This is a genomic window from Alistipes sp. ZOR0009, from assembly GCF_000798815.1.
GTDB lineage: Bacteria > Bacteroidota > Bacteroidia > Bacteroidales > ZOR0009 > Acetobacteroides.
The window spans coordinates 57,672-110,191 of record NZ_JTLD01000020.1; the positions used below are offsets into that span (position 1 = coordinate 57,672).

Genomic DNA, 52,520 nt, shown 5'->3' on the forward strand with positions numbered 1-52,520 from the left:
ATTCTTTGAGTATTGGAGGCCCAATTGTGACGCCAGATTCGAACGTTTTTACGTTATCTCCAATAGCTCCACATAACCTAAATATGCGTCCCTTAGTATTACCCGATACGTCAATTCTTCGTCTCGAAGTAGAGTCTCGTTTTGGCAATATTGTGTGGTCTATGGATAATAGCAGATTTGTGGCTCCAAGTGGAACTTCCTTGACGCTTCACAAGTCGAAGTCTCAAATTCGATTCATGAAGTTCAAGGGAAATAATTTTTGTATAAATCTGAGGAATAAGTTATTGTGGGGGTTTGATAAGCGAAACTAATTGTTGTTGAGTTGATCTGGATGGAATTATCGTTTTTTATGATAGTTTTGTCATTTATGAGTGCATGGTGGAAGGAATAGATGAGGAAGATACTTTTAGTAGTCACGCTGTTAGGGATTGTCTTCGTAGGGAAGGGGCAGTTGAACCGTAAATCGCTCGAAGAGTTCGGTTTGGGAGTTGCTGTCATTTCTGCCTATACTGACGTGGGAGGAACTAGCGGCTCGGGAGAAGGATTTGTCGATTTTTCAATATCGGCTCAGCGTCCAGGTGTTTTCTTCTATTATAAGAAAAATTTGGGGCGTAATTTTTCAGCAAAGGCTAATCTTCTGGTTGGCGTATTGGCTCGAAAAGACGATGGTTCGCGAAATGATAATAGAAAATTTGGGTTTACAACCCCATTTGCTGAAATAGCAGGGATTGGCGTTTATTACATTGTTCCAGAAGAGGAACCATTTTTTTATCCATCTAAGATTCGAGGTGGTAAAAGTTGGAGTCGGAATGTGTACCCCTCTTTATACGTACAGGTTGGTCTTGGGGCACTATTTTACAAACCAATTCCGAATGAGAGTATGAAGGCTGCAATAAATGCGGGGTATGAAGGAGGCAGGGGTGTTACACCTTCGATACCGGTTGGACTTGGCTCAACTATTCCGGTTGCAAGGGATGTGCGCTTTTTGCTGGAGGCAAACTATGTATTTACGCTTACTGATTATTTAGAAGGTTATAGTAACTCCAAGTATTCTAAGAATAAGGACATGTATTTTTCTTTTAATGTAGGCCTATCCTACCAAATTGGGAGTAAAAATGTAGGTTGGGGACGCTCTAAATATCGAAGACGTTAGCAATAACAATTGATAAAATTGAAAAGATCGCAATTTAGAAATATCACTACAATTGGCTGCTTTTTGCTGTTTTTACTAACTGCTTCTACTTCCTATGCTCAGGAGGTTCATGATATTGGTGTTCAAGGAGGTATAAGTACTTATCTTGGGGATTTTAACAATGTTAATGTTTTTAAGTCTCCATCACCCTACCTTGGTGCTCATTATAGATATAACTTTGATGATTACAATGGGGTAAGAGTCTCTGCAAATGTCGGGCAGATTAGAGGTATTTCTGACAGCTATGAGCACTTTTTGCCTGGAATTCCTCCTGTAAAAGAATTTAGTGAACTATTTTTTGATCTAGACGTAAAATATGAGGTAAACTTCCGTCCTTTTAATCCGCTAACCTCTCGACATGAGTTTTTTTCACCATATTTGTTGGTCGGAATTGCCGCCTACTACTATAACGGGAATATGCTACCTGCGATCCCTTTCGGAGCGGGTGTAAAAGTCGCCGCAACGCGAAGAATAACGTTAGGTTTAGAAATGCAGCTGTCGAAAACATTTAACGATGAGTTGGATTTCTATAAAAATGTAGGTAATAAAAGTTCATTTATTAGCAATAACGACTGGTTTTTTACATGCGGATTCGTATTTTCGTACCGCCTGAATTTAGGACAGAAAATATGTCCTGTTTACTTATAATATAGAATGGATAATATGTTAATTTCGTCTGTCGATAAATGTAGGTTGCCTCAGCACGTCGCAATTATCATGGACGGTAATGGAAGATGGGCCAAAAAACTTGGTAATCAGCGCCTATTTGGCCATAGAAAAGGGGTTAACTCTGTAAATGCTGCAGTTGAAATATCAACAGAACTGGGTATTAAGCACCTTACTTTATATGCATTTTCCACAGAAAATTGGTCTCGACCCAAAGATGAGGTGGATGGGCTAATGTCTTTATTGGTCTCCACAATTCAAGATCAAACCCCCAAACTAAATAAGAATAACATCAGGCTTAACGCTATCGGCGATCTTGATTCTTTACCGGCAGCTGTTAATAAAAAGCTGATGAATGCGATCGAAAAAACATCTCAGAATACAGGACTTGTTCTTACCTTGGCGTTGAGCTATAGCGCAAGGTGGGAAATAATTAATGCTGTAAAAGAAATTTGTAAGGAGGTGCAGCAAGGGAAACTCGACGTTGAAGCAATAAACGAGCAATCCTTCCCGTTATACCTTACAACACGAGAAATGCCCGACCCTGAGCTTATTATTAGAACTAGTGGGGAACAGCGTATTAGCAACTTTTTGCTTTGGCAATGCGCTTATTCGGAATTTTACTTCTCGCCTGTTTTGTGGCCCGACTTCACGAAAGAGGAATTTATTAAAGCCATTGTTGACTACCAAGGTAGAGAACGTAGATTTGGCAAAACAAGTGATCAGGTAAAGGTATAAGTTTAACTTCATTATCATCGTAATGCACAAAAGAGTATTTTTTCTCTTGCTATCGCTGCTGGTTTTTGGCAAGGTATTCGCTCAGGATCAGGCTGTACATAATTTAACTGTAAATTATGAAAAACCTCAGAAATATGTGGTTCAGGATATTACCATCGAAGGTATAAAGTATCTTGATCCAGATCTCTATTTAGGGGTGACTGGAATTTCTAAAGGTGACACAATTACCATTCCTGGTGAAGAATTTGCTCGTGCCATAAAAAAGCTATGGGAGCAGGACTTGTTTGGTGATGTTAAAATTAATGCCTCTAAAATAGACGGAGATAAAATTTGGTTAACCATTAGCCTAACAGAAAAACCTCGATTGTACAATTGGGATATCAAAGGTGCTAAAAAATCGGAAGTTACCGATCTTAATGAGAAGCTGAAACTTAAAAGAGGGACAACCATTACCGATTTTATGCTAACCACCACTACTGATATAATTAAGAAGTACTACATAAATAAGGGTTTTTTAAATGTTGATGTTAATGTTACTCAAACTGCGGATACGGTTGTTAAAAATACAGAGCACTTGGTGTTTAATGTAACAAAGAACAAGAAAGTTAAAATTAAGGATATTGATTTTGAAGGAAATAAGCATTACACCGACGAACGTTTGCGTAGAGCGCTAAAGAAAACCCACCGACGCGATTGGAATATCTTCAATGTGTCGAAATTCATAAAGAGCGACTACGAAAATGATAAGAAGGAACTTATAGATTTTTATACTCAAAAGGGATACCGTGATGCTAAGATTGTAGAGGATTCTATTTATAAGGTTAGCAACGAGAGAATCGGGATCAAAATTAAGATTGATGAAGGGAACCGCTACTATTTCCGAAATGTAGTTTGGATTGGTAACACAAAGAATACGGCAGAGGAGTTGATGACTCTGCTAAAGATTAAAAAGGGTGATCCATACGACAGGGTTGCCTTAGATAAGCGTCTGAATACCGACGAAGAATCTGTAGCAAGCATTTATCAGAATCAAGGTTACCTATTCTTTAATGCGACACCTGTAGAGGTTCGGGTGGATAACGATTCTGTTGATGTTGAAATAAGAATGACAGAGGGTAAGCCTGCTACAATTTCTTACATTAGCATCGCTGGTAATGATAGAACTAATGAGCATGTTATTCGTCGTGAAATTTTAACAAAACCAGGCGATCTCTATAGGAAGGATAATGTGATTAATACCATCCGCTATTTAGGCCAGTTAGGTCACTTTGATGCAGAAAAGTTAGGGGAAGGAATTCAAATGGATCCCAACCAACAGGAAAGCACCGTAGGAATAAAGTATACCGTTAACGAGAAATCTAACGACCAGTTAGAACTTTCTGGAGGATGGGGTGGAAATATGTTTGTAGGATCTGTAGGGCTCCGTTTTAACAACTTTTCTGCGCGACGAATTTTTGAAAAAGGAGCTTGGAGACCAATTCCAACAGGGGATAGCCAGTCGTTGTCTCTTCGCGCTCAAACGAATGGATCTTACTATAAAGCATTTTCTGCAAGTTTTACAGAACCTTGGTTAGGAGGGAAAAAGCCGCAGTCACTTTCTGTGTCGCTATACTATCAGGTGCAAAATAATAGCTATTCATACTTTGTAAAAAGCGATCAATTCTTTAAGGTAATCGGAGGTTCTGTTGGTTTAGGACGACGTCTTACATGGCCCGACAACTTCTTTACTTTTTCAAATTCGGTGAATGTGGAAATTTATAAGTTAAAGCAATGGCAGTCATTTATTATAGAGGATGGAACCGCTGCAAATATCAGCTTATCTACAGCTTTGTCTCGAAATTCAACAAACAATCCTATTTATCCTCGTGGTGGTTCGGATGTGTCGCTTTCATTAAAAATGACCTTGCCTTACTCTCTACTTAATGGAAAAGATTATGGAGATAATAGCCAAATGACGAATAAGGAACGTTACCGTTGGATTGAGTATTATAAGGTTGGATTTAAGGGCGTTTTCTACCATAATGTATGGAAGGATATGGTTTTAGCCTTACGTGCCCAGTTTGGCTACCTCGGAATGTATAACTCTAAGTATGGATATTCTCCTTTTGAAGGCTTTATTGTAGGTGGTGATGGACTTAGCGGATATGCTCTTTATGGAACAGAAACCGTTGGTCTTAGAGGATATGAGAACGAATCGGTGACTCCAAAGTATTACTACAAGACAACAGATCCAGATCCGCAAAAAAATAGACGCTGGCTAAATAATGCTAACGTATACGATAAATTTAGCGCAGAACTTCGTTACCCAATTACGTTAACGCCTCAGTCTTCTATTTATGTATTAGGATTTTTTGAGGCTGGAAATGCTTGGCAGGATATGAAGTATTTTAACCCATATCAGATGGTAAGATCTGCAGGTGTTGGTGCTCGTATTTTCCTTCCAATGATTGGAATGCTAGGTATAGACTGGGCTTATGGCTTTGATAAGCCTGCTGCAAACCCAAGTGCAGGAGGAAGCAACTTCCACTTTGTAATTGGAATGCCAATGTAATTCTTTGTACGATGAAAAAAATACTACTTTTAGCCTGTTTGTTTGCTATTTGTTCTGTTGCTTTTTCGCAGAAATATGCTGTGGTGGATTCTGATTATATCCTTAAAAAGATTCCAAACTACAAGGCAGCATTAGAGCAGTTGGATAAATTATCTCAGCAGTACCAGAAGGATGTAGAGAGGCGATTTGACGAGGTAGATCAGGCGTATAAAGCATTTCAGGCTGAGAAAGTATTGCTGACAGAAGCCATGAAGAAGACTCGGGAAATGGAGCTTCAAGCAAAAGAGGCTTCAGCGAGTGAATTGCAACGAAAATATTTTGGTCCAGAAGGACTTATGTTTAAAAAACGAGAGGAATTACTTAAACCCTTTTATGATCAAATATTCAACGCGGTTAAGGAAGTTGCAAACGAAGGTTCTTTCTCCCTTATTTTAGATAAGGCAAATAATCCTTCGGTGCTTTTTGTAAGTCCTAAAAGCGATAAAAGTGATGAGGTCTTACAGAAATTAGGGTATAAGTAAATTTTGAAAATGTATATTTGCGTAAAACGAAAACGAATTTTAAAGATGAAAAACGGAATTAAAGCGCTTCTACTAGTATGTTGCGTGCTATTCGGAAGCGTAGCTTTCGGGCAAAACCTAAAATTTGGTGTTATTAATTCTCAGGAAATTATTTCTAAGATGCCAGAAAGAGATTCTGCAGAAGCCAAATTAATGAAATTGAGAACAGAACTTGGAAATCAAATTGAATCATTGCAAGTTGAGTTTAACCAAAAGTATCAAGCATACGCTCAAGGACGCGAAAAGATGGCAGACCTAGTTCGCCAGACTAAAGAAAAGGAGTTGTCCGATCTTCAAAATCGCATTCAAGAGTACGGTCAAAACGCAGAGCAAGAGTTGTCTAAGCAGCAAGCCGCTCTTCTTAAACCTATTGTAGATAAGATAAATGAGGCTATTAAAGCTGTTGGCAAAGCTAATGGGTTTGCTTACATTTTTGATACAGCAATTCCAAGCCTTGCTTACTATGATGCAGCACAGGCTGTAGATGTATTGCCTTTGGTTGTTAAGCAATTAGGCATTAAGGAAAAACCAGCAGCGGCAACTCCTAAGAAATAAGGAAGAATATTTATACCTTTGAGCCATCCTGAAAAGGATGGCTTTTTTGTTTCTATGAGTAATATAATGAACCAACCAATTGGCATGTTTGATTCGGGGGTTGGAGGTCTATCTGTTTGGAGAGAGGTCGCCAGCCTTCTTCCTAGGGAGGAGTTGATTTATTTTTCAGATAACGCGCACTGCCCTTATGGTCCAAAATCTGTAGAGGAGGTCATTCTTCTATCAGAAAAGATTGTCGAATACTTTATATCCAAAGATGTGAAGATGGTTGTCGTTGCCTGCAATACGGCAACTGCTGCTGCTATTGATCATCTTCGAAATAAGTATAGCATTCCATTTGTAGGCATGGAACCAGCTGTAAAGCCAGCAGCGCTGCATACAAAAACAGGGGCTGTTGGGATATTAGCAACAGCAGGAACCTTAGGTGGACGGTTATTCAACATGACAAAGCAGCGCTATGCTTCTAATGTGAAAGTCGTAATGGAAGTTGGCACAGGTTTGGTGGAGCTGGTAGAAAATGGAGAGCAGTATGGCGAAAAGGCAAAAGAGCTGCTCCAAAAGTATGTAAAACCGATGCTACTACGTAAGGTAGATCATATTGTGCTTGGTTGCACCCATTATCCTTTTTTTAGACCTCTAATAGATGAAATAGCAGGGACAAATGTGACTATCGTTGACCCAGCACCTGCTGTGGCTAGAAGGGTGAAGGATATTTTGGAGGAACAGGGCCTGCTATCAAAGGCGATGGACGCTCCAAAATATCATTTTTTCGCAAGTGGCAGCACTGATACGCTTAAGGAGTTGCTGGTGAAGGTTCTTAAGGTTGATATAGAACTGGTTGATGTTGTTGCGAATGTGTCGTTGTAGCTATTCCTCTTCTTTGTACCAGCTGGAGTACATTAAATAGTTGTTCGCTATTTTGTTTATCATTTCCTTTGTTTGCTCAGGATCTACCTTCTTTACGAATTTGGCTGGAACACCAGCGTAAATGCTGCCTGGCTCTACAATCGTATTGCTAAGAACAAGCGCGTTGGCTGCAATAATGCTGTTCTCTCCGATAACGGCCCCATCTAAAATGGTAGAACCCATTCCTACAAGCACGTTGTCTTTTACGGTAGCTCCGTGTATGGTAACGTTGTGTCCAATAGAGACGTTGTCACCAATAGTAATCGTAGATTTTTCGTAGAGGCAATGAAGCACCGAGCCATCTTGGATATTTACCTTATTTCCAATGGTGATGGTGTTAACATCTCCACGAAGAACTGCGTTGAACCAAATGCTACAGTCATTACCCATAATAACCTCTCCAACAATAGTTGCATTCTCTGCAATAAAGCAGTTCTCTCCAATGATAGGCGCAAAGCCTCGTACGGGTCTTATGTAAGGCATCTCTTTATCTTTTTTAGTGAAATACAAATGTAATAGAGCGCGGGTGGTTGTTAAAATATTGTACATCATATTTTATGTTTTATTGCATTTCTTTTGCAGTTAACAATAATATAGATAATTGGGGGCTTATCTATTAAGGAGTAAGTTTTTGGATGGTAAAACTTACAATATGTAAGTGGTATTGGGCGATCTGGTTTTTATTGTAATATATTTTGGTTTGTATGATAAAAAAGTGAAATAAAATGAGGCCAGTATAACAAAATAACTAATTTTGCCATTGATAAAATTTACATCAAACAGTCTACTGACCTAGACATGCTGCTTTGCAGCAATGCTGACCAAAATGAGATTATTATGGATGCAAAGGAAAAATGCGTAGAGCTAGAAGACGTGGTAATACGATTTTCGGGTGACTCGGGTGATGGAATGCAGCTTACAGGTACGCTGTTTTCAGACACTTCGGCACTTCTTGGAAATGGCGTATTAACCTTCCCTGACTTCCCATCTGAAATTCGAGCACCACAAGGAACTGTGGCTGGTGTTTCTGGTTTTCAAGTGCATATTGGAAGCCATCAAGTTGCAACACCCGGCGATTTTTGTGACGTGCTAGTTGCCATGAACCCTGCGGCTCTAAAGGCAAATGCCAAATGGACAAAAAAAGGGGGAACAATTATTCTAGATGTTGATGCTTTTAGCGAAAAAGGAATTCAACGTGCTGGTTTCACAACCAACGATCCTGTTGCTGAACTTAAGCTTGATGACTATACAGTTGTTTTTGCTCCAATCACATCGCTAACCAAGGAAGCCTTAAAAGATTCTGGACTTGACAATAAGAGCATTATTCGAAGCAAAAATATGTTTGCTTTGGGTATTTGCTACTGCATGTTTAGCCGTCCTCTTAACTTTACCGAAAGCTACTATGAGGTTAAGTTCAAGAAAAAGCCTCAAATTATTGAAGCCAATAAAACGGTTCTTAAGGCTGGTTACGACTATGCTGCCAATACTCATGCAATTCCAAGTACCTACAAGGTGGCTTCTGCTGAACTTGAAAAAGGTACCTATCGTAATATAAACGGAAATACAGCTACCGCTTGGGGGCTTATTGCTGCTGCCGAAAAATCGGGACGCGAGCTATTCTGCGGATCGTACCCAATTACTCCAGCAACAGATATTTTGCAAGAACTTGCAAAGCGTAAGGACTTAGGCGTTAAGACGCTTCAAGCCGAAGATGAAATTGCTGGTATTTGTACTTCAATAGGAGCTGCATTTGCGGGCGATTTTGCTGTTACTACCACATCTGGTCCTGGTTTGTCGTTAAAGTCAGAGGCTTTGGGACTTGCTGTAATGACAGAACTTCCAATGGTGATTGTTGATGTACAGCGTGGTGGTCCTTCTACTGGTCTTCCTACAAAAACAGAGCAATCAGACTTAATGCAAGCTCTTTGGGGGCGTAATGGTGAGGCTCCTATGGTAGTTGTTGCTGCTAGCACACCTTCAAACTGCTTCCACTACGCATTTAATGCAAGTAAGATTGCGTTAGAGCACATGACTCCTGTTATGCTGCTTACTGATGGATTTATAGCAAATGGCTCGCAGCCATGGCGTATTCCAAGCATGAAGGATTATCCTGCAATTAATCCTCCAATTGTACCTGCTGGCGACACCGATTATCTACCCTATAAAAGGGATGCCGAAAAGTTAGCTCGTCGTTGGGCTATTCCTGGAACTCCTGGTCTTGAGCACCGTATTGGTGGTTTGGAAAAAGATTACGTAAAGGGAACCGTATCTCACGATCCAATTAACCACCAGAAGATGGTTGATGTTCGTGCTGAAAAGGTTGCTCGTGTCGCTAACTTTATTCCAGAACAGGAAGTATATGGAGATAGTGAAGGTGATGTTTTAGTAATTGGCTGGGGAGGAACATACGGTCACCTTCTTTCTGCAGTTAAAGAACTTCGCAAGCAGGGTAAAAAAGTTAGCTTAGCACACTTCCACTATATCAATCCGCTACCAAAAAATACTAGAGAGCTATTTGCTCGCTACAAGAAATTGGTTGTTTGCGAACTTAATATGGGTCAGTTTGCCAACCACCTAAGAATGAATTTCCAAGAGTTTGAATACAATCAATTCAACAAGTGTCAAGGATTGCCATTCACCGTGTCGGAGTTGGTTAATAAAGTAAACGAAGTATTGGAGGGTAAGTAGTCATGTCAGAAGTTTGTGTAAAATATACCGCTCAAGATTTTAAGAGCGACCAAGAAGTTAGATGGTGCCCAGGTTGTGGCGACCACGCTATTCTTAATGCTGTTCAAAAGGCATTGCCAGAGGTGGCAGAGGCTTTAAACTATACCAAAGAACGTTTTACATTCGTTTCTGGTATTGGTTGCTCTTCTCGCTTCCCTTACTATATGCAAACCTACGGTTTTCATGGTATTCACGGCCGTGCCGCTGCAATTGCTACAGGAGTGAAGGTTGCAAATCCTAAGCTTTCTGTTTGGCAAATTACAGGTGATGGTGATGCCCTTGCAATCGGAGGTAACCACTTCATCCATGCAGTACGTCGTAATATCGACATTAACATTCTGCTTTTTAATAACGAGATTTACGGTCTTACAAAGGGACAGTACTCGCCAACTTCGAAGTTGGGTATTGTTACCAAAACTTCTCCTTTCGGAACAGTGGAGCATCCATTTCTTCCAGGTGAGCTAGTTCTTGGTGCTCGTGGTACCTTCTTTGCTCGTTCGTTGGATGTTGAAGTGGCCTTGACTAAGGATTGTATGGTTTCTGCAGCAAAGCACGATGGTACTTCTGTTGTTGAAATCCTTCAGAACTGCGTTATTTTCAACGATGGAACGCATGCTTCATTCATGGATCGTGAGGTACGTGAGGACAGAACAATCGTTCTTCGTCATGGTGAACCGATGATCTTTGGAAAGAACAAGGATAAGGGGTTAGTTCTTGATGTTGAGAATATGACTCTAAAGGTGGTTAATCTTGGAGAAAACGGCGTGACTGAAAAGGATCTTTTGGTTCACAATGCTCACAATCCAAATCCAGGTATCCACATGATGCTTGTTAATATGAAGTCTCCAAACTTCCCTGTTGCGCTAGGTGTTATTCGTGCAGTTAAGGATTCAACTTACGACGATAACGTTCGCGATCAGGTGTTGGAAGTTATGAAGAATGCAAAGATTCACAGCGTTGATGAGCTTCTTCGTAGTGGAGATACTTGGGAAGTAGAATAGTTACTACCTACAGATATATAAAAAAAGCGGGATCTTCCCGCTTTTTTTTATACTAAGCTATCGGCTTTAATTTCCAGATATTTGCTAATAACGGCAGGCGTAATGCCTTGAGGTGGTGCAAGCACCGATAAAATTCCGTTTCTTCGTAGTATCGAGGTTATCTCCCTTTTCTCGTACCGATATTTTTCGGCAATAGTCTTTGTGTAGAACTCCTCTACGTTTTGGGCCGGAGTGCCTAAAAGGTTGCCTATCTCCGTATTCTCAAACATAACCACCACCAGCAAATGCTGCTTGGCAATTAACTTTAAATAGGGGAGCACACTTTTCATGCTATTCACCGATTCAAAATTGGTGTACAGCATAATGAGGCTTCGTTGCGGCATTCTGCGTTTTACGTTGACGTAGAGTAGCTCAAAATCTGAGGTTAGCCACGATGACTTTGCCTGGTATAGGCTTTCCATTAAAAGGTGGATATGGCTTCGCTTCTTCTCGGGATACACAAAAGTATCCACATCCTTATTAAAGGTAACCAATCCGCATTTATCATCCTTAAGGGTGGCAATGTTGGAGAAGGCCAGCGTAGAATTTATGGCATACTCAAGCAGGGTTAGCCCATTAAAAGGGAAAAACATAAGCCTACTCTTATCGATAATGCTGTAAACATGCTGAGATTTTTCCTCTAGGTATTTGTTAACCATAAGGCTACCCTTACGTGCGGTGGCGTTCCAGTTTATAGTTCGATAGTCATCTCCCTCAATGTACTCCTTTATCATGTCGAACTCAGTATGCTTGCCAACGCTACGTAGCTTGTTAATACCGATATCCGAGAGCCTGTTATTTACAGCCATTAGCTCGTACTTGCGCATTTGGATGAATGAGGGATACACCTTTACATCGGCCTCCTCGTTATACCGAACTCTACGCTCAACAAGGTTAATTGCGGTGGTAATATAGGCGTTAATCTTTCCAAAGGAGTAAACCCCTCTTTCGGTTGGGGTTAGCTCGTAGTCGAAGTCAATATTTTGGTTTGGCTTGATCGAAAATGAAAGATGAAAATTGCGGTATTGTAGCTGCACTGGAATTTCATCGATAAGCGAAACCGTAACAGGGAACGGGTAGCGGCTCGATGCGCTTAGCGTAATAGTGTTGGCATCGCCGTTCGAGAGCCTAAGCGGTACCTTACGGGTTACGCTGAGCGAGGAGCCTTTGGCAAAGAGTACCACTATTTCGGCCAACGTTAGCGCTGCAAGGCAGTACACCATCCATGTGCCAATGGGGTATATCCATTTAATGAAGAAGCTTACCAGAAAAAGAATGCTAGCTATACCTAGCAGGTATAGCAGCCTTTTTGTGGGGAATACTGGTATTTTCAATTTCATGCTATGATTTTATTTCAAAGCGGTGCGAATGCTTCTTTTTAACGTGGTACCTCTACTGAGCTAACAATTTGACGGATCATCTCCTCCTGGGTGACTCCCTCTAGCTCTTTGTCGGGCGAAAGAATTATTCTATGCGCTAAAACGGGTTCGGCGATGAATTTAATATCGTCGGGGGTAATAAAGTCGCGGCCCTGAACAGCGGCAAACGCTTTTGCGGCATGCATTAGCGCTACCGATGCACGAGGCGAAGCCCCAAGATATATACCTGCCGATTGCCTTGTTTTTTGGGTGATGCTGACTATGTACTTAAGGAGCTCAGGAGCAACCACTATTTGCTGTGCCAGCGCCTGCAATCTATGCAGCATGCTGTGAGAAATTACGGGTTCGATACGATCTACCGATATGGGGGTAGCGCTATTCGATAGCTCCAAAATCTCAATTTCTTCCTGCTCCGAGGGGTAATCGACCTTTATCTTAAGTAGAAAGCGATCGAGCTGCGCTTCGGGAAGGCGGTAGGTTCCTTCGTGCTCTACCGGATTTTGTGTGGCAATGACCAAAAAGGGAGCCTCGAGCTTGTGCGAGCTGCCGTCAACGGTTATTTGGCGCTCCTCCATCACTTCAAATAGCGCCGATTGTGTCTTCGCCGGAGAGCGGTTAATTTCATCAATAAGTGCGATGTTGGTGAAAATTGGTCCTTTTTTGAACTGAAACTCTCCCTTATTGGGCATAAATACAGAGGTGCCAATAATATCGCTAGGCATTAAATCTGGCGTAAACTGGATACGCGAAAACTTTACATCCACCGACTTAGCAACGAGCTTTGCCGCCAGTGTTTTGGCAATACCCGGCACACCTTCGAGCAGAATATGCCCGTTGGCGAGCAGCGCGGTGAGTATCAGCTCCACCATTTTATCTTGTCCAACGAGGCACTTGGCAATCTCTTTTTTTACTGATTCGATGGCTACCGATAGCTCGGATAGCTCTGCGTTAGCTTGTTGTTCCATTATGCTATACTTTTTTTTGAATCTTACTCATAATTTTATCCAGCTCAAGCAGCGTTTTATCGGCTACCTGATATTGGCTGTTGATTAGCGCTATCAGCGCATAAAGCTCATCGATGCTTTCTACTGGGCACGACAGAATTTCGGACAGCAGGTTGCGCCTAGCCTCATCGGCAACTGCGGTAAAGCGATGGCCTGTGCTGCTGTATATTCTATCAAAAAAATAGGTGATTTTTTTGGTGGCGATATCCTTATTATTCCTTTCGAAGAAGTAGAGGCGGCTTATCGTTTTGATGAAATCGAGCGATATGTTACGAGGTGCTTTAATTATCGGAATTGCTCGCTGCCTGCGTCGGCCAAAGGCAAATACGTAGATGATGCCGATTGCTAGCAGCAGGTAGTAGCTTGCTCGTAGGCTCGGGTTGGCAACAATGTAGATTAGGGAAGAGTCGTTGTGTGGTACCATCGACTTATAATGCTCGTCCCAAATAATGCTATTTGACTTTTTTAGGTAGCTGAATAGCGTAGATATGTAGGCGTTATTTCCATACAGCAGGTTAAAGTTGCTGATGGCAACCGGATCGGTGTGCAGGTAGAGCATACCTTTGCCTCTTGGTATGGCAATAAAATTTGGGCGATGGTTGCTATCGTACCCCAGCACCTCATATTTGCAGCCTGTAGGTAGCTTAAAGTAAATGTCGTTTCCCCGTTTTACATTGTTGAACTTGGTAAGCTTCCCGTTTACCTTTAGCAGCAGCGATCGGGTTTGTACCGTATCCTTTAGGTATTCGGCCTTATACTCAATATTGAGCGTATCGGTAAGCTCGTCAGGAAACCCCTCCGATAGGAGCATGGCCTGATTGCCTCGCTCTACAAACTCCAGTACCGATTCTACGTCGGTTTTGGATAGGCGAAGGTATATGTCGCCTAGAATAAGCGAATGGTTTACGGTAGTGTTCTTGTTTACAATGTACAATGCTTTTTGCGACACCTCTGGCCTTTTATCAAAGATGTCTGAAAGGCGCTCTAACGTTGCTTTTGCTCCGTAAGGTTGTGCGTCGGTTTTGGAGATGGTCGGAATCCATTCAACCTCTGCAGGGGTTAGGTAATCGAATATCGCTACTATCCCAAGAAAAAGGAATACCCCAATGGCTATTTTTATAGATTTCTTATTCAACGCTAGCACTATTTATTGGTGAGTTAACAGCGGTTTTAACATCTTCGAGCATCGCTAGCGATGCCTCCTTATGTCCGTAAACTACGCTCTCCTGTACCAGCATTAGCGAGCGAAATATTCTTTTTGGTTCGCTCTCCTTAATTTCATATAGGTAGTCGAAGTTAGTTTTGTTCTTATCGTAGCGAATTTGCTTACTGCAATCCAGCTGGTAAAGGTACTTGATAAAGTAGTAGCGGATGGCCTCGGCATAGTTTTGGTTGCCTTCGGCTTTGGCAATTATAGCGTCGAAGTTAACCTCGTTTAGATTTTCGAATACCGGGATTTCGGTGGAGGAGGTATTAGCTCTGCCGCTAAATGTATTGGTCTTGTTCATTCTATAAAGCAGCAGTATGGCAATCAGAATAATGGTAGCTACCACCACCATACGAATAATGGTAATCTCTTTTTTAGAGCTGAATATGAAGCTGAGGAATTCTACAACCTTCATCCATATACGCTGCCAAATGGTGGGGGCATACCCCTTTTGCTTTAAATTGTAGTCGTACTCCTTTTGCGTTTTTTGTTGCTCTACCTTTGTTTGGTCGAAGCTGCGTACCGCAATACTCTCCTCGGCCTTTGCCTGTGGGAGGCAAAAGCTAAGGAAAAGTATAAAAAGGAAGCTTACTATTTTGATCTTAGATAGATTCATTTTGCGAGCTGGTAACCTTATTAATGAGCTGCTCTAGCTCTGGGTCGTATTTTTTCTTTACTAGCGAACAGAATAGGAACTGCGAGGCAATTACAACAACCATCATCATTGCTCCTTTTACAACTGTAAGGAGTCCGGTGGCAACCACCATAACCATTCTTAATCCGCCTAAGTCGCCTCCGTTTTGGTAAGCCGTTGCCGCTTTAATTATCCCAACAATCATAAAAGGGACATAGAAAATAGATGAGGCAATGGAGATCATTATGTAAAAAACGAGAATAAAGCCAAATGAAAACCACCAGTTGTCGGTTACCACATCTACGCTACGCTTAAAGCTGCCTCCAAAGGTGGTATCTTCCGTAAAGTAGGCGTAGGCTGCAAAGTAAAGCAGTATGCTAAGGTAGATACCTGGAATAACAAGGATGATAAGACCGATAAAGGTTGCAATTACGTATACAATGTTGATAGCTAAAAGCAGCAGCCACTTGCTTTTGGCAATGTTAAGAACATCGCTTGTGGTGAAGTTATTTGCGCCCATTTTGATGTAGGCAGCCAAGTAGGAGTAGCTTATTAGCGAAAAAATAAAGTAGATAAGCAACGATGTGAAAGCCGATAGCATTGTAGAAAGAATGTAGTTGGTTCCTAGTGTGCTTTGAGGTTCTCCTATCATTACATCGAACTGCATGTAGGTTGCATAGCTTACAATAATGGTTGCTACAAACGCTACTGGTAGCGCATAGATAAGCAACATCTTCCCAAAAGGCTTAAATTCTTGCCTAAGAAACTCAAAGGTCGCGTTGAAAAGCCCTCCAAAATCGCGAACTTGGTTAAAAGAAATTGGTTCTCTCATATTTTATTTTGTTTGAAATTTATTGCGGTGTATACGAGCGGGGTAGATAAAAAAGTAGTACACGATAAACAGCAATGAAGCTCCAATTGTCGCATATCGTACGGCGTACGGCATTGTTGTATGGCGGGTAACATACCCTTCCAAAAATCCGGCAGTAATAAATATTGGAATAAGCCCCATACAAAGCCTGCCCGCTTTTTGTACCCCCTGCTTAAACGAGGCCATACGCGTGTACGTTTGTGGAAATAGGAGGCTACGGCCAACAATAAAGCCTGCAGCACCAGCAATTACGATGGCAAATATCTCCAGCGTGCCATGTATAAATACAACCGATATTGCTTCTGACAGTAGGTCGTGCTCCTCGAACATGGCCATAAAGGTGCCGAGCATAACGGCATTCGAGAAAACAACGGCAACGGTTAATACTCCAAAGCTGATTCCGGCAACAAAGGCCATAAAGGAAACCTTAATGTTGTTGATGGTAATTCCTAAGAAGGAGGTTGTTCCTATACCGCTTTTATATATGGCCAGCGGATCGCCCTTTTCTATGTTGTTTAGGGTAATGTCAATATAGTAGTCGCCCATAATTAGGCGCTTAAAGTCGGGATCCTGAAAGTTGGAGAACCAGCCAACGGCAAAGCCTACAATAAGAATGGCCAACGAAAAGAGAATGGTACGCCTACTTTCGAATACAATTTTAGGGTAGCTATACCTCCAAAAGGAGAGGATGGAGGTTTCCTGTTTTTTGTTCTTGTAGATCAGCACGTGTACCCGGCTCATTAAATTTGCTAGGTACGACTTAATGTTGCTTTTAGGAAAGTAGGTTTGTGCGTACGAGTAGTCGTCGGAAAGGGATACGTAGTAGTCTGCCAGCTCGTCGGGTGAAAGCTTTTCCTTCTTATTAAGCGCATTCTCTATTTTTATCCACCCTTCTGATCGGGTTTGCGTAAACTTAAATTCCTTCATGGTTATCCGTAATTTTCAGCCATTTTTTCTACATATACTTTCTTCTACAATTCAAACCTGACCCCCGTTTGATTTTAAGCTCGATAAGCCTACTCTCTTGTTGTATAACGTATAGTAGTCTAAGGTATAGCCTATTGGTTTATTCGTAAAAAATATATTTCGAGGCTTTTGTTTCTAAGCTAAAAATAGCAATTTTTGTTAACTCATTTTGCTTTATTGGTAAAAAGCGGATGAATCTCACCGTTAGCAGGCTAATGGTGCTAGTATTAAATGTATTAGCTGTTATATAAAAATAGATAGAATCATAGCATGGAAAACCTACACATCGTAAACTCACAGAATGTAAATGTAGAAATGGTAAAGGCAAGCGTTGGCGAGCGCATGCTGGCGGCTATAATCGACTATGCAATTATAGGGTGCTACTCGCTTATTATCTTTGCTGTAGCATATAATTTTGAAGTGCTAATGTACCTATTCTTCCTTCCAGTGCTGTTTTACTCGCTATTGCTCGAAGCTTTTTGGAACGGGCAAACTGTTGGTAAGCATATTCTGAATATTCGTGTCACCAAGGAGGATGGGAGTGCGCCTTCCTTTTTCGACTACGTGCTACGTTGGGTTTTTAAGCTGATAGATATAAGCGCTACGATGGGGAGCTTGGCAACTATTCTGATTGCAGCAACGTCTAAAGGGCAGCGTATTGGCGATATGGCCGCATCAACGGTGGTTATTAAAAATCGCAAGGAGGTATCTATCCAAAGCTTGCGCTACCTTAATCTGGAACAGCATGTGGTGGTTTATCCTCAAGCCGAGTTGCTGAGCGAGGAGGATATTGACTTGGTGCAGCGCGTATTAAGCTTCTACTCCAACAGCGGTTATTCCGATAAGGCGAGGGATTACGTGGTGGATACCACCAAGCATATTCATAAAAAAATGGGGGTAGAATGGCCTAAGTCTACCATCAAGTTCCTACATACAGTGTTAAAGGACTACAATGCGCTAAAATCGTAGCAGAAAAAAAAGATTATCTTTGCCGAGTTATAAACCGAATCGAATGAAGCCCGCTTAGTAGATTGCTCTTCTTAAAGGAGCGGTTTGCGAGATGCGGGTTGCATCCAACCAAATTTAAAATTTTATTCGGATGAAAGCATATGTATTTCCTGGGCAAGGTGCTCAGTTTGTTGGAATGGGGAAGGATTTGTACGAGAACGTACCCCAAGCAAAAGAGCTTTTCGAAAAGGCTAACGAGATTTTAGGCTTCCGCATTACTGACTTAATGTTTGCAGGCACCGACGAGGATTTAAAGCAGACTAAGGTTACTCAGCCTGCCATCTTCCTACACTCAGTTATTCTTGCTAAGTCGTTGGGCGATGAATTTAAGCCAGAAATGGTTGCTGGCCACTCTTTAGGAGAATTTTCGGCACTTGTAGCTGCAGGTGCGCTTAGCTTCGAGGATGGTTTGCGTTTGGTTGCTGCACGTGCTAACGCCATGCAGAAAGCCTGCGAGCAAAACCCATCAACAATGGCGGCTGTTCTTGGTTTGGATGATGCAAAGGTTGAAGAGATTTGTGCCTCTATAGATGGTGTTGTAGTTGCTGCCAACTATAACTGCCCTGGTCAGCTGGTAATATCTGGTGCTAACGAGGCCATCGACGCTGCCTGCGAAGCGCTAAAGGCTGCTGGTGCAAAGCGTGCCTTAAAGTTGCCTGTTGGTGGTGCATTCCACTCGCCGCTAATGGAACCTGCTCGCGTTGAACTGGAGGCTGCAATCGAAGCAACCCAAATTAATGCTCCGGTTTGCCCTGTTTACCAGAATGTAGACGCTAAGCCTTATACCGACCCTGCTCAAATTAAGAAGAACCTAGTAGCGCAGCTAACGGGTGCTGTACGTTGGACACAAACCGTACAAAATATGGTGGCCGACGGTGTTAGCTCGTTTACGGAGCTTGGCCCTGGTAAGGTGCTTCAAGGCTTGGTTAATAAGATTGCCAAGGATATTCCTGCCGAAAGCAAGCAATCGCTATAGTATTATCAGTAAGGGCTACCAAGTGGTAGCCTTTATTTTTTATGGCAGCTTGTTTAAGCAATGAAACAAGCCCGCCTTTCCTATAAGGAAGGGCGGGCCACCTAGCCTAAATCATCCCTCATACTCCTTTCAGCAGTAAACACCAAAGCATCCACTTACGGAAAGTTATTAGCAATGCGTTTCTGACTTTCCCTAGTCAATAATTACTGCACGATTTAGCTCAGGTTCAGCAAAGCGGTTGTTTGTGTCTCCTTCTGCCTTTTTAATTAAGCGATCTTGAGAAACTCCGTATTTATTTACCAGAAGGTCGTAAACATACTGCATGCGCTGTTCACTTAGGGCTTGGTTTCTTTCTTTGCTTCCTGTACCCTTGTCGGCCGAGCCGATAAGCGTAAATACCTTTTCTTTATCTGCCTTTATGGCGTTCTTTACGTAGAATTCGAGGTTGGTAAGCTCTTTGCTATCGAGCGTAGCCTTACCGATGGCGAAGAAGAGAACAACTGGAGATGCTGTAACCTTTGCCTCTGAAGCTACATTTACGATTTCTGGTTTGCGCTTTTTGGCAGCCTCTAGGTCTGCTGCAAGCTGCTTGTTTTTGTTGTCTAAGGTTGCATTGTTGCCCTCTAGCTCCTTAATGCGGCTGTTGAATGGAGCGTAGTCTGGCTGTGCGGCACGCTTAAAACTGCTCTTTCCTAGCTTAAAGGTTAGTCCAACGGTAACCGACGACATTCCTTCCTCTTTACTTCCTCTTACAACACCATCGAACGATTGGTTTACGAACATGTGCTTAGCCTCTAGGGTAAGGTCTACCACCTTGCCTAAACGAATATTGTTGAGTAAACCAGCAGTAGCAGCTAGCTCGTTATTATGGGTGCTGTTACCGTACGAGCGTGCCCATCCCCATCCAACATAAGGAATAAAGTTCCATGTGCGGGTTTCCTTATAGCCGCTAAATGCGTTGGAGATGTTCCACATAACATCGGCATGTAGGTTCATCACGCCAAACTTCTCGTTAAACATGCTTCCATCTGCATCTTTAGCGTATTGACTTTTGTAGTTAATCCAACCTTTGGCTTCCATGCCAGAGTATTGCATACGTACTCCAACGCTAGGGGTAATCCATTTGCCTATCGAAAAGTCTACAGCTGGAGCTAAACGTTTGCTGAACGAACCGTAGCTGTCGTTTTCTCCATGATAAAGGTTTACACCACCACCTGCGCCAATAAACCAGTTGTCGAAGAATCTGTTTGTCTCGTAAGGCCCTGTTACTATCTTGTTGTTTTCACCTCTGTTGCCGTTTTCTTGGGCCATCGCATTTGCAGCTAGCATCGCTATGCAAATTGCCATAATCAATTTTGTGATTTTCATTTTTCTAACTTTTAAGTTGACATTAGTTGTTAACAGTCTATTTATCTCTTACTTCTGAGTGGTAGCTGGGCTTGGTCTTATGGTTTTCCTTACCGTTGTGTAGTCCTGTGTTATGGCGCAGGGGTAAAAAAATGTGGTGCAACCTTGCTTATTTAATGGGGGACTTTCCTTAAGCCTCTTTAGAAAAAGCCAATGCTGGCGATGTGGTAAAATGCTGCTTCTCATAGTGCGCATTTATTGTGGTTCGTAGTTTGGTTGTGTAAATTTCTAGCCCTATTTATATACATTGATGTGAAATATTGGTAATGGTTTTATTGGGTTGTTTGACTTGGTTTATTCTCTTTTAATGCTATCTGCAGTTTTTTATCTCCTGCTGTTTCTGTAATGCAAAGTTATCTGATGTTTATTAATAGATTAAATGTCAAATTGTTGCTGTTTGATTTGTGCCTGTTTTTACTATTCGATAGTTTGGTTTATAGCCATGTTTGGCCAAGGGCTTGCAGGGGAAGCGCCGGGTGTAATTCTTGGATGGATAGTGGTTTGTGTGTGTTGCTGTACTGTTAAATATTAAGCTGGCGAAGGTTGTGGCCTATTCTAAAATCTAAACTTTATGCGCGTTTTTTTTATTGAGGTAGCGGGAGGCTGAGATGCTATTGGAAGAATAAAGAGCTGTTTGCATCTAGGGTTGCTGCTGTACGCCGATGGTTTAGTTCTTCCAGATGGGGTGTAGTATGGGCGAAAAAAAAGAGGCGTCCCATCGTCGGGTAGCCTCTTTTCCTTTTTTCCAATGAATCTTTTTGACCTTACCCTTTTGGGGTTTCTTTATTATTATCGTTCGACTCCTTACGACCAGAGTTGGCATAGCGGCTATACAAATCGTTATAGATAGTTTGTGCACCAGGGATGCTCTTGGCAGTAAGTGTTTTTACATTTTGGTAGTATTCGCGCGCATCATTATCTACATCGTAGTTAATTAACGATTCAGTGTCTTCCCAGTTTTCTAGAATGGCTCTTAAACGGTTAATTATTGGTCTTACTTGTTGCTGAAGGCCTAGCTTTTGGTAAAAGCTTTCCTTGTTGAGATAGCTTGGCGCAAAATCGGGGCGCTGCTGCATGTGCGTTCTTACTCTAGTATCCCACTCTAAGGTACTATTACCAACTCTCCCATAGCGCTGGCGCTCTTCAGGGGTCATTGTCTCTAGTAAACCTTCACAAAGGGTTTCGAACTCTCCAAGCGCGTTGGATATTTTGTTTAGGTCATCCTCCTTAAAACGAGGATCGAATTTTGGTTTCCTCATTGCTGTGATAAATGTTAAGTTATTAATGAGAACCGTTATTTCGATATTTAACAGAGGTTGTTTATGGATGGTTGATTTTTAGGGGTGAAAATTTTAAGTTACAGGTGTAATTTGTATGGATTCTAAATAAAGTACAGGCTTTAGAGGTGGATTACCTTTTGTTATATGCTGCTATACAGTGTAGTATTGGTAGCGTTTGCCGCTTTTAATAGCTGTTTGTTACCTGCGTTTTTTTTGTAAAAATATTGAGCTCTTCAAACTTTAATGCTGTCGCCTCCTTAGCTAAATGCACCTTCTTTCAGAGTGTCACCTTGAAGCGACCCCCTTTAGAGGTTGCTCGCTACTTCGAAAATGCATCTCTTTTCAATGTTGTAGGTTGACGCGCCCCCCTTTGGGGTAGGATAGGAGCAGAGCTCTACTTTGACTTGAGCATAATTAAATATTGAACGCTTCAATATTTAATTGTGCTTTTTAGTGCGATAGATGGTAGTTGCGAATGGGGAAATGATGCTCGGAGCTGGGTGTTCCTTAATGAAAAAGGGGGGATAGCCCATGAGCCATCCCCCCTTTAGTGGTATACAATAAAATTAAAGCTTCTCTAGTATAGGTTTGGTAGAGGCTTTTAAAACCTCCACCGAGTGGGTTAGCTTCTTTTGCTCCTCCTCGTTAAGCTGCAGCTCTATTACCTCGGTAATTCCGGTGCGTCCAACAACGGCAGGAACTCCTACAAATATGTTGTTTTGGCCGTACTCGCCACCTAGGAATGATGAAACGGAAAGGATAGATCGCTCGTCGTTCAGGATTGCCTTGATTATACGGGTAAGCGCCATGCCAATGCCGTAGTAGGTGGCTCCCTTACGTTCAATGATATGGTATGCGGCGTCTCGTACTTTTACAAATATCTGCTCAAGATCCTCCTTGCGGTATTTACCATGGCTTTGCTCTATGATGTCGTCCACCTTACGAACGCCAATAAATGCGTGGCTCCAGGCAGCGAACTCGGTATCGCCGTGTTCGCCCATTATGTAGGCGTGCACATTTCGGGGGTCTACGTCGAAGTATCCTGATAGCTCGTGGCGAAGGCGGGCCGTGTCGAGCGTTGTTCCAGAACCAATAACACGGTTCTTTGGCAAACCCGAAACCTTCCAGGCAACGTGGGTAAGTATGTCAACAGGGTTGGTGGCAATAACCAAAATACCATTAAAGTAGTTGGCCATAATCTGCTTTACAATACCCTTCATTATTTGGGCGTTGCGCTCAAGCAGCTCCAACCTCGTTTCTCCTGGCTTTTGGTTTGCTCCAGCAGTAATCACAACAACATCGCAGCTGCGGCAATCGGAGTAGTCTCCAGCTCTTACTTTGGTACGCGAAGGGGCAAAGGGAATTCCGTGTGCAATATCCATAGCCTCACCTTCAGCCTTATCCTTATTAACGTCAATAAGAATAATTTCACCTGTAATGCCTTGGTTTACCATTGCGTATGCAAAGGACGTTCCAACAAACCCTGTTCCGATTAGGGCTACCCGATTTACATTATTTACCATATCTTGTGTAATGATTATTTGCTCTTCCACAAAATTAACCCATAACCGAGGTGTTTGTTGTCGGTATAAATGTTTATTGACAGTATTTACAGGTGCATAACTATTGAAGGTGGCATAGCTGCTTGGCGGTAAGGTTAGCGGGTTTGGTGCGGTAAGAATGGCGGCGGATGCTTGGAGTGCACCCTTACTTAAGGCGTATTTGCTAGCGAGGTGCTGGTGTAGTGCGGTAGGTTGCTGAATGTTAAAATGGGAGCTGCTTTTTCATGAATTTAATCCTACTGGTTGGTACTGTGAATGCCTACCTAAACTTTCGTCAGGGAGCTACCGCTAGGGTGAAATTGAGGTGCAAGGAGTATTTATTTGTAGGTTTGATTAACATAAAATAAGCCTGACTTATAATGAACGATGCCTGTTTTAGGGTTTGTGGAGCTTTTGGCTGTATTTTATTTATGATTGGTGCATTATTTAACAATGGGAACAAGCTGATATGGAGTAGGCTTAGCTAAGGGAAAACCCTACCAAGTATGAAATGATTTTAAATTCGAATAAGTGTTAAAAATATCATATAGGTACATATTTGAGGGGTTGTATAAAGTTATACATTTGCCAGCCTGAATATGGGGGATTTTGAATTATAGGTTTAAATCGTAAGAAAACTTTCACTTAAAATTATTTCGAATTATGGAAAAAGCTGGGTTAGTTAGCCTTGCCGGCTATCTTCCAGGTACTGCGCTTAGTGTGTCGCAGTCTGAGAAGTTGTGTACTTATTTGAGAGAGCAAACAGTCCTAAACGAGGACTATGTGAAGATGATTGAAGGTGAGCAGAAAATGCCAGGTTATGTAGAGACGAACCATGATGGATGGATTAGCCAGCCTTGGTATGAGGAGTGGTTGATGCAGCTTCCTGAGAAAAAGAGGAAGGATCCATTTCAGGGGGCAGAAGAGAGAAGGCGTGTTCCTATGGACCCCGTTTCTGTTCGCAAGTCGCGTAACCCACACCCAATGCTCCCTTCCGATGCCGAAACCATAGCAGGAGCGATGGCGCTGTTGAAGTGGGGTAAGCCAAAGGAGGAGATTGACTTGGTGCTAGTGCACTCTCAGGTGCAGGATAGGCCATTGCCCTCTAACGCATCGTTGGTTCAGCATAAGCTGCAGCTAACAAACGCAGGTGCCTACAGCGTAGATTCTTGCTGCTCTACATTCGTTACCTTGGTGGAGGTTGCTTCCGCGCTGGTTAACGCAGGGGTAAAGAAGAACGTGCTAGTGGTAAATAGCATCCTCGACTCGATGATTAACGACAAGAGCACCTACTATAGCATCTGTACTGGTGATGCTGCTTGTGCTGCCGTAATTACCAAGGTTGAAGATGGCTGCGGCTACGAAGGCTCTTTCTCGCTTAGCCGTGGTGAGCTGCACGACGGAATTGTGTTCCACCGTCGTTCTCCGTTGCTCCATGTAGAGGTTTCGAACCAGCCCTCTTTTGAGCAGGACTTTGTTACATTCCTAAATCCTGAGGCTTGCCGCACAATTGGTGCTAAGGCTACCGAGTACCTAGAAAATGTGGTGAATAAGCTGGTAGAGAAGACTGGGATTGAAACGAAGGAGGCTGACTTCTTGGTAACGCACCAGCCGGTTGCTTGGGCTCCGTTTGCTTGGCGCGACTCTTTAGGCTTTAAGCCAGAGCAGCACCTAAACACCTACCCTAAGTTTGGTAACATTGCTACTTGTAGCGTTCCTACCAACCTGTTGTTGGCCATCGAAAATGGAATGGTAAAGGAAGGTCAGCGCGTGCTGATGGCTTCGTCGGGTGCTGGAGAAAACCATATTGCGTTGTACGAAAAGTTGAGCTCAGAATTGGTTAGAAATGTGCTTTCTTTCTAGTTCTTATGGAGCTGCTAGTTGCCTATTCGTATTATAGATGCTACTACCTTGCTAAAACCAGCTGTTTGGTTCAGCAATGGTTGGCTCCTTGTTCATCAACGCTATACAGGAAGGCGCATTTAGACACTTATGAAGCGTACTGCCAGCTTTCCTGTTCGAATATGGTAAGCGACTTAACGTTTGCCCCTCCATTAGGCAAGGAAGATGCTGTATGGACTGCCAACTTTTTTAAGGAAAGCTACAGGCAGGCAGGGCTTGAGGTTTTTCGAATCGTAAAACCGATGGATAGCGCCACCAACGAAGTGGTGGTGCACTTTATGCATCAAGGTTTGAACACACAGGTATATGAATCGTTGAATGAAGTATTGTCAGAATTGTCGTAATAACCCTTAATAATTTTATAATGGAAACACTTTTAGACTTAAGGTATGTAACGTTATCGTTTCATGCAGAAAAGAATTGCTTAGTGCAAACTTGGAAATCATTCTGTTCTACAGAAGAGTATCAGCTGGCTCAAGAAAAGAGCGTGGAGTTTGTGGCTTCTAAGGGATGTAAGTTCTTTATTAGCGATACAACCAACGCAGGGTTGCTAAAGAAGGAGGCTTCTGACTGGGCTTCTCAGGTTATTGTTCCAAAACTAAAGGCTTTAGGTATCAACAACCTCGAAATAGTACTACCTCAAAGTGCATTTACCCAAATGACTATTAAGAACTTCGAAAAGGATTTGGGTTCTTATATGAGATATTACGGATCGTTGGAATCTGCATTGAAGGCATTATAATCTGTATTTGCTGATAAAAGGAGAGAGGGGAACGTTAGTTCTCCTCTTTTTTTGTTTAGGCAGCATCTAATTCGCTATGGTGTTGGGTTTTTTATGATATTGGCTATTTAGATATTTGAGCTAACTAGTGAAATGCTATTTAAAAAGAGTTTAAATATTAAGGTAGATTAAAAAAAACGAACCATAACAAGTACTTCTCGTGGTTAAATATTTTACTTTCGCTTAGCCTTTGGATCAATTATTATTACCAGAATATCTTTTACATAGTATATAATCTTTCACGTTAAATTAATTAGAACTTATGAAAATTGCTGGTTTAGTTAGCCTTGCTGGTTATCTTCCAGGTACTGCGCTTAATGATAGGCAGGTTCAGAACCTATGCGCTTACCTGCGGGAGCATACGCTTTTGAGCGAAGATTACGTGGGTATGATTGAGAGTGAGCGGAAGCTACCTGGTACTGTGGAGACGAATTACGACGGATGGATTAGCCAACCTTGGTATCAGACGTGGGTAAACCAACTTCCTGAAAAGAAGAGAAAAGATCCTTTTCAGGGAGCCGTTGAACGTAGACGGGTACCAATGGATCCTGTTTCGGTTAGAGAAACAACCCGACCTCACCCAATGATGCCCTCGGATGCCGAGACCATTGCTGGGGCTATGGCTCTATTAAAATGGGGTAAACCTAAGGAGGAGATTGATCTGTTGCTATCTCATTCTCAGGTACAAGATAATCCGTTGCCTTCCAACACTTCTTTAATACAGCATAAGCTACAGCTATCCAATGCTGGTGCTTACGGTATTGATAGCTGCTGCTCGACTTTTGTTACCATGGTGGAGATTGCGTCCAACTTGGTTCGCTCGGGAGCGAAAAAAAATGTACTTATTGTATGCAGCATTATCGATTCTTTTATTAACGATAAAGGCGACTACTATAGCGTAAACACAGGCGATGCTGCTTGCGCTGCTGTTGTATCAGCAGTGGAGGAAGGTGTTGGTTACGAGGGTTCATATTCGTTAAGTAGAGGCGAGCTGCATGATGGTATTCAGTTTCGCCGTAGGGCTCCAAAGCTGCTAAAGCATGTGTCTATGCTCCCTTCGTACGAGCAAGATTTTGTTACCTTTTATAACCCCGAATCGGTACGTGCAATTGGCGCTAAAGCAACGGAATACCTACACCATGTAGTAAACGTGCTTGGCGATAGAACCGGTATTGATAAGTCGCAGGCCGATTTTTTGATAACGCATCAGCCTGTAGCTTGGGCTCCTAATGCATGGAGGGAGTCGCTAGGTTTCTCTGAGTCTCAGTTTTACTGCTCTTTCGAAAAGTATGGAAATGTGGCAACCTGTAGTGTTGCAACTAACCTTTTAGAGGCGATAGAAAAGAAGCTGGTAGGCGCAAATCAACGTGTGTTAATGGCATCGTCGGGTGCTGGTGAAAATCACATCGCCTTGTACGAAACACTCTCGCCAGAGTTGGTGGCTAACGTTTTACGCTTTGCCGGATCGAATCAGGATGTGAATGCTATGGTAGAAAATCGAATCTTAAAATAAAAACTATGTTTAATCCAGAACTTAAAAATTACTTGTTGAGCGGCGCTCAAGCAAAAAAATATTCAAATCCAGTAGGGATTACAGCTGTAGGCGCTTACATGCCAGAAAAAAACTTGACTAATGCAGATATTGCCATTGAGGTGCCTGCCGAGGTTAACTTTGATCAGGCCTTTGGAATTTTCAACCGTCGTGTTGGGGAGAATGAAACCCCAGGCTCAATGGCTACTAAAGCAGCATTAAATGCTGTAGAAAAGTTCAATGTTGATCCTAAAACCATCGATTTGGTTATTGCAACGCATGCTTCGAAGAATATCGAGCAGCTTACACCTCCTATCGCAGCAGAGGTGCAAACTGGAATCGGCGCGGTTAATGCTGGTGCGTTTAACGTTGATTGTGGCTATAACGGATTTCTTCCATCGGTATTTACCGCCATCGCATTTGTGCAGGCTGGCATTTATAACAAGGTGCTAGTTGTTGCTGGTGAGACTTTGATGGATAATGTAGACTTCTCCGATTTTAAGGCGCTAACCATTGGTGATGGTGCTGGTGCTGTTATTATAGAGAAGGTAGAGGAGGGGTATGGCTTCCTTTCTACGCATCATATGTCGCGTGGGGCCGAAAAAGCTGCCGGTATAAAGATTAAATCAGGAAACCCCAGCTACTCATCGAAGCAAAATAGCGTAAAAGCTTACCAGTACGTTGAGCCAATAAGTCTTCAGCGCGACGTTCCGTTTCTTCAACGCTATATTCCAGCGTCAATTCAGGAGTCGCTAGAGGTTATAAGCTTAGATAAGGATAAGGTTGATCACTATATTTTCGGACAGCAATTTGCTGGATTAACTTACAGCTGGATTCAAAACTTGGGCATTGATGGTGCTCGTGTTTTTGAAACACTGAAAGACTTTGCGGCCATGAAAACCGCGAGTATACCTGTAAACATTTTCGAGGCTTACAGCAAAGGTATACTTAAGAAGGGGGATTTAATCGCACTAGGTGATCAGGGAGCAAACTGGTACATCTCTTCGGCCATCCTAAGATGGTCTATTTAATCATTTTTAAATTAACGTAAATGGAACTTTTGTATTCTTCTCGTTTTTTGGAGATTTCTTATCTAAAAGAGAAAAACTGCTTAGTTCAAACATGGAAAGGCTTTTGTTCTTCTGAAGAATTCCGTGATGGACAGCAACGATCTGTAAAGCTTTTTATTGAAAAAGGTTGCAAGAATTTTAATTTCTGACACAACCAATGCAGGGCTCTTAAAGAAGGAGGATACCGACTGGGTGACTGAGGTTATTACACCTCAATTTGCAAAAGCGGGAATGAAGGTGCTAAACTTGGTGCTGCCTAGCAGTGCATTTACTAAGATGACATTGATGAACTTAGAAAAGAATGAAAAGGCAGCTCAAAATGCGAACCTTAACCTTTTTGGTTCGTTAGATGCTGCTATTGCTTCTTTGTAATAGTTCTGATGTAAACAAAATAGAGGGTTCTTTAATGAACCCTCTTCGTTTCTTTGCGTATACCTACCGTTCTTATAGCCCCATAAATTTAAAAGGAGGAGTAGGAACAAAGTTCTTTGATGCATTTCCTGCATATATCTCGTTGTTTGTCAGCCCAAGTTTTTTCACTGGGGCACCTTCGCTTAGATCTACATCGTTTAGATTTACCCAAAAAACGTTGGGGGTAAGCACTGATTCAAAGTAGTACACTAAATTCTTATGGTCGGCCACTGTTCTCCATCTTGTAGATGAAATGTTGGGTTGGTCGGGAGTGGATATCCCAAATGGTACGGAGCAATTTCGGATAACGCTAAATACGCTGGCAACGGCGATTTGTGTATTGTCTGTTTTGGGAATGATGTTGATGTAAAAGGCTGCTCGAGCAAACCTGTCGGCTGCACGGTTGGTGCCTGGTAGCATTGTTTCGCCACCAATGCCTTTCCAGTAGTCGTTCAGCGCTAGCTGCTTCTCGTATGTAGGCGAGTTGGTCATAACGGTGTACGACTTGTCGTGATGGATGACTTGCTTCCCATCTATATATTCGATGATGGCGTTGTCGCCAGATTTGTCGGAGATGGAGAGATGCAGTGTGGCAAGGTTGCCTAAGCCCGGAATTTTGTCGGTAATTAGGACAAATGGCTCATTTTTTAACGCCTCCACCGCTTCGTTTACGGTTGCAAAGTTGTCGAGTACGTACTGCAGCCAAAGCGAAATAGACAGTCCTGGCTTTTTTTGATCCCAAGTTGGATATTTAGATTCGGCAAGCCAGAGTATGTTGGCTGCTAGCCCTTTTTCGTTCATTCCGTCGGAGGTGGCGATGTTGTATGTTGCAGCGGTTATGCTTCCATACTTCGACTTCCATTTTATGGAGTTGGGGCCAACTTCGCCAGTACGCTCAATCCCTCTCGGGAATACCCACAGATCTGTTTTTATATCTTCCTTCCAATCCATGGATCTTGCAGTTAGAATAGTACCATTGGTACCTTTATAAACTACGCGTGTACATGCCCCTAGCTGCTGAACATTTAGCATCAATACTAGTAAAACGGCAAGAATACTACATCTTAAAGTTCTCATAATAGTTCTTATTTAATGGGTAATTCAATCGATATACCACAAATTTAACTGGTATCGGCGTCGAATGTTCTTCAGTGTCCATCTTTTATTGTTAACGGTTTTGTATGTGCAATAATTTGAGGTCAGATTGCTTGGTGGGCTGAGCTATTTTTGAAAAAAAATGTTTACTTAGCATTACATCTTACACCTATAGCATATGCTAAATGCCGATAAGAGAGAGAAGGCGCTCAATCCGTTTGATATTGAGTTTGCCGATCCTCAGTTTGAGAAGTTGATGCAGCGCCGCATTCGTCGGGTGCTGCTTATTTGTAGCAGCTACGATGCTTTTATCCTCGAAGAGGATGGACGTATCGAGGAGCAACTTTTTAAGGAGTATGTATCGCTAAATATAAACTACCCTCCAAGTTTTAAACGTGTTAGCTCGGGAGCCGAGGCGCTGGAGGTTTTGAAGCAGGAGTCCTTTGATCTGATCATCTCGATGCTTAACATTGGCGAGGTGGAGATCTTTGATCTGGCGCACACATTTAAAAGTCTAATGCCAGAGACTCCCGTGGTGGTGCTTACGCACTTTTCTCGCGAGGTCTCCATCAAGTTGGAGAAGGAAGACCTTTCTGCTATCGACTACGTGTTTTGCTGGCTCGGAAATGCCGACCTGCTGCTGGCTATCATAAAGCTGATAGAAGATAAGATGAATGCCGACAACGACCTGCTGGATGTCGGGGTGCAGGCAATTATTTTGGTGGAGGATTCGGTTCGTTACTACTCTTCCTACCTGCCTACGTTGTACAAGGTGGTGCTCAACCAGTCGCGAAACTTTATTCGCGAGGCGGTAAATGAGCAGCAGCAGAACCTCCGTATGCGAGGCAGACCCAAGATTTTGCTGGCAACAACCTACGATGAGGCAATAGAGCTGTACAGCAAGTATAAGAATAACCTGTTGGGATTTGTGTCGGATGTGAGCTTTAAGGTAAACCACCGTCGCGACTCGAAGACGCGCGCTGGGATAACGCTCTGTAAGGTGATTCGTCGCGATGATCCCCATATGCCATTTATCTTTCAGTCCTCCGATTTGGCCAACAAGGAGGTTGCCGTAGAGTTAGGCGCTGGCTTTATCCATAAGTATTCGAAATCGCTTTCGCACGAGCTGATTGATTACGTGCGCAGCTACTTCTTTTTCGGAAACTTCTACTTTGTAGATCCGAAGACCAAGGAGGTGGTGCGCGAGGCTAACAACTTGCGGAGCCTTAACGATGCGCTGATGAGCATATCGGACGAGACTCTTTACTACCACGCCAGCCACAACCATCTTAGCAAGTGGCTTTTTGCGAGGGCGCTTTTCCCAATTGCCGAGGTGTTTAGGGCTATTCAAACCTCCGATTTCTCCAATATTGTGGCCATGCGCAGCTACGTTGCCAACGCCATCAACCAGTACCGACAGGTAACGGGGCGTGGGGTTATCGGAAAGTTTAACCGCCACGACTACAACGAATATCTGCAAATAGCGAGGATTGGCGAGGGATCGATGGGAGGGAAGGCACGTGGTTTGGCCTTCATCAACTCCATTCTAAAAAAGTATAGCCTCTTCAATAAGTATCCCGATGTGGTGATTAACATCCCCCGGACTACGGTGATATCCACCGAACTCTTCGACCGCTTTATGGAGGAAAATAAGCTCTATAAGTATGCGCTGGCCGAGGAGGCGGATAGCAAAATCTTAAAACGTTTTATTAAGGCTAAGCTGCCCGACGACCTACGCGAGGATTTGAGGGAGTACATCAAAAACGTACAAAACCCGATAGCCGTTCGCTCTTCGAGCAAGCTCGAGGACTCGTACTACCAGCCATTTGCCGGAATCTACAGCACCTACATGATTCCTCGTGTTGAGGATGACGAGAAGTGCCTAGACATGCTCACGCTTGCCATCAAGAGCGTGTTTGCTTCGGTGTTTTACTCGAGCAGCAGGGGCTATATTTTTGCCACCTCTAACGTCCTCGACGAGGAGAAAATGGGAGTAGTGCTGCAGGAGGTATGTGGTACCAAGCATGGCGATCTCTACTACCCAACCATCTCGGGTGTTGCCCGATCCATAAATTTCTACCCGTTGGGCTCCGAAAAACCACAGGATGGCATTGCCAGCATAGCCTTTGGTTTGGGTAAGTTTATTGTTGATGGGGGGATGACGATGCGCTTCTCGCCAAAGCATCCTGCGCATTTGCTGCAGCTGAGCACCCCGCAGATGGCCCTTCGAGATACGCAGAAGATGTTCTATGCGCTCGATTTGGACCCCGAAGCCTTTAAGGTTTCGACCGACGATAGCATCAACCTAAAGCGCCTAGATATCACCAATACCAGCGACTACCCCGGTATGCAGCATGTCTCCTCCATCTACGATTTTCAGGATGATCGGATACGCGACTACTACCGCCCAACGGGACGACGCATTATCAGCTTTGCGAATATCCTAAAGTATAACTCGTTTCCGCTAGCCGAAATTCTGAGCGAGCTGCTGGAACTATGCCAGAACGAGATGAATACGCCCATCGAAATAGAGTTTGCCGTTAACGTGGAGGACGATCCGAAGGCGCCTAAACAGTTCAACTTCCTGCAGATTCGTCCGATTGTGGAGAACGAGGAGATGGACGACGTGCAGTCCGAGCAGCTCGATCCCGACGAGGCGGTGATCTACTCGCAGTCGGCGCTGGGGCACGGCATCATCGAGGGCATCAAAAACATTGTTTACGTAAAGCCCGACCACTTCGACTCGGCCCACACGCGCAAGATTGCCGACGAGCTGGAGAAGATTAATAGGGACTTTAAGGCGCGGGGCGAAAACTACGTGCTGATAGGCCCTGGCCGCTGGGGATCGAGCGATCCTTGGCTGGGTATCCCCGTTAAGTGGCCTCAAATTTCGGAGGCGCGCCTAATTGTGGAGAGCGGGCTAAAGAACTTCCGCGTAGATCCTAGCCAGGGAACCCACTTCTTCCAGAACCTGACCTCGTTTAGGGTGGGGTACTTCACCATCAACCCATTTTTAGGCGATGGGAAGTTTGATGTGGCCGTGCTGGACGCCATGCCTGCGGTGCACGACTCGAAGTACATCCGACAGGTGGTGTTCGAAAAGCCGCTAACCATTATTGTGGATGGGCGTACCCACCGCGGGATGGTAAAGATATAGCAACCATCTTGGGACGGCGGCCATCGGCTAGCCTACTGGGCATATAAAAATGTAAAAGCCTGGCGGAATCATCCGCCAGGCTTCGTTTTGCTAAACCTTAGCCATCGCATTAATTGGCATTAGATAGATTTATCTTCCTTACCGTCCTTGTGCAGGTCGGCGTTTTGTCCAAATCGGGTGTTAAAGGATTCGATCTTTTGGCATAGCGCCTCCCACTTGGGGTCGGTTTCCTCCATGCTCTTCCCTTCGAGGTAGATCATGAACTTTTCGAGCGCCTCCTGAAACTCCTTCCTTACCGCGCTGGCGGCCTCGTGCTCCTTGCGGGCCACGATATCCTCTACGCTTAGGGCGTAGCAGTCGTTAAATGCCTTGTCGGCCTCCTCGAGCTTGGCGAGCTTTGTACCGATGGTTAGGAGGATAACGGCCTCGGCATACCGGGGTAGCTTCAGCTCGGCAATGAAGTTAGACATTCTGGCCGATTCGGTTACGTAGGCAAACTGGAGAAACTCGAGCCCAAAGCGCTCGAAAAGCGCGATAACCTGCCTGGCGGCCTGCACCTCGGCGGGGGTGCTCGATAGGGCGCATCCCTTTACCACGTAGTACAGCGATCGGTAGCAGTCGTCCCGTTCGTCGTCTAGCTGTATGAGCTGTAGGGTGTAGGTGTTTTTACGGATCTTCATGTAGCCCTTTTCGAGCTTGTCGAGCGCATCGACGAGCTGTGAGAAAGGCTTGCTGGCGATGAGCGTGGGGATACCCGACGTTTTTACGTACGATACCACCTCTTTTCCGTATCCAACCAAGGCGTCTAAAACGCGCTTCCCTAGCTTAATAACAAGTCTCATAGCGATATTATTTATTTGTAAAACCTTGTGTTCGTAGCCTTGCGCCAGCTAACAGCCTCTGCGGTTGGCGGCCTAGCGCCGCTGGCGCAAACCGCGCTAGGTGCCGGGCGAGGCCTCCGTCGTTTGCGGAATTGGCGCTGGCCACCTGGTGCGCCCTGCGCCATTTGCGGAATTCGTGCTAGAAGCCTAGTGCGCTTTGTGCTGTTTGCGGAGGCTGTGCTAGAAATCTAGCGTGCTCTGCGCCGTTTGCGGAATTCGTACTAGACCGCTAGGGAGCTCTGCGCATTTTGCGGAATTCACCCGTGGCCGTTTTCAGCTAAAAACTGTAATTGTTTTTAACTTTAATAAAAACAACGAAGGTTTTGGTTTAGCTCATTTTCTTGTTGTTTTTTTTTGAGGAGGGAGAAAATATGCGCAAATAAACTTTTAAAGCGGAGGGATGTTTGGATGGTATCAAAATCAATTTTATGAAAAACCTGAAAATAGAGCTGAAGTGGGCCCTTATTTTTATGGTAACCATGCTTGCTTGGATGCTGCTAGAGCGGCTGGTTGGCCTGCACGATAGGTATATCGGGCAGCAGCAGTACCTTACCATGCTGTTTGTAGTGCCAGCCGTTTACGTGTACATCGAGGCGCTACGCGACAAGAAGCGGGTGGCGTATGGTGGCCGGATGACCTACTGGCAGGGATTTAAGTCGGGGGTTATTATTTCCGTCATCATTGCGACCTGTAGCCCGCTAACGCAGTGGCTTATCTCGTACGTAATCAGCCCCAGCTACTTTGCCAATGTGATAGACTACTCGGTAAAAACGGGCTACTACAAGACGGTAGAGGAGGCGCAGGCGTACTTTAACTACCGCAACTACGCCATTCAAAGCGTGGTTTGGGCGTTGGCGATGGGCGTTGTCACTACGGCCGTGGTGGATGCCTTTGTGTGCAGGAGGAGTCGGCGCATAAAGCTTAAGTAGCCCTTAAGGCATACTTCGTAAAAAGCCGCAGCAGGAGGGTTTCCTGTGCGGCTTTTGTGTGTTACCTATTTGCGGTGCCGATGCTTTTGGCAATCGGTGACGATATGGCTGGCTACTCTACCTTTACCGATTTGGTGTCGGGACCGGTACTCCCGTGCAGGTTGCAGTTTCCTTGCGCCTTAATCTCCATATCTTCGGTAGGGGTAATCTGATATGTTACCGTAAAGTCTTCGTTGGCGGGAAGGTGGCTGCCGCTATACTCCCACTTGTTTACCTCCTTGCCGTTAATGGTAAGGGTAACCCAGTTGGTATGGTGCATTTTGCTGTTTCCGTTGTGGGTTACCTGAATGGTGATGGTGGTTGGCTGCCCCTTTTGTACCTTGTCGGGTACAGCAATCTTAACGGAGGTCTTGTTGGCAAAGGCCGCTGCAACCAGCAGCACAAGGGTTAGAACTAAGCTTATCTTTTTCATCCTAATAAAAATTTAAGGTTGGATGAAGCCCCATAGCCCGATTTGCTTGCGCCTGCTGGCGGTGGTTGGCCATGCGGGTTTCTCCGTAGTTAGTTTTGATTACCTTAAATGTACAACTATTCCGCCAGAAAAGAAACGTCAGCCGCTTGGGGTGGTGGAAAATAAAAAAGGTTGTAACCGATGGCTACAACCTAGTGGCGTATGCGGGTGCTTTCTACATTTTTACCTTAAGCATGAACCCAGTTCCGTGTACGCTCGAAATCTCGATGTTCGGATCGTCCTTCAAATACTTGCGGAGCTTGGTGATGTACACGTCCATGCTGCGGCCTGCAAAGTAGCTGTCGTCCTTCCAAATGGTAAGAAGCGCCTTGTCGCGCTGCAGCACGTTGTTGGCGTTTTCGATGAGGAGCTTTAGCAGCTCGGCCTCGCGTGGCGAGAGCTTCTCCTCGATGCCGTTGTGGGTAAGGGTGCGGACTTCCACGTCGAAGGAGTAGATGCCCAGCTCGAATACCGTTTTGGCCGGGGCAGCGTTGGCGTTGGAGAGCTTGTCGCGGGTGAGTATGGCGTTGATTTTCCAGATGAGCACCTCTGAGTCGAACGGCTTGGTGATGTAGTCGTCGGCGCCAATGCTGAAGCCCTCCTGTATGTCGTTCTTGAGCGTTTTTGCGGTTAGGAAAATTAGCGGCACACGCGGGTTGTGCTCCTTAATGCGGCGGGCAATGGTAAATCCATCCACATTGGGAAGCATCACATCTAGCACGCAGATGTCGAACTCCCCCTCGATAAAAGTCTTGAAGGCTTTGGCGCCATCGTTTACCCAGGTAACGTTAAAGTCGTTAATGTTGAGGTAAGCTTTAAGCACGGAACCAAAGTTGGTGTCGTCTTCAACCAGTAGTACGTTTATGCTGCTCATTATTCGTTGTTTTTAAGGGGTAAGGTAATGTCGAATCGGCTGCCTTTGCCAATTTCGCTCGATACGGTAATCTTGCCGTTGTGGGCTTCGACTATCGACTTAACGAAAGCCAGTCCGAGTCCAAATCCCTTTACATTATGAATATTGCCATCGGTGTGGCGGTAAAACTTGTCAAAAATGCGGCGTTGGGCATCCTTTTTCATGCCCACACCTTTATCTATAACCGAAATGGTGATTTTATTTCCGGTGTTGAAGGTGCATATTTTTACAAACGGAGCGCCCATCGAGTACTTTATGGCGTTGTCGATAAGGTTGACAAGCGCGTTGAGGATGTGCATTTCGTCGGCATCTACGATTGTTCTTTCGGCGTTAAACTCCTTGACGATGGTTCCTCCTTTGCTGTCGATTTGCAGCTCGAAGTGGCCGATGGCGGCGTTTATCATGTCGTGCATATCCAGCGTTTGCGGATTTTGTTTTAGTCCGGCACGCTCCACCAGCGCCATCTTAAGCACCTGCTCCACCAGGCGGTTCATGCGCCGGTTTTCGTCGCGGATTATGCCCGTAAAGTACTTTATGGCCTCCTCCTTGGTTATCACCTTTCCGTTTTCGATGGAATCTACCGCCAGGTTGATGGTGGCTATGGGCGTTTTAAACTCGTGGGTTACGTTGTTTACGAAGTCGCTTTTAATCTCGGATAGCCTCTTTTGCTTTAGTAGCGTAAGCAGGGTAATTATGAAGGTGGTAAGGATAAAGGCTATTAGGAGGATGGAGCCAACCAGCATAAAGTTGAGCGAACCCAGAATGTAGCTTCGGGTGTTGTCTATCTGTAGCCTTAGGCTGTAGGGCTCGGAGCTTAGGTCGTAGGGGAAGAGCGCAGTTTTGTAGGTGGCCGGCTCGTCCATATCGTAGCCTTTGGAGGCGATGGTGGTTTTGTGGTTGCTCTTATCGGCATAGATGGCGTACTCGAAGGGGAGGTTAACGCCCTCAGATCGTAGCTCATTTTTTAGCGTCGAGTCAATGATGTTTGCCTTGATGCGCTTTTCTAGCGGCTGGTTGCGCGTGTCCGACTCTATGATCATTTGTCGGATTGTGTTCTCTATTCGTCGGGTTTTCCCCTCAATATGCGCCCTGATCATCGATTCTGCCTCACGACGGGCATCCTCCTCGTTATCTTGCTGCGGCATCGACTCCATCGGAAACATGAAGTCGGAGCCAAATGGGCTTTGGTTCTTAGTTTTTTGACTCTTTTTTTTCTTTTTGGAGGATGGATAGCGCAAGTTTTGGGGGTTCTGTCCGTTTTGCTGGCGCATCATCTGGTCGAATAGCTGCGAGTTGGGCACGACGAACGAATTTTCGAAAACGCCGTCGGGGGTGTTTATTCGGAAAACCACCCGGTTTTGGTCGTCGTTGTAGGTGAACTTCGAGCTCTTAAGGATGCTTTGTACCAGCGAGTCGATGTAGGCGATGTCCTGCTCCATTATCCGTTGGTTGCCGTGATTTCCGTTGGCATTTGGCTTCTCGCTAATTTTTTTGTTGAAGGTGTCAAGAAGCTTGGAGGCGTTATTCCTGTCTTCGAGCTTGTTTACCGTAGAACGCATGGCGTCTACAATAGCCTTGTTAAGCTGGTCTTCTTTTATCCTATAGGCGTTGTTAAGCCAAAGTAGCTGCGTTATGGCGATGGCTGCAAGCGCGATGCCAAGTAGTACTGCAATGCTGGGAATAACCTTTTTCTTCATTTAGGAGAAATTCCTTTTAAATTTTTCACACATACAAAAATACATATTTAAAATGCGCAAAAGTAGACCCTTAACTTTTTGTTAACAGGTATTAACCAGCTCTTAACCCCTTCTGTTTTTTTGTGCCGTATTTTTGTAGTCGTAAATGTAAGCCCAAAATTAGCATCACAATAAGGCCTTGCCGGTAATTCTACCAGAGCTGCCAGGTAAGGTTCTCATCTAAAAATTTACGAGTATGAAAAGATACTTTTTTTTAATCGCGTTGGGGCTTGTTGCTGCAAGCACTACCGCATTTGCTCAAACAAAATCAACCCAAAAGAAGGCCTCGAAGGCCAAAAATGAAAAGGTGCGGGTAGACACTTCTGCATGCCGCAGCATCGACCAATTCTTTACGGATGACATGATGAGGGACATGAGCCGTTCTTCTCGCTCATTTTACAACCAAGCGATGAAGATGATGCAGGAAATGCCAGATATCCAAGGAATGATCTCTTCTGAAGATTTTGCTGGTATGGATAGGTTCTTTTCTTCCGATTCGACGCAGCAGCGAAAGGGTATAAACAGAAAGGGAATGGCCGGAAAGCGTCCGCATATGCGAGGGAACCGTTTTACGATTACCACCGATTCTAGCGGAAATCAGCAATCCATCAAGGTGATTAGTAAGGACGGAAAAACTACCATTATTCGAAATGGGAAGGACACTACGTTTGTTGATGGTCCGTTTGTCCCAGAGCGTGATATGCCAAATATGAACTTCGACATGCTTGTACCTCCTTCTTTTGATATGATGCCCAATTTTGGAGGACGTGATTTTCAGGATAGGGACTTCGTCGTTCGTAGATCGAGGGGTGGGCTAGAGGCCGAATCTCCATCTGTTCAGGAAAATGATCTACTTGTAAAGAAGGGGATCGTTTCTTCTAAGGATATAAAGAGTAGGCTTGACGTTGAAGATTTATCTTTAGTGCAAAATCGAAAAAATGGTACGGTTCGTATCAGCTACGAGCTTGAGAATGCAGAGCAAAGCGAGCTGCAGCTGGTATCGCCTGAAGGAACAGTTGTAGAGAAGGTAACTCTGATAGGCAACGATGGCGAATTTAGACGCACTATAAAAATGGATAAAGCCTATGACTACGTATACGTTGTCATTTCGAATAGCAAGAAAGTGTCTGTAGGTAAGTTTTGGCTATAATTAGCTAGGTTATTTAACAGAGAAAGGGGGCTTTAAGCCCCCTTTTTTATTGCCCAAAAAGAACAAAGTGTGGATGGGTGACGTTAGTAGGTACAAGCGTTTAGCAATGAGAACAAAGTTGAACTTGGTCGTGTTTTTTGTGCTGCTAGCGGCTGCTTTTAGTGGGCGAGCTCAGGGCGAACTTGTGGCAGGGTATGGCCTTTTTTCATCGGTAGAGGTTGATAATACATTTTATAGCCCTAGCGTTTCTAAAATTATTACCCTTGATGAGCAATACAACTCCCATTCGGATGCGCTCGGTCCGTGGGTTATTGGCTATAAGCACGCTTTTGGACGGAACTTTGCCGTAGGCTTGCTCGGTGTTGTAGCCTCTATGCGGACTAACTATTTTGGCGGGAAAGATGAAAATGGTTCGGTTGTAGACACCAAGCAGCGCGTGTTATCAACCCAATACTCTACCTTAGTTCGAATGTACTATTCGTGGATAAATATTCGTAATCTGAATGTCTATTCGAGCTTAGCTGCTGGACTTAGCTATGAAAGTGCAAAAAATAGTACTGAAAGTAAATATCTGGATAAGTTTTCTCCTGCCTACCAAGCAAATTTGCTGGGAATTAGAGTGGGAAGTAAGCTAGGCGCCTATTTGGAGTTAGGCTATGGATATGCGGGTGTGGCAAGTGTGGGTTTAAGCCTATATCTTTAATAGGAAGAAGGCACCGAAAATCTCGGTGCCTTCTATATTTAGTAGAACTTACTTTCTGTCCAGTAAAACTACATTTTCTACGTGATGGGTATGCGGAAACATATCTACAGGTTGAACCCTTATTACTTCGTATGCTTCTCCTAGAAGGGCTAAATCTCGTGCTTGCGTAGCCGGGTTGCAGCTAACGTAAACAATGCGATTCGGTTTTGCTCTTAAAATGGTGTTGGCAACATCTTCGTGGATCCCTGCGCGTGGTGGGTCTAGTATTATAACGTCGGGCTTCCCATTTTCGGCAATAAATTTGTCGTTTAGAACATCCTTCATGTCGCCAGCGTAGAAGGTTGTGTTGGTAATTCCGTTTATTTCGGAGTTTACTTTTGCGTCTTCAATGGCTTCTGGAACATACTCAACGCCTACAACCTTTTTAGATTTGGATGCAACGAAGTTGGCAATTGTCCCCGTTCCTGTATAAAGGTCGTAAACAACCTCGCTTCCAGTAAGACCTGCAAAGTCGCGGGTTATTTTGTATAGCTGGTAGGCCTGCTCAGAATTTGTTTGATAGAATGATTTAGGGCCAACCTTAAATTTTAGTCCCTCCATCTCCTCTATGATATGGTCTTTCCCTGCGAAACAGATAACTTCTTGGTCGGTGATGCTATCGTTCCCTTTAGTATTAATAATGTATTGTAGCGAGGTAATCTGAGGGAATGATTCCTTTATATGGTTAAGTAGCGCAGTTCGTTTTTCTACATCTTCATAGTAAAAAACGACAATAACCATAACCTCGCCAGTTGAGGCTGTACGAATTATAAGGTTTCGCATTAGCCCAACTTGATTGCGAATATCGAAAAACTCGTAGCCATTGTTTATGGTGAAATCACGAACTGCAAGACGTATTGCATTGGATGGCTCAGCCTGTAGGTGGCATTTTGTTATGTCCAACACCTTGTCAAACATTCCCGGGATGTGGAAACCCAATGCATTTGGCTGGTGAATTTCAGCGCCTGCTTGTACCTCTTCAATGGTAATCCATCGTTTTGAAGAGAAGGTGTACTCCAGCTTATTTCTGTATTCGAAGATTTTTTCAGAGCCAAGAATAGGGCTGATTTCTGGGATGTGAACTTTCCCTATCCGGGTAAGCTGATCTACTACCTGCTTGTGCTTGTACTCAAGCTGGAAGTGGTAGGGAAGGTGCTGCCATTTGCAACCGCCGCATACGCCAAAGTGCTCGCAGGTAGCTGCAATACGGTTGGGTGATGGTGTAACGAGCTTGGTTACGAATCCCTCCATGTAGTTTTTGCGCATCTTGTTAACCTGAACGTTGACAATATCTCCAGGTATTACCTGTGGCACAAATACTACAACATCATTATATCTACCAATTGCTTTCCCTTCTGCAGCAATGTCTACAATCTCCAAATTCTCTATCGATGGTTTTCTTTTTCTTCCCACGGTAATCGGTTTTGTGAGCACAAAGATAGGTAATTAAGGGTGAAGAGGAAAGCCCAAGGAAATAATGGCTAAAGGATTGTGAATGGATGTAAAATATTGTAACTAAATATTGTTGTTGTTTAACAAATAACTTTTCAGCGAAGTTAGCATACGCACAAGGACTAGAAAAGGTCTCACAGTGTGGGGCTACATCTCACAAAAAATGATTTACAAAGTTTAAAGTACTCTTTAGTGTAAAGGTTTATTTTATGTTTTACAGCAAGGAAAAGTGGCGTTTGCTTGCATACAAACGTTTTACGTGTAGGTTACAAAGTGTAATGAAAAATATTTGTCAGGCTACTGATTTTTTAGTTGAAATCTTGTTTGATATTCGAAATTAAAGCTACATTTACGGCATCAAATCATACCGGTTTTCGGGAGGTAAGATGCAAACACGTTAGTTTAATATACTAAATACATACGACGATGGACGTAAAAAAATTGATGGCCGACCTTGAAAAGAAGCATCCAGGTGAAAAGGAGTTTCTTCAAGCAGCACACGAAGTTCTAGCTTCAATCGAGAACGTTTACAACCAACACCCAGAATTCGAAGCAGCTAAAATAGCTGAAAGAATCGTTGAACCAGAAAGAATTTTCACATTCCGTGTAACTTGGGCTGACGATAAAGGTAATGTACATGTAAACTTAGGTTACCGCGTTCAGTTTAACAATGCAATTGGTCCATACAAGGGCGGTCTTCGTTTCCACCCATCTGTAAACCTTTCAATCCTTAAGTTCTTAGGTTTTGAACAAACCTTCAAAAATGCACTTACTACACTTCCTATGGGTGGTGGAAAAGGTGGTTCAGACTTTGATCCTAAGGGAAAATCTGACGCTGAAATTATGCGCTTCTGCCAAGCTTTCATGCAAGAGCTTTGGCAATACATAGGCCCAGAAACTGACGTTCCTGCTGGTGACATAGGTGTTGCTGGTCGTGAAATCGGATACCTATATGGTATGTACAAGAAGCTTGCTCGTGAGAACACTGGTGTTCTTACAGGTAAAGGAATGGGCTGGGGTGGATCTCTTATCCGTCCAGAAGCTACAGGTTTTGGTGGTATCTACTTCGTTGAAGAGATGCTTAAAACTCGTGGAGAAAGCCTACAAGGTAAGGTTGTTTCTGTTTCAGGCTTCGGTAACGTAGCTTGGGGTGCTGCTCTTAAGGCTACTGAAAAGGGAGCTAAGGTGGTTACCATTTCTGGTCCTGATGGATATATTTACGATCCAGCTGGTCTTGATGCAGAAAAAATCAACTACATGCTAGAGCTTCGCGCTTCTAACAATGACGTGGTTGCTCCATATGCTGAGCGTTTTGCTGGTTCTAAGTTCTTTGCTGGTGAAAAGCCATGGAGTGTAAAGGTTGATATCGCTCTTCCTTGTGCAACTCAAAACGAGCTTAACGGCGATGATGCTAAGAAACTTCACGCTAATGGTTGTACTTGTGTTGGTGAAATCTCTAACATGGGATGTACTCCAGAAGCTATTGAGTTCTTCATCCACAACAAGATGCTTTACGCTCCTGGTAAGGCCGTAAATGCAGGTGGTGTTGCAACTTCTGGTCTTGAAATGACTCAAAACTCGATGAAGATGAACTGGACTGCTGAAGAGGTAGACGCTAAGCTTCATCAAATTATGCATAGTATTCATAGCGCTTGCGTTGAGTATGGAACTAAGCCAGATGGCTATATCAACTATGTTGATGGTGCTAACATTGCTGGTTTCATGAAGGTTGCTAAGGCTATGCTTGATCAAGGGTTAGTATAGTACATATTTAACGGTAATGATAGCCGCCTCGATTTTCGGGGCGGCTTTTTATTTATCTTTTTTGGAAATCTTATTGTAAAAAGAGGGTTTGTGTAAAACAAATCCCTCTAGAAATTTATTTTATCGTCTTTACACTTTTTTTAAGATCAAGCTCTTTTCCGTCTAAATAGTTTCCTTTGGATTCAAAGTTTGCGACTCTTTCGAAGAGAAAGGGTGATTTATTCCAGTGGAATGCGGGGTACTCTTTGTTGGTTTTTATTGTGTTATTTCTGAAAATTAGTCCATTGGTAGATTTGGCATATACCAAAGGAACGTCAAACATTTCAAATAGGTTGTTTTCTATAACTACTCCACTGTGAAAGTATTTTTTTTGCTCTTTTATATTAGGTATTTCGGGGTAGATGGAGATTACGGCGTTTGTGAATTGAAAGTAGTTTGTAAGTGCATTTAAGAATCGATTTCCTCTAATAATAACTTCTTTGCATGCTCCGGTTTCAAACCATCCGTTGCAATCTCCACAAAGTAGAATGGCAGAACCTGAGGTGTGGTCGAAAAAGTTGTTTTCGACAATGGTACGCTTAGGCGTGCTAAATAAGCTTCCTCTTGCACGGTTATTTCGGATAACGTTATTTCGGAAAACGACCTCTGGAGTCCATGTTAGATTTTCTATTCCAAAATCGTCTTTATCAGAAAGTGCCAACTTTATGGGCTCTACTACGGTTATTTCAAATATAGTAGCACCTTTATTCGTAGGTTTGTCTACTGGTTTTATTGCTGATATTGTATTTACCTTGTCAGAAACTTCCATTGTATTTGACTTGATAAACTGGATTTTGTCTCCTGGACGCCCCCATTCAAAACCCCAAGATTGTTCGTGCATGTATTTTGCTTGGATGGTACGATCGTTGATGCGTTTGATTACTTTTAGATAGGTGCCATGAGCATTTATAGCATCATCCATCATCCCTTCGTAAAGCCCATTTTCGGATACAATAATCCCCTTACAACCTGAAAAGTGTGTTGCGTCTGCTTGTGTTGTAAAGTAGCGAGGATCATTGTCTCCTTTAAGGCAGACGGAAAATTTATCCATGTAAATATTCTCGCACAGTTGGGCTAGCAGGCCCATTCCTTCGCTATAGTGTACTTGTACGTTGTAAAGTTTGGTATTAAGGTTATGCGACATGAAAATTCCAGGTGCTGGACGATTCCATGTGCGTAATGCAATAACAGTGTTAGGAATAAGTTGTGGGTTTTTCCATCCCTTGGCGAGAATTATGTTTGGGGCAATCTCTTTTACATCTTTTAAGTAAACGCTAATGTCGCTAGTGTTAAAAACTATATGGCGAGTTTTGCCTTCGAATGCGATGCCGCTATTGGGAGTCCAACGCCAGCCTTCGCCATATGCGTAAAATCGGTTATTCTCTATTTCATAGAGAACCCACGGAGCAATTTCAAGACGAATTGTTTGTGTTATGGTGTCATTCTCTAACACCTTCATTTGCTGTATATGAGGAGTCTCAAAATCAATGCTAAAATTCCTTAGTTCGCAATTTTTGCTCTCAATTAAGGCAACAGGAAGCATGCGTCCATGAAATATAAAGTCGGATCCATTTCCTTCAAAAGATATATGATCAAGATTTTCAGCAACAATTCCAACTGTTTTAGGATTCTCTTGATCGTGATTGGAGATGTAATAGTCTCGTTTTAAGGCATCAACTTCGTAAAAGTCGTAGCGTCCCTTAGGAAAGAAGATGACAACTTTTTTCCCTTTTATGCATTTGGCGCTATCTATTGCTTTTTGTATAGCCGTAGATGTATTTAGTCTAGAGTTAGGGGTTACCCCAAAGCTGGTGATGCGGATGGTATCTGCAACTTCTGATTGGGGTGATGCTTCGGTGCTTACTACTGTTGTTAGCAGTAGCGTGCTACAGATCAGTTTTTTGATAAATGGTAGTCTCATTTTTAGTTTGAGTGTTTTTAGGTTGAATCACGATTTTTCGATTAATGTAAATATATCGTTAATAGGATTATAATGGGCATTGACCTGTTCTTTTTGCACCCCACTAGTAGGGATGTTAACTGTTATTCTAGAAAGGATAGCCTATAGCAACATTTAGTATAAGGTTCTCCTTTCTCCATTCTTTTGATCTTAGATTGATCTTGTTAAATACCCAGCGTTCACCGTTAGGAAGGTATGGTTTTCTGATTGGTGTAGCAATATCAAATCGAAGAATAAGAAACGTCAAATCGAATCTAATACCCATTCCAGTTGATACGCCTAGCTGCTTGTAGAAACGGTTGAAAAGAAAGTTTGCGTTAGGTTGTCTTTCTTCATTTCTGAGAAGCCATACATTTCCAGCATCGATAAAGACAGCACCCTTTATTATTGACCAAATATTAGCTCTGTATTCTGAGTTTAATTCAAGTTTGATATCTCCGGTTTGGTTTGTTTGCTGTTTAGTATCAGGGTTTCTGTATTCTCCTGGACCTAGAGTGTAGGCTCTGAATCCTCTTAAGCTATTACTGCCACCACTATAGAATTTTTTTGTGTAGGGCAGTGCTTCCGAGTTACCATATGGTATTCCAACTCCTACATATATGCGGTTTACCCAGGTGTTTTTATTGTCTATTTTAATAAATGATCTGTAGTCGATAGTTGTTCTAGAGTATTGGGAGTAGGGAATTCCAAATAATTCGTTTTGCTGATATTTTTCTTTTCTACCTCCTTTAAAAAGATCGATAGTATTTCCTGCAAACTCCTGCGTTGCATTTAGGTAGTATTGATGCTTTTTATACGTTTGAAATTGGTTGCTATAGGTGAAATTGTATATAACACCTAAAATAAGCTGCTTGGTTAAACTTTGCTTGATTGAAGGGTTGGTGTTGATGATGCTGTCGACTCTGTTGGATAGGTTTGCAGGCCTCACAAGATTTATATTGAGAAGAGTTAGCTCATGTTCATCTTTTTCATGTTTTTTCCAGATGTATCCAAAACTTCCGTTTATTGAGTGTATGATGTAATCTGGCTGCTTACTGACGAGCTCATATCCAACAGTTGCCTTCGTTCTAGTGGCAACCGCCTGCATCCAATTGAATTTTTTGAATGGAGTAATTAATCTCGGCGAGTATATTGTAAAATCAGAAGCAAGGGTGTAGGTGTTATAGGCGGATTTGTTCCCTCCAATTTGAGTGTTGATTCCAGAGCTAGCGTTTAGTTCAAAAATTTCTGCACCATTAAAAATATTTCTATTTTTAATGGTTGCTTTTAATTCTGTGTTAAAATAGTTGTTTGATTTTGTACTAGTTGTAATGCCTAAGTTCAGCGTGTTTTTTTTTGCTGGTGTAAGGTAGAAGGTTGCATTTAGTTTTCCTGTATCCGATTCGTTAAACGTTAAGTTTACAAATTGAAATGCATCTAAGTTTACCATTCTGGTGAGGGAGCGGCTATGTAGTTTTCGGGTATAGAGTTCGCCTGTCCTGAATTGTATGGCATGCGCAAAAATCGATGGTCTATAACGATTTCGAGGGTCAATAACCTCAATGCCTTGCGTAATTATACCTTCTTTTGTTTGTAAGAGGCTGTCTTTTTGTATTGAGTAGGAGGGGTAAACTGTAATACGATCAATTCGGTAAGGAAGTACCGATTTTTCGGGCGCATCTTGTTTTACTTTTATGTAAATATCCACAAATCCATTGTGATTGCTGTCTACTTGAGCAACAATATAGTCAGGGTTGAAGTAGAAATATCCTTTCTGTTTTAAGATTTCATCTATTCTCCCTCGCTCTTCTTTGATTGTTTCAAGGTTGTAGTAGGCACCTCGCTTTAGTAGCGATTTTTTCTTTGTGTTTGAAATGATTAATGAGATTGGAAGAGTATCATTAGGGAAAATTATGTTACGAATCCGATACCTGTTTTGAACCGTTGTTTTGTAGGTAAACGTTGTGACCTTATTGGTTGTTAGGGAATCGCTTACAGTATTTGCTCTGAAAAAACCATTGTTTATTAAGGTGTTTTCGATGAATTTTTCGCTGCTTTGCATGTTGACCTCTTTTGCAAGGACAGGTGGTTCTCCCATTTTGTTTTTTATGATGTGGCGAAGCCCTTTTTTTTTCGGAGTATCTACTAAGTTGTAGAAAAAAAGTTTGACTCTAACTCCTAAAAACTTTTTATTAGGTTTAGGTCGTAAATCTTTTTGTATGGAAGACGCAATTTTTTGAGCCTCCTTGTTTTTTGTTGTAAAGACGATTTCTTGTTTCCCTAATAATGTTGACTTAGGAGGTAGTTTTTTTGTTGGACTACATCCGTATATGCCTAAAACGACCAGTATAACTAGTATTAATAGTCTCATTTTTTTTGATTTCTTTCTTTTATTCGTTTAAAAAGTTCTCGGAATTTATTGTAGTCCATAGTTAAGCTGAAGGTTAGCCCCGTTTCTACTACTTCTCCAGCTATCACAGCCTCATACTCATTTTTTCTGAATACTTTTATTCTGTATCGTCCGTCTTTTGTTAGCTTGTATTCTACAGCAACATCTCCTGCTATATTGTTTTTAGGAGCATTAGGATCCGCACTTTCTAGCTCAAAATTACTGCCAACATACACTGAAATCCTGTCTCCAATATTTTTAGAAATTCCAACACTTAGGTTAGTCTGGTTTTTTGATTCTCCTGTCGAGAAATCTTCTTTAGATTCTAGGTTAAAATCAAGATCAACGCCAGAAATAAGGTCATCTGCAAGTGAGTTTAACTGGTCGGTGAGTATTCTGCTGGCGCTCTCCCGTATGGTTGATTCTGCAGAACTACCTGCAAGGCTCACAAACGGATTATTTGCGACGAACCTTCCTAAAAGAAGGAGCGATGCAACTTGCTTCTTTTGTTCTGTCTCTTGTTGGTTTAATTCTTTGATAAGATTGAAAACATTGCCATCTAAAGCATTTTTTGATTCTTCTGGCATGTCTATTTTGAATGAGATATCGGGTTTTAGCATATCTCCTTTGACAATAAGGTATACCAGAAAATCTTGCTTTTGCTTATAGGTGCTTAGTTTGGAGGGATCGACATCTGTCATTTTGTCTGCCATTAAATCTATTGGTGCTGCTTTTACTTTGTAGCTCGCTGTTATATTTACGTCAGCATCGGTTGGTGCTCCTCTCCAGGTTATGCTGCTGCCTTCTTTTATGTCAAACTTGCGCTGCATTAATCCGTTAAAGTTTAGATCGTAATACCCTTTTTTTATTTCGTATTTTCCAGCAAAACTAAATTTTCCGCTAGGATCTATTGTTGCATTAAGTTTGGCATCGCCTTGCACATCAATAACATCTCCGCTGTTTGGGGATAGTCGAAGTACTAGCTCTGCATCCTTGTCGATGGCAATGTTTGCATTCAAATCAATCCCTTTAAACTTGCTTACTTTGGCGCTATCGGGTGCACTAAAGTCTAGAATCACGGTTTTGTTTATATTTAAGGAGTCCATAAATTCGACAACACCTTGGCTACTACTAACTCCTCCTGCTGATTCTGGTAGAATTATGGTCAGCTTTGATTTTGGGAGTATGGTGGTGGTGGCTGTTATTTTGGGGAGATTCGTATTTCCGCTAATTTTAGCATCTGCATCAATCCAAACCGGTCCGTATACAAGACTTTTTTCATTTTCTTTTTTGCGTACAATTTCAAAACCTCGAGAATTTATGGAAAGGTCAAGTTTATAGTCACGATAGTTGTTTGTTGCAATTAATCCATTGATTGTAAATCTGTTCTCGGATGAGTCTAAAATTGTAAATTTATTAAACTTGATTCCTTCTTGGGTAAATTGTATTCGTTCATCTTTGAACTTTACAAAGGAATTAAAAGGCGCAATCATTGCAGCTGTATTTTTTAAGTCGATCTCTCCATATATTTTGGGGGATATTGTTGTCCCCGAAATGAATGTATGACCAGATACTTTTCCAGATGGTTTTACGAAGAAACCTCCTGTTAGAGGTTCTATGAGTTTGATATTTAAATTATTAATATTTACAGAACTTTTGATTTCATTGGGGAATTTGGTTTGATAGGATGCCTGCATTTGAATATCATTGCCGTTTCCTATCAAGGATATATTGGCTCCAATCTCATTTTGATTTAGATTCTGAGCATTAATAGAAAGGTCTCCAAGTAAGTTTTTTTGAAAAACAGTGTTGGAAATGCTGATGTTAGCTGCTAGTATAGGGCTTGAATTTAGTTTGTGAATGGTTATTTGTCCATTTATGACTCCTCTGAAATAGGTTGTGTCTAAGCCTGCTATATTTGTTATAGTTTTAATTCTGAATTTTTCAAAATTAAGGCGAACTGGATTGTTTGTTTTTTTGTCAATACTTTCAGCACTAAGGTTTTGGCGACCTCTGCTTAATTTGAAATTGTGAATGAGTAGACCTGTCGTGTCAACTTCTATTTTATTTGCCGGATTCATTTCCCAGGAATCTCCGTTTAATATGAATTCAGGTGAAAAGGATGCGTTTATTTTAGTTTTATTGAAATTGAAATTTGCTCCTATTTGATATAAGGTTCCAATATATAAGCTATCTTGAGTTGTTAGGTTAAAGTTGAGTCGATCCTTTTTTTTCGAAAGTTCAATTTTAGGATTGAAGACGCTTATATTTCCTGTAATGAGTTTTTCTGCCCCAAATTTTATTTCACCTTCTCCATTTTTTAGATCAGAAACTAGTGTGCCTCGAGAAAAATCTATAGCTCCATAGCTGATTCTTGGGATACTACCGTCTATTTTTACCATTTCTTCAGTTGTGTTTAAGTCTGCTCGAATGAGGATCGGTTGAATTTCCTTGATATCAGGAAATATTTTTTTTAAGTTGTATGGGTGCTTGGTGCTAATAAGGCAAACAAATTCTTGAGGAACTATATTATTTTTTACTGGAGGCATGATGTTGGGAAGGTAGTTTGACAAGATATAACGAGATGCTTGCTCTATTTTAGATAGTTGGAAGTTACCAACAACAATGGCGTCTATAAAATCACTATTAATTTCTATGGATCTATTCCCTTTTTCTGCATCACACAGAACTAGTAGTGTGTCTATTTTTATTGATTTCCCACTGTTAGTTAGAATTAAGCTGTCTGTGTATACTTTAGCGCTTAGGCTGTCAATATCGAAATTGTTAAACTGGATATTTATATTCGACGCAATCGACATGGGCGTGGTCGAAAGGCCAATAGGTTGTAAATTAAGTTTTTTTAGGCATATTTTATTGTCAAAACGACTGTTGAGTTGATTAATAAGAACGCTTCCTTTTGAGGAAAGGGAGAGGTTTGTATCTGCAATATATAGTGCGTGATTGATTTGATTTTCTTCAATATTCCCATTAAGAGAGATATTCTGGTATCTGTATTTTTTTAGGTCTAGGTGGGGGAGGTTTATTTCAAAATTTGCGCTCCCATTTAGGGGTAACCCCGAACCTTTCACCCAACCGTTCAAAGCTACTCTTCCTATGGTGCTATCTTTCTTTACAATCTTTCCAAGGTTTATATCTCTAGTCTCAAACGCAATATCGTAGGCTAACCTTTTAGGATTACTAATGTTGCTTATTTGTGGTGATATCAATAGGTTCCCGTCAGGTGTCTCTGTGCTTATTTCTCCATAAAAACTTCTTGATGTTCCACTCCCTTTAGCAATAATTTCTATTTTTTGAGGTACTGAAATAATGTTGGGATTAATGAAATTGTTTCCTAAAGTTGAAATGTCTTTTTTTGATGTTCTTACTCTAATTTGATCAATTTTATAGGCAATCTGCTTGATATTAGGTAGCCCAGAGATGCTTCCTTGAATGTTTAAGGTTGTAGATGACCCTGTTTTACCTGTGAAATTTGCTATATGTATATTGGCAAGAGTTCCTTCTAGTTTTGTATTTATAAGAATACTTTGTCTTGAAAATGCTCTTGAAATACCCCTTTTTATGTTCTTGTTTAGGAGCAAGAGGTCGGCATAACCTAATTTCAAGGTGTCAACTAGCAGCTTTACTGCTATTTTCTTGCTGTCAGTTGAAGTTGCTAATGGGTTAAAGTTGCTTATGGAGGATATTAATTTTAAGGATGAATGTTGTGTTGCTATTGCTAGCTTATTTATGGATAATATTTTATTGTTAAGATTTAGATCTAGGCTCATTTTTTTTAATGCTAATCCGCTTCTTTCTTTGAAGGAAAAGTTGGATATGTATACATTCCATATTGGTGGTGTATATTTGATATTAGTGGCTTGTAGTTGAATATCTCTAAATCTTAAGTGATTTTGGTCAAAACTTTTGTTCTTGTTCTTTTCAATATTGTTGTCGTATTTTATTTCGTTGTCTTTAAGTATTATATTTTTTGCTGATATATGCCAAGGCCTTGATTTGTCGCTGCGCACATTTTTATCTGCTGTTAATTCTTTTCTTGTATTTATCGAGTATGTTATGTTTGATTTATTAAGATATATGCTCTCAATATCGACTTTATTTAGGGCTGTATTGATGTTTGTTCTTATGATAGATAAGCTATTTGATGCAATTGAGGTGCTATCTTTTTTTATGTTATTTTGATAGTTTAATCTATTAATTATAAGGTTACCTGCTGAGTGTGTGTTGTTTTTTGTGTTAATGTGTAAGTTGTTTAAACGCAAGTTATTAATATGGGTGATGTGGTTTATATTCTTATATCTATTTTGAAATAGTATTCGTATGTTTTTTAGTTCTATTTTGTTTGTAATAATATTAAAATTGCTTTTATCTTTCGTTTCGATTTTATTGTTGTTTTTATTTGAAAATGCATTTAAAATAAACTGATAGTTAAAGCTACTGTCATGTGTAGTGTTATATATTTTGCTAGTAAATGAGTCTATTTCGATGTTGGTTATTTTTATGTGTTGTGTTATAATTGATCTTAGAATAATATCAATTTTTGCTTTCTTGCAATGTAAAATGGTATCTTTGTTTTTGTCAGCAATAAGTATATTGTTTATTTCTATACTATTTAAATTGCGTATAGCCAAGCGATCTATTTTTATTTCGGTTTTTAACTTTGTAGAGTAATATGCTGCAATCTTATGTGATATACTTGTTTGTATTGCTGGGGTGAAAATAATTAGTAATATACTTAGTATGAGCAAAACAACCGTAAGCACCAATAATCTGGTGATGATTTTAAATATTCGTCTGTATATGGAATTTTCGTTACTCAATAAATGTAGTTTAGTTATTATCTAACACTATTTTTGGGGTAGTTGTTTACTTGCAGGTTTATCTTTAGTCTTTTTACGGCAA

General features: G+C 42.2%; 42 protein-coding genes (1 of these 42 only partly in view). 23 read left to right on the top strand and 19 right to left on the bottom strand.

Annotation, left to right across the window (positions count from 1 at the left end):
* The 8 genes from L990_RS06885 to murI all read left to right on the top strand — a co-directional run.
* Positions 1 to 311 carry the end of an NAD(+)/NADH kinase gene (locus L990_RS06885; protein WP_047446874.1) on the top strand. It extends 562 nt beyond the left edge of the window, so the window shows 311 of its 873 coding nt (coding positions 563–873); its start codon lies beyond the left edge, outside the window; the stop codon is at positions 309 to 311.
* 80 nt (positions 312 to 391) lie between these two features.
* A complete protein-coding gene (locus L990_RS06890; protein ID WP_047446877.1) occupies positions 392 to 1,153 on the top strand; it encodes a hypothetical protein in 762 nt (253 codons plus the stop codon).
* 18 nt (positions 1,154 to 1,171) lie between these two features.
* Entirely contained in the window at positions 1,172 to 1,840 is a 669-nt protein-coding gene (locus L990_RS06895) for a DUF6089 family protein (protein WP_197057253.1), read from the top strand.
* Between the two features lie 15 nt (positions 1,841 to 1,855).
* Positions 1,856 to 2,596, top strand: coding sequence for an isoprenyl transferase (locus L990_RS06900; protein ID WP_047446962.1), 741 nt, complete (start codon positions 1,856 to 1,858; stop codon positions 2,594 to 2,596).
* 22 nt (positions 2,597 to 2,618) lie between these two features.
* The gene (gene bamA, locus L990_RS06905; RefSeq protein ID WP_052180810.1) at positions 2,619 to 5,147 is read left to right on the top strand and encodes an outer membrane protein assembly factor BamA; all 2,529 of its coding nucleotides are present in this window, start codon (positions 2,619 to 2,621) and stop codon (positions 5,145 to 5,147) included.
* A gap of 11 nt (positions 5,148 to 5,158) precedes the next feature.
* On the top strand, positions 5,159 to 5,668 hold the full coding sequence (locus L990_RS06910; protein ID WP_047446881.1) for an OmpH family outer membrane protein: 510 nt from the start codon (positions 5,159 to 5,161) through the stop codon (positions 5,666 to 5,668).
* A gap of 45 nt (positions 5,669 to 5,713) precedes the next feature.
* Positions 5,714 to 6,262 carry an OmpH family outer membrane protein gene (locus tag L990_RS06915; RefSeq protein ID WP_047446883.1) on the top strand — a complete coding sequence of 183 codons (549 nt, stop codon included), beginning with the start codon at positions 5,714 to 5,716 and terminating at the stop codon, positions 6,260 to 6,262.
* Positions 6,263 to 6,328: 66 nt separating this feature from the next.
* A complete protein-coding gene (gene murI / locus L990_RS06920; RefSeq protein ID WP_052180811.1) occupies positions 6,329 to 7,129 on the top strand; it encodes a glutamate racemase in 801 nt (266 codons plus the stop codon).
* Here murI and L990_RS06925 read toward each other — a convergent pair whose 3' ends face one another.
* Positions 7,130 to 7,651: a gamma carbonic anhydrase family protein gene (locus L990_RS06925; protein WP_047446886.1), complete on the bottom strand. Its 522-nt coding sequence runs from the start codon at positions 7,649 to 7,651 to the stop codon at positions 7,130 to 7,132.
* A gap of 354 nt (positions 7,652 to 8,005) precedes the next feature.
* On the opposite strand from L990_RS06925, the gene L990_RS06930 reads away from it, so the two are divergent.
* On the top strand, positions 8,006 to 9,856 hold the full coding sequence (locus L990_RS06930; RefSeq protein ID WP_047446966.1) for a 2-oxoacid:acceptor oxidoreductase subunit alpha: 1,851 nt from the start codon (positions 8,006 to 8,008) through the stop codon (positions 9,854 to 9,856).
* Between the two features lie 2 nt (positions 9,857 to 9,858).
* Complete coding sequence (locus L990_RS06935) at positions 9,859 to 10,896, top strand: 2-oxoacid:ferredoxin oxidoreductase subunit beta (RefSeq protein WP_047446888.1); 1,038 nt, start codon at positions 9,859 to 9,861, stop codon at positions 10,894 to 10,896.
* A gap of 47 nt (positions 10,897 to 10,943) precedes the next feature.
* Here L990_RS06935 and L990_RS06940 read toward each other — a convergent pair whose 3' ends face one another.
* The 6 genes from L990_RS06940 to L990_RS06965 are packed head-to-tail and all read right to left on the bottom strand — an operon-like array spanning position 10,944 to position 16,957.
* On the bottom strand, positions 10,944 to 12,275 hold the full coding sequence (locus tag L990_RS06940; protein WP_047446890.1) for a DUF58 domain-containing protein: 1,332 nt from the start codon (positions 12,273 to 12,275) through the stop codon (positions 10,944 to 10,946).
* A gap of 38 nt (positions 12,276 to 12,313) precedes the next feature.
* Positions 12,314 to 13,279 carry an AAA family ATPase gene (locus tag L990_RS06945; protein ID WP_047446892.1) on the bottom strand — a complete coding sequence of 322 codons (966 nt, stop codon included), beginning with the start codon at positions 13,277 to 13,279 and terminating at the stop codon, positions 12,314 to 12,316.
* 4 nt (positions 13,280 to 13,283) lie between these two features.
* A complete protein-coding gene (locus L990_RS06950) occupies positions 13,284 to 14,453 on the bottom strand; it encodes a DUF4350 domain-containing protein (protein WP_047446894.1) in 1,170 nt (389 codons plus the stop codon).
* Positions 14,446 to 15,141 carry a hypothetical protein gene (locus L990_RS06955; protein ID WP_047446896.1) on the bottom strand — a complete coding sequence of 232 codons (696 nt, stop codon included), beginning with the start codon at positions 15,139 to 15,141 and terminating at the stop codon, positions 14,446 to 14,448. The genes L990_RS06950 and L990_RS06955 overlap by 8 nt, the downstream gene beginning before the upstream one ends.
* Positions 15,128 to 15,991, bottom strand: coding sequence for an EI24 domain-containing protein (locus L990_RS06960; RefSeq protein ID WP_047446898.1), 864 nt, complete (start codon positions 15,989 to 15,991; stop codon positions 15,128 to 15,130). The genes L990_RS06955 and L990_RS06960 overlap by 14 nt, the downstream gene beginning before the upstream one ends.
* A 3-nt stretch (positions 15,992 to 15,994) precedes the next feature.
* The gene (locus tag L990_RS06965) at positions 15,995 to 16,957 is read right to left on the bottom strand and encodes a stage II sporulation protein M (protein ID WP_047446900.1); all 963 of its coding nucleotides are present in this window, start codon (positions 16,955 to 16,957) and stop codon (positions 15,995 to 15,997) included.
* Positions 16,958 to 17,266: 309 nt separating this feature from the next.
* Between L990_RS06965 and L990_RS06970 the strand changes: the two genes are divergently transcribed.
* Together L990_RS06970 and fabD are read left to right on the top strand one after the other, a co-directional pair.
* On the top strand, positions 17,267 to 17,965 hold the full coding sequence (locus L990_RS06970; RefSeq protein WP_047446903.1) for an RDD family protein: 699 nt from the start codon (positions 17,267 to 17,269) through the stop codon (positions 17,963 to 17,965).
* A gap of 130 nt (positions 17,966 to 18,095) precedes the next feature.
* Positions 18,096 to 18,980, top strand: coding sequence for an ACP S-malonyltransferase (gene fabD / locus L990_RS06975; protein WP_047446905.1), 885 nt, complete (start codon positions 18,096 to 18,098; stop codon positions 18,978 to 18,980).
* Between the two features lie 192 nt (positions 18,981 to 19,172).
* On the opposite strand, the gene L990_RS06980 is transcribed toward fabD, so the two are convergent.
* The 3 genes from L990_RS06980 to L990_RS06990 form a co-directional block, all read right to left on the bottom strand.
* A complete protein-coding gene (locus tag L990_RS06980) occupies positions 19,173 to 20,342 on the bottom strand; it encodes an OmpA family protein (protein WP_197057254.1) in 1,170 nt (389 codons plus the stop codon).
* A gap of 809 nt (positions 20,343 to 21,151) precedes the next feature.
* The gene (locus L990_RS06985) at positions 21,152 to 21,646 is read right to left on the bottom strand and encodes a hypothetical protein (protein ID WP_047446909.1); all 495 of its coding nucleotides are present in this window, start codon (positions 21,644 to 21,646) and stop codon (positions 21,152 to 21,154) included.
* 587 nt (positions 21,647 to 22,233) lie between these two features.
* On the bottom strand, positions 22,234 to 23,190 hold the full coding sequence (locus L990_RS06990) for an L-lactate dehydrogenase (RefSeq protein WP_047446911.1): 957 nt from the start codon (positions 23,188 to 23,190) through the stop codon (positions 22,234 to 22,236).
* Between the two features lie 681 nt (positions 23,191 to 23,871).
* On the opposite strand from L990_RS06990, the gene L990_RS06995 reads away from it, so the two are divergent.
* The 6 genes from L990_RS06995 (at position 23,872) to L990_RS07020 (ending at position 28,864) form a co-directional block, all read left to right on the top strand.
* Positions 23,872 to 25,071 carry a 3-oxoacyl-ACP synthase III family protein gene (locus L990_RS06995; protein ID WP_047446913.1) on the top strand — a complete coding sequence of 400 codons (1,200 nt, stop codon included), beginning with the start codon at positions 23,872 to 23,874 and terminating at the stop codon, positions 25,069 to 25,071.
* A 5-nt stretch (positions 25,072 to 25,076) separates the two neighbouring features.
* Positions 25,077 to 25,454: a hypothetical protein gene (locus L990_RS07000; protein WP_047446915.1), complete on the top strand. Its 378-nt coding sequence runs from the start codon at positions 25,077 to 25,079 to the stop codon at positions 25,452 to 25,454.
* 20 nt (positions 25,455 to 25,474) lie between these two features.
* Positions 25,475 to 25,852, top strand: coding sequence for a hypothetical protein (locus L990_RS07005; protein ID WP_047446917.1), 378 nt, complete (start codon positions 25,475 to 25,477; stop codon positions 25,850 to 25,852).
* A gap of 301 nt (positions 25,853 to 26,153) precedes the next feature.
* Positions 26,154 to 27,404, top strand: a complete 1,251-nt coding sequence (locus L990_RS07010; RefSeq protein WP_047446919.1) for a 3-oxoacyl-ACP synthase III family protein — start codon at positions 26,154 to 26,156, stop codon at positions 27,402 to 27,404.
* Positions 27,405 to 27,409: 5 nt separating this feature from the next.
* Complete coding sequence (locus L990_RS07015) at positions 27,410 to 28,453, top strand: 3-oxoacyl-ACP synthase III family protein (protein WP_047446921.1); 1,044 nt, start codon at positions 27,410 to 27,412, stop codon at positions 28,451 to 28,453.
* A gap of 156 nt (positions 28,454 to 28,609) precedes the next feature.
* Positions 28,610 to 28,864: a hypothetical protein gene (locus tag L990_RS07020; protein ID WP_047446923.1), complete on the top strand. Its 255-nt coding sequence runs from the start codon at positions 28,610 to 28,612 to the stop codon at positions 28,862 to 28,864.
* 72 nt (positions 28,865 to 28,936) lie between these two features.
* Here L990_RS07020 and L990_RS07025 read toward each other — a convergent pair whose 3' ends face one another.
* The gene (locus L990_RS07025; RefSeq protein ID WP_231562259.1) at positions 28,937 to 29,935 is read right to left on the bottom strand and encodes a linear amide C-N hydrolase; all 999 of its coding nucleotides are present in this window, start codon (positions 29,933 to 29,935) and stop codon (positions 28,937 to 28,939) included.
* A gap of 241 nt (positions 29,936 to 30,176) precedes the next feature.
* On the opposite strand from L990_RS07025, the gene L990_RS07030 reads away from it, so the two are divergent.
* Complete coding sequence (locus L990_RS07030) at positions 30,177 to 33,155, top strand: PEP/pyruvate-binding domain-containing protein (RefSeq protein WP_052180813.1); 2,979 nt, start codon at positions 30,177 to 30,179, stop codon at positions 33,153 to 33,155.
* Between the two features lie 119 nt (positions 33,156 to 33,274).
* On the opposite strand, the gene L990_RS07035 is transcribed toward L990_RS07030, so the two are convergent.
* Entirely contained in the window at positions 33,275 to 33,997 is a 723-nt protein-coding gene (locus tag L990_RS07035; protein ID WP_047446927.1) for a DUF6261 family protein, read from the bottom strand.
* A 467-nt stretch (positions 33,998 to 34,464) separates the two neighbouring features.
* Here L990_RS07035 and L990_RS07045 point away from each other — a divergent pair, with 467 nt between their 5' ends.
* On the top strand, positions 34,465 to 34,965 hold the full coding sequence (locus L990_RS07045) for a DUF4199 domain-containing protein (RefSeq protein ID WP_047446931.1): 501 nt from the start codon (positions 34,465 to 34,467) through the stop codon (positions 34,963 to 34,965).
* A 112-nt stretch (positions 34,966 to 35,077) separates the two neighbouring features.
* On the opposite strand, the gene L990_RS07050 is transcribed toward L990_RS07045, so the two are convergent.
* From L990_RS07050 to L990_RS19175, 3 genes are all read right to left on the bottom strand, one after another.
* Positions 35,078 to 35,437: a desulfoferrodoxin family protein gene (locus L990_RS07050; protein WP_047446933.1), complete on the bottom strand. Its 360-nt coding sequence runs from the start codon at positions 35,435 to 35,437 to the stop codon at positions 35,078 to 35,080.
* 214 nt (positions 35,438 to 35,651) lie between these two features.
* Positions 35,652 to 36,353, bottom strand: coding sequence for a response regulator transcription factor (locus L990_RS07055; RefSeq protein WP_197057255.1), 702 nt, complete (start codon positions 36,351 to 36,353; stop codon positions 35,652 to 35,654).
* Positions 36,350 to 38,086 (bottom strand): sensor histidine kinase, encoded by a 1,737-nt coding sequence (locus tag L990_RS19175; RefSeq protein ID WP_052180814.1) that lies wholly within the window; start codon positions 38,084 to 38,086, stop codon positions 36,350 to 36,352. Before L990_RS19175 ends, L990_RS07055 begins: the two co-directional genes overlap by 4 nt.
* Before the next feature lie 235 nt (positions 38,087 to 38,321).
* Between L990_RS19175 and L990_RS07065 the strand changes: the two genes are divergently transcribed.
* Positions 38,322 to 39,275 carry a hypothetical protein gene (locus L990_RS07065; protein WP_047446937.1) on the top strand — a complete coding sequence of 318 codons (954 nt, stop codon included), beginning with the start codon at positions 38,322 to 38,324 and terminating at the stop codon, positions 39,273 to 39,275.
* A gap of 106 nt (positions 39,276 to 39,381) precedes the next feature.
* Positions 39,382 to 39,978 carry a hypothetical protein gene (locus L990_RS07070; protein ID WP_156121413.1) on the top strand — a complete coding sequence of 199 codons (597 nt, stop codon included), beginning with the start codon at positions 39,382 to 39,384 and terminating at the stop codon, positions 39,976 to 39,978.
* Between the two features lie 48 nt (positions 39,979 to 40,026).
* On the opposite strand, the gene rlmD is transcribed toward L990_RS07070, so the two are convergent.
* Positions 40,027 to 41,430, bottom strand: a complete 1,404-nt coding sequence (gene rlmD, locus L990_RS07075) for a 23S rRNA (uracil(1939)-C(5))-methyltransferase RlmD (RefSeq protein ID WP_047446941.1) — start codon at positions 41,428 to 41,430, stop codon at positions 40,027 to 40,029.
* 465 nt (positions 41,431 to 41,895) lie between these two features.
* Between rlmD and gdhA the strand changes: the two genes are divergently transcribed.
* Entirely contained in the window at positions 41,896 to 43,233 is a 1,338-nt protein-coding gene (gene gdhA, locus L990_RS07080; protein ID WP_047446943.1) for an NADP-specific glutamate dehydrogenase, read from the top strand.
* A 115-nt stretch (positions 43,234 to 43,348) separates the two neighbouring features.
* On the opposite strand, the gene L990_RS07085 is transcribed toward gdhA, so the two are convergent.
* The 3 genes from L990_RS07085 to L990_RS07095 all read right to left on the bottom strand — a co-directional run bounded on the left by L990_RS07085 (position 43,349) and on the right by L990_RS07095 (position 52,438).
* Positions 43,349 to 45,178 (bottom strand): hypothetical protein, encoded by a 1,830-nt coding sequence (locus L990_RS07085; protein WP_052180816.1) that lies wholly within the window; start codon positions 45,176 to 45,178, stop codon positions 43,349 to 43,351.
* A gap of 142 nt (positions 45,179 to 45,320) precedes the next feature.
* Entirely contained in the window at positions 45,321 to 47,582 is a 2,262-nt protein-coding gene (locus L990_RS07090) for a BamA/TamA family outer membrane protein (RefSeq protein ID WP_047446945.1), read from the bottom strand.
* The gene (locus L990_RS07095) at positions 47,579 to 52,438 is read right to left on the bottom strand and encodes a translocation/assembly module TamB domain-containing protein (RefSeq protein WP_156121415.1); all 4,860 of its coding nucleotides are present in this window, start codon (positions 52,436 to 52,438) and stop codon (positions 47,579 to 47,581) included. The genes L990_RS07090 and L990_RS07095 overlap by 4 nt, the downstream gene beginning before the upstream one ends.
* Between the last annotated feature and the right edge of the window lie 82 nt (positions 52,439 to 52,520).

Excerpts from the sequence above, each read along its gene's own strand:
- L990_RS07025 (WP_231562259.1), bottom strand. The coding sequence starts at position 29,935 with ATGCTAAATGTTCAGCAGCTAGGGGCATGTACACGCGTAGTTTATAAA.
- L990_RS07090 (WP_047446945.1), bottom strand. The coding sequence starts at position 47,582 with ATGAGACTATTAATACTAGTTATACTGGTCGTTTTAGGCATATACGGA.
- L990_RS06910 (WP_047446881.1), top strand. The coding sequence starts at position 5,159 with ATGAAAAAAATACTACTTTTAGCCTGTTTGTTTGCTATTTGTTCTGTT.
- L990_RS06995 (WP_047446913.1), top strand. The coding sequence starts at position 23,872 with ATGGAAAAAGCTGGGTTAGTTAGCCTTGCCGGCTATCTTCCAGGTACT.
- L990_RS07045 (WP_047446931.1), top strand. The coding sequence starts at position 34,465 with ATGAAAAACCTGAAAATAGAGCTGAAGTGGGCCCTTATTTTTATGGTA.
- L990_RS07050 (WP_047446933.1), bottom strand. The coding sequence starts at position 35,437 with ATGAAAAAGATAAGCTTAGTTCTAACCCTTGTGCTGCTGGTTGCAGCG.
- gdhA (WP_047446943.1), top strand. The coding sequence starts at position 41,896 with ATGGACGTAAAAAAATTGATGGCCGACCTTGAAAAGAAGCATCCAGGT.
- L990_RS07010 (WP_047446919.1), top strand. The coding sequence starts at position 26,154 with ATGAAAATTGCTGGTTTAGTTAGCCTTGCTGGTTATCTTCCAGGTACT.
- fabD (WP_047446905.1), top strand. The coding sequence starts at position 18,096 with ATGAAAGCATATGTATTTCCTGGGCAAGGTGCTCAGTTTGTTGGAATG.
- L990_RS06955 (WP_047446896.1), bottom strand. The coding sequence starts at position 15,141 with ATGAATCTATCTAAGATCAAAATAGTAAGCTTCCTTTTTATACTTTTC.
- bamA (WP_052180810.1), top strand. The coding sequence starts at position 2,619 with ATGCACAAAAGAGTATTTTTTCTCTTGCTATCGCTGCTGGTTTTTGGC.
- L990_RS07030 (WP_052180813.1), top strand. The coding sequence starts at position 30,177 with ATGCTAAATGCCGATAAGAGAGAGAAGGCGCTCAATCCGTTTGATATT.
- L990_RS06930 (WP_047446966.1), top strand. The coding sequence starts at position 8,006 with ATGGATGCAAAGGAAAAATGCGTAGAGCTAGAAGACGTGGTAATACGA.
- L990_RS07005 (WP_047446917.1), top strand. The coding sequence starts at position 25,475 with ATGGAAACACTTTTAGACTTAAGGTATGTAACGTTATCGTTTCATGCA.
- L990_RS06915 (WP_047446883.1), top strand. The coding sequence starts at position 5,714 with ATGAAAAACGGAATTAAAGCGCTTCTACTAGTATGTTGCGTGCTATTC.
- L990_RS07065 (WP_047446937.1), top strand. The coding sequence starts at position 38,322 with ATGAAAAGATACTTTTTTTTAATCGCGTTGGGGCTTGTTGCTGCAAGC.
- L990_RS19175 (WP_052180814.1), bottom strand. The coding sequence starts at position 38,086 with ATGAAGAAAAAGGTTATTCCCAGCATTGCAGTACTACTTGGCATCGCG.
- L990_RS06985 (WP_047446909.1), bottom strand. The coding sequence starts at position 21,646 with ATGAGGAAACCAAAATTCGATCCTCGTTTTAAGGAGGATGACCTAAAC.
- L990_RS06960 (WP_047446898.1), bottom strand. The coding sequence starts at position 15,991 with ATGAGAGAACCAATTTCTTTTAACCAAGTTCGCGATTTTGGAGGGCTT.
- murI (WP_052180811.1), top strand. The coding sequence starts at position 6,329 with ATGAACCAACCAATTGGCATGTTTGATTCGGGGGTTGGAGGTCTATCT.
- L990_RS06965 (WP_047446900.1), bottom strand. The coding sequence starts at position 16,957 with ATGAAGGAATTTAAGTTTACGCAAACCCGATCAGAAGGGTGGATAAAA.
- L990_RS06925 (WP_047446886.1), bottom strand. The coding sequence starts at position 7,651 with ATGCCTTACATAAGACCCGTACGAGGCTTTGCGCCTATCATTGGAGAG.
- L990_RS07000 (WP_047446915.1), top strand. The coding sequence starts at position 25,077 with ATGGAGCTGCTAGTTGCCTATTCGTATTATAGATGCTACTACCTTGCT.
- L990_RS06900 (WP_047446962.1), top strand. The coding sequence starts at position 1,856 with ATGTTAATTTCGTCTGTCGATAAATGTAGGTTGCCTCAGCACGTCGCA.
- L990_RS06940 (WP_047446890.1), bottom strand. The coding sequence starts at position 12,275 with ATGAAATTGAAAATACCAGTATTCCCCACAAAAAGGCTGCTATACCTG.
- L990_RS06970 (WP_047446903.1), top strand. The coding sequence starts at position 17,267 with ATGGAAAACCTACACATCGTAAACTCACAGAATGTAAATGTAGAAATG.
- L990_RS06990 (WP_047446911.1), bottom strand. The coding sequence starts at position 23,190 with ATGGTAAATAATGTAAATCGGGTAGCCCTAATCGGAACAGGGTTTGTT.
- L990_RS06890 (WP_047446877.1), top strand. The coding sequence starts at position 392 with ATGAGGAAGATACTTTTAGTAGTCACGCTGTTAGGGATTGTCTTCGTA.
- L990_RS06935 (WP_047446888.1), top strand. The coding sequence starts at position 9,859 with ATGTCAGAAGTTTGTGTAAAATATACCGCTCAAGATTTTAAGAGCGAC.
- L990_RS07035 (WP_047446927.1), bottom strand. The coding sequence starts at position 33,997 with ATGAGACTTGTTATTAAGCTAGGGAAGCGCGTTTTAGACGCCTTGGTT.
- L990_RS07015 (WP_047446921.1), top strand. The coding sequence starts at position 27,410 with ATGTTTAATCCAGAACTTAAAAATTACTTGTTGAGCGGCGCTCAAGCA.
- L990_RS06945 (WP_047446892.1), bottom strand. The coding sequence starts at position 13,279 with ATGGAACAACAAGCTAACGCAGAGCTATCCGAGCTATCGGTAGCCATC.
- L990_RS07070 (WP_156121413.1), top strand. The coding sequence starts at position 39,382 with ATGAGAACAAAGTTGAACTTGGTCGTGTTTTTTGTGCTGCTAGCGGCT.